The organism is Pseudomonas baltica (assembly GCF_014235765.1).
GTDB classification, from domain to species: Bacteria; Pseudomonadota; Gammaproteobacteria; order Pseudomonadales; family Pseudomonadaceae; genus Aquipseudomonas; species Aquipseudomonas baltica.
Map to the genome: position 1 here is coordinate 1542089 of NZ_JACMYH010000001.1, position 57671 is coordinate 1599759.

Annotated in this window: 47 protein-coding genes and 2 pseudogenes; 21 read left to right on the top strand and 28 right to left on the bottom strand. The window is 62.7% G+C overall.

Features of this window, described 5'->3' with window-relative positions; translation table 11 throughout:
* Nucleotides 1–535: 535 nt before the first annotated feature.
* The 5 genes from asd to leuC all read right to left on the bottom strand — a co-directional run bounded on the left by asd (nt 536) and on the right by leuC (nt 5807).
* Nucleotides 536–1648 (bottom strand): aspartate-semialdehyde dehydrogenase, encoded by a 1113-nt coding sequence (gene asd, locus H7993_RS06850; RefSeq protein ID WP_122479209.1) that lies wholly within the window; start codon nt 1646–1648, stop codon nt 536–538.
* A gap of 66 nt (nt 1649–1714) precedes the next feature.
* Nucleotides 1715–2797: a 3-isopropylmalate dehydrogenase gene (gene leuB, locus H7993_RS06855; protein ID WP_122479210.1), complete on the bottom strand. Its 1083-nt coding sequence runs from the start codon at nt 2795–2797 to the stop codon at nt 1715–1717.
* Between the two features lie 58 nt (nt 2798–2855).
* The gene (locus H7993_RS06860) at nt 2856–3614 is read right to left on the bottom strand and encodes a class I SAM-dependent methyltransferase (RefSeq protein ID WP_185793881.1); all 759 of its coding nucleotides are present in this window, start codon (nt 3612–3614) and stop codon (nt 2856–2858) included.
* Nucleotides 3615–3735: 121 nt separating this feature from the next.
* On the bottom strand, nt 3736–4377 hold the full coding sequence (leuD, locus tag H7993_RS06865; RefSeq protein WP_122479212.1) for a 3-isopropylmalate dehydratase small subunit: 642 nt from the start codon (nt 4375–4377) through the stop codon (nt 3736–3738).
* On the bottom strand, nt 4374–5807 hold the full coding sequence (gene leuC, locus H7993_RS06870) for a 3-isopropylmalate dehydratase large subunit (protein ID WP_185793882.1): 1434 nt from the start codon (nt 5805–5807) through the stop codon (nt 4374–4376). Before leuC ends, leuD begins: the two co-directional genes overlap by 4 nt.
* Before the next feature lie 136 nt (nt 5808–5943).
* Here leuC and H7993_RS06875 point away from each other — a divergent pair, with 136 nt between their 5' ends.
* Nucleotides 5944–6855, top strand: a complete 912-nt coding sequence (locus tag H7993_RS06875; RefSeq protein WP_185793883.1) for a LysR family transcriptional regulator — start codon at nt 5944–5946, stop codon at nt 6853–6855.
* Here H7993_RS06875 and H7993_RS06880 read toward each other — a convergent pair.
* Both H7993_RS06880 and ybaK read right to left on the bottom strand, forming a co-directional pair.
* Complete coding sequence (locus tag H7993_RS06880; protein ID WP_122479215.1) at nt 6832–7626, bottom strand: PhzF family phenazine biosynthesis protein; 795 nt, start codon at nt 7624–7626, stop codon at nt 6832–6834. The genes H7993_RS06875 and H7993_RS06880 overlap by 24 nt on opposite strands.
* A gap of 93 nt (nt 7627–7719) precedes the next feature.
* Nucleotides 7720–8190 carry a Cys-tRNA(Pro) deacylase gene (gene ybaK / locus H7993_RS06885; RefSeq protein WP_185793884.1) on the bottom strand — a complete coding sequence of 157 codons (471 nt, stop codon included), beginning with the start codon at nt 8188–8190 and terminating at the stop codon, nt 7720–7722.
* A gap of 296 nt (nt 8191–8486) precedes the next feature.
* On the opposite strand from ybaK, the gene H7993_RS06890 reads away from it, so the two are divergent.
* The 4 genes from H7993_RS06890 to glpD all read left to right on the top strand — a co-directional run bounded on the left by H7993_RS06890 (nt 8487) and on the right by glpD (nt 13545).
* Nucleotides 8487–9326: an MIP/aquaporin family protein gene (locus tag H7993_RS06890; RefSeq protein WP_185793885.1), complete on the top strand. Its 840-nt coding sequence runs from the start codon at nt 8487–8489 to the stop codon at nt 9324–9326.
* 55 nt (nt 9327–9381) lie between these two features.
* Nucleotides 9382–10884, top strand: coding sequence for a glycerol kinase GlpK (gene glpK, locus H7993_RS06895; RefSeq protein WP_122479712.1), 1503 nt, complete (start codon nt 9382–9384; stop codon nt 10882–10884).
* 125 nt (nt 10885–11009) lie between these two features.
* Complete coding sequence (locus H7993_RS06900; RefSeq protein ID WP_043187404.1) at nt 11010–11765, top strand: DeoR/GlpR family transcriptional regulator; 756 nt, start codon at nt 11010–11012, stop codon at nt 11763–11765.
* Nucleotides 11766–12006: 241 nt separating this feature from the next.
* Nucleotides 12007–13545 (top strand): glycerol-3-phosphate dehydrogenase, encoded by a 1539-nt coding sequence (glpD, locus tag H7993_RS06905; RefSeq protein ID WP_185793886.1) that lies wholly within the window; start codon nt 12007–12009, stop codon nt 13543–13545.
* A 67-nt stretch (nt 13546–13612) separates the two neighbouring features.
* Here glpD and H7993_RS20840 read toward each other — a convergent pair whose 3' ends face one another.
* The 4 genes from H7993_RS20840 to H7993_RS06920 form a co-directional block, all read right to left on the bottom strand.
* Nucleotides 13613–13738, bottom strand: coding sequence for a PA1414 family protein (locus tag H7993_RS20840; RefSeq protein WP_286916280.1), 126 nt, complete (start codon nt 13736–13738; stop codon nt 13613–13615).
* Between the two features lie 149 nt (nt 13739–13887).
* Nucleotides 13888–14814, bottom strand: a complete 927-nt coding sequence (locus H7993_RS06910; RefSeq protein ID WP_185793887.1) for a DMT family transporter — start codon at nt 14812–14814, stop codon at nt 13888–13890.
* A 229-nt stretch (nt 14815–15043) separates the two neighbouring features.
* Nucleotides 15044–15436 (bottom strand): transcriptional regulator, encoded by a 393-nt coding sequence (locus H7993_RS06915; protein ID WP_185793888.1) that lies wholly within the window; start codon nt 15434–15436, stop codon nt 15044–15046.
* A gap of 141 nt (nt 15437–15577) precedes the next feature.
* Entirely contained in the window at nt 15578–16921 is a 1344-nt protein-coding gene (locus tag H7993_RS06920; protein ID WP_163007604.1) for a DEAD/DEAH box helicase, read from the bottom strand.
* Between the two features lie 183 nt (nt 16922–17104).
* Here H7993_RS06920 and H7993_RS06925 point away from each other — a divergent pair, with 183 nt between their 5' ends.
* The 3 genes and pseudogenes from H7993_RS06925 (at nt 17105) to H7993_RS20915 (ending at nt 20645) form a co-directional block, all read left to right on the top strand.
* Nucleotides 17105–18370 carry a mechanosensitive ion channel family protein gene (locus H7993_RS06925; protein WP_185793889.1) on the top strand — a complete coding sequence of 422 codons (1266 nt, stop codon included), beginning with the start codon at nt 17105–17107 and terminating at the stop codon, nt 18368–18370.
* Between the two features lie 394 nt (nt 18371–18764).
* Nucleotides 18765–19790: pseudogene (locus tag H7993_RS20910) on the top strand (HAMP domain-containing protein); the annotation flags it as partial.
* Between the two features lie 69 nt (nt 19791–19859).
* The gene (locus H7993_RS20915; RefSeq protein ID WP_425311994.1) at nt 19860–20645 is read left to right on the top strand and encodes a methyl-accepting chemotaxis protein; all 786 of its coding nucleotides are present in this window, start codon (nt 19860–19862) and stop codon (nt 20643–20645) included.
* 59 nt (nt 20646–20704) lie between these two features.
* On the opposite strand, the gene H7993_RS06935 is transcribed toward H7993_RS20915, so the two are convergent.
* Both H7993_RS06935 and H7993_RS06940 read right to left on the bottom strand, forming a co-directional pair.
* The gene (locus H7993_RS06935; RefSeq protein WP_122479223.1) at nt 20705–20986 is read right to left on the bottom strand and encodes a hypothetical protein; all 282 of its coding nucleotides are present in this window, start codon (nt 20984–20986) and stop codon (nt 20705–20707) included.
* Nucleotides 20987–21149: 163 nt separating this feature from the next.
* Nucleotides 21150–22034, bottom strand: coding sequence for a hypothetical protein (locus H7993_RS06940; RefSeq protein WP_244646858.1), 885 nt, complete (start codon nt 22032–22034; stop codon nt 21150–21152).
* Between the two features lie 252 nt (nt 22035–22286).
* On the opposite strand from H7993_RS06940, the gene H7993_RS06945 reads away from it, so the two are divergent.
* Nucleotides 22287–24230, top strand: coding sequence for a methyl-accepting chemotaxis protein (locus H7993_RS06945; RefSeq protein WP_185793891.1), 1944 nt, complete (start codon nt 22287–22289; stop codon nt 24228–24230).
* A gap of 112 nt (nt 24231–24342) precedes the next feature.
* Here the strand turns inward: H7993_RS06945 and H7993_RS06950 are convergent, their stop codons facing one another.
* The 5 genes from H7993_RS06950 to H7993_RS06970 all read right to left on the bottom strand — a co-directional run bounded on the left by H7993_RS06950 (nt 24343) and on the right by H7993_RS06970 (nt 30835).
* Nucleotides 24343–26673, bottom strand: a complete 2331-nt coding sequence (locus tag H7993_RS06950; protein WP_244646959.1) for a TonB-dependent receptor — start codon at nt 26671–26673, stop codon at nt 24343–24345.
* 167 nt (nt 26674–26840) lie between these two features.
* The gene (locus H7993_RS06955) at nt 26841–27791 is read right to left on the bottom strand and encodes a FecR domain-containing protein (RefSeq protein WP_185793893.1); all 951 of its coding nucleotides are present in this window, start codon (nt 27789–27791) and stop codon (nt 26841–26843) included.
* Entirely contained in the window at nt 27785–28297 is a 513-nt protein-coding gene (locus tag H7993_RS06960) for a sigma-70 family RNA polymerase sigma factor (protein WP_122479226.1), read from the bottom strand. The genes H7993_RS06955 and H7993_RS06960 overlap by 7 nt, the downstream gene beginning before the upstream one ends.
* A gap of 481 nt (nt 28298–28778) precedes the next feature.
* On the bottom strand, nt 28779–29969 hold the full coding sequence (locus tag H7993_RS06965; RefSeq protein ID WP_185794197.1) for a sugar transporter: 1191 nt from the start codon (nt 29967–29969) through the stop codon (nt 28779–28781).
* On the bottom strand, nt 29969–30835 hold the full coding sequence (locus H7993_RS06970; protein ID WP_185793894.1) for a carboxylate/amino acid/amine transporter: 867 nt from the start codon (nt 30833–30835) through the stop codon (nt 29969–29971). Before H7993_RS06970 ends, H7993_RS06965 begins: the two co-directional genes overlap by 1 nt.
* Nucleotides 30836–31047: 212 nt before the next feature.
* Between H7993_RS06970 and H7993_RS06975 the strand changes: the two genes are divergently transcribed.
* From H7993_RS06975 to H7993_RS06985, 3 genes are all read left to right on the top strand, one after another.
* Nucleotides 31048–31989 (top strand): LysR family transcriptional regulator, encoded by a 942-nt coding sequence (locus tag H7993_RS06975; protein WP_122479229.1) that lies wholly within the window; start codon nt 31048–31050, stop codon nt 31987–31989.
* Between the two features lie 154 nt (nt 31990–32143).
* Nucleotides 32144–32707, top strand: a complete 564-nt coding sequence (locus tag H7993_RS06980; protein WP_122479230.1) for a peptidylprolyl isomerase — start codon at nt 32144–32146, stop codon at nt 32705–32707.
* Nucleotides 32708–32768: 61 nt separating this feature from the next.
* Nucleotides 32769–34598 carry an ABC transporter ATP-binding protein gene (locus tag H7993_RS06985; RefSeq protein ID WP_122479715.1) on the top strand — a complete coding sequence of 610 codons (1830 nt, stop codon included), beginning with the start codon at nt 32769–32771 and terminating at the stop codon, nt 34596–34598.
* 179 nt (nt 34599–34777) lie between these two features.
* Here the strand turns inward: H7993_RS06985 and H7993_RS06990 are convergent, their stop codons facing one another.
* On the bottom strand, nt 34778–35902 hold the full coding sequence (locus tag H7993_RS06990; protein ID WP_185793895.1) for a GNAT family N-acetyltransferase: 1125 nt from the start codon (nt 35900–35902) through the stop codon (nt 34778–34780).
* A gap of 278 nt (nt 35903–36180) precedes the next feature.
* Here H7993_RS06990 and H7993_RS06995 point away from each other — a divergent pair, with 278 nt between their 5' ends.
* Nucleotides 36181–37464 carry a putative porin gene (locus H7993_RS06995; protein ID WP_122479232.1) on the top strand — a complete coding sequence of 428 codons (1284 nt, stop codon included), beginning with the start codon at nt 36181–36183 and terminating at the stop codon, nt 37462–37464.
* 82 nt (nt 37465–37546) lie between these two features.
* On the opposite strand, the gene H7993_RS07000 is transcribed toward H7993_RS06995, so the two are convergent.
* From H7993_RS07000 to fadD2, 4 genes are all read right to left on the bottom strand, one after another.
* Nucleotides 37547–38668, bottom strand: a complete 1122-nt coding sequence (locus H7993_RS07000; protein WP_185793896.1) for a beta-ketoacyl-ACP synthase III — start codon at nt 38666–38668, stop codon at nt 37547–37549.
* Nucleotides 38669–38744: 76 nt separating this feature from the next.
* Entirely contained in the window at nt 38745–42656 is a 3912-nt protein-coding gene (gene hrpA / locus H7993_RS07005; protein WP_185793897.1) for an ATP-dependent RNA helicase HrpA, read from the bottom strand.
* A gap of 101 nt (nt 42657–42757) precedes the next feature.
* Nucleotides 42758–44455 (bottom strand): long-chain-fatty-acid--CoA ligase FadD1, encoded by a 1698-nt coding sequence (fadD1, locus tag H7993_RS07010; protein WP_122479235.1) that lies wholly within the window; start codon nt 44453–44455, stop codon nt 42758–42760.
* A gap of 270 nt (nt 44456–44725) precedes the next feature.
* The gene (fadD2, locus tag H7993_RS07015) at nt 44726–46411 is read right to left on the bottom strand and encodes a long-chain-fatty-acid--CoA ligase FadD2 (RefSeq protein ID WP_185793898.1); all 1686 of its coding nucleotides are present in this window, start codon (nt 46409–46411) and stop codon (nt 44726–44728) included.
* A 164-nt stretch (nt 46412–46575) separates the two neighbouring features.
* On the opposite strand from fadD2, the gene H7993_RS07020 reads away from it, so the two are divergent.
* Nucleotides 46576–47046, top strand: a complete 471-nt coding sequence (locus H7993_RS07020; RefSeq protein WP_043187336.1) for a MaoC family dehydratase — start codon at nt 46576–46578, stop codon at nt 47044–47046.
* A gap of 7 nt (nt 47047–47053) precedes the next feature.
* On the opposite strand, the gene H7993_RS07025 is transcribed toward H7993_RS07020, so the two are convergent.
* Both H7993_RS07025 and H7993_RS07030 read right to left on the bottom strand, forming a co-directional pair.
* A complete protein-coding gene (locus H7993_RS07025; protein WP_185793899.1) occupies nt 47054–47218 on the bottom strand; it encodes a hypothetical protein in 165 nt (54 codons plus the stop codon).
* A gap of 61 nt (nt 47219–47279) precedes the next feature.
* Nucleotides 47280–47606, bottom strand: a complete 327-nt coding sequence (locus H7993_RS07030) for an aspartate-semialdehyde dehydrogenase (RefSeq protein ID WP_122479237.1) — start codon at nt 47604–47606, stop codon at nt 47280–47282.
* Nucleotides 47607–47796: 190 nt separating this feature from the next.
* On the opposite strand from H7993_RS07030, the gene metG reads away from it, so the two are divergent.
* The 4 genes and pseudogenes from metG (at nt 47797) to H7993_RS07050 (ending at nt 51730) form a co-directional block, all read left to right on the top strand.
* Nucleotides 47797–49848 carry a methionine--tRNA ligase gene (gene metG, locus H7993_RS07035; protein ID WP_185793900.1) on the top strand — a complete coding sequence of 684 codons (2052 nt, stop codon included), beginning with the start codon at nt 47797–47799 and terminating at the stop codon, nt 49846–49848.
* A gap of 107 nt (nt 49849–49955) precedes the next feature.
* Nucleotides 49956–50774 (top strand): annotated as a pseudogene (locus H7993_RS07040) (RnfABCDGE type electron transport complex subunit B); the annotation flags it as partial.
* 34 nt (nt 50775–50808) lie between these two features.
* Nucleotides 50809–51447 (top strand): endonuclease III, encoded by a 639-nt coding sequence (nth, locus tag H7993_RS07045; protein ID WP_122479240.1) that lies wholly within the window; start codon nt 50809–50811, stop codon nt 51445–51447.
* A 106-nt stretch (nt 51448–51553) separates the two neighbouring features.
* Complete coding sequence (locus H7993_RS07050) at nt 51554–51730, top strand: PA3496 family putative envelope integrity protein (RefSeq protein ID WP_163007606.1); 177 nt, start codon at nt 51554–51556, stop codon at nt 51728–51730.
* Between the two features lie 32 nt (nt 51731–51762).
* On the opposite strand, the gene H7993_RS07055 is transcribed toward H7993_RS07050, so the two are convergent.
* A complete protein-coding gene (locus H7993_RS07055; RefSeq protein ID WP_122479241.1) occupies nt 51763–52389 on the bottom strand; it encodes a response regulator transcription factor in 627 nt (208 codons plus the stop codon).
* Between the two features lie 470 nt (nt 52390–52859).
* On the opposite strand from H7993_RS07055, the gene H7993_RS07060 reads away from it, so the two are divergent.
* The gene (locus H7993_RS07060) at nt 52860–53408 is read left to right on the top strand and encodes a hypothetical protein (RefSeq protein WP_185793902.1); all 549 of its coding nucleotides are present in this window, start codon (nt 52860–52862) and stop codon (nt 53406–53408) included.
* Between the two features lie 53 nt (nt 53409–53461).
* Here the strand turns inward: H7993_RS07060 and H7993_RS07065 are convergent, their stop codons facing one another.
* Nucleotides 53462–54679 carry an argininosuccinate synthase gene (locus H7993_RS07065; protein WP_122479243.1) on the bottom strand — a complete coding sequence of 406 codons (1218 nt, stop codon included), beginning with the start codon at nt 54677–54679 and terminating at the stop codon, nt 53462–53464.
* A gap of 96 nt (nt 54680–54775) precedes the next feature.
* Nucleotides 54776–55699, bottom strand: coding sequence for a flagellar protein MotY (locus H7993_RS07070; RefSeq protein WP_122479244.1), 924 nt, complete (start codon nt 55697–55699; stop codon nt 54776–54778).
* Nucleotides 55700–55829: 130 nt separating this feature from the next.
* Here H7993_RS07070 and pyrC point away from each other — a divergent pair, with 130 nt between their 5' ends.
* Together pyrC and rnt are read left to right on the top strand one after the other, a co-directional pair.
* A complete protein-coding gene (pyrC, locus tag H7993_RS07075; RefSeq protein ID WP_185793903.1) occupies nt 55830–56876 on the top strand; it encodes a dihydroorotase in 1047 nt (348 codons plus the stop codon).
* On the top strand, nt 56873–57547 hold the full coding sequence (gene rnt, locus H7993_RS07080; RefSeq protein WP_122479246.1) for a ribonuclease T: 675 nt from the start codon (nt 56873–56875) through the stop codon (nt 57545–57547). The genes pyrC and rnt overlap by 4 nt, the downstream gene beginning before the upstream one ends.
* The last annotated feature ends 124 nt before the right edge of the window (nt 57548–57671 follow it).

The window sequence follows — 57671 nt, forward strand, 5'->3', positions numbered from 1 at the left end:
ATGCGGTATCCTGGACGAACGCGTTGGATCCGGACGCGGCTCGCGCCGCTGCTACAGAGATCTAACCCCCCGTAGCAGCGGCGCAAGCCGCGTCGGCGGTGGATGCGGTAATCCTGGACGAACGCGTTGGACCCGGACGCGGCTCGCGCCGCTGCGACAGAGATCTAACCCCCCTGTAGCAGCGGCGCAAGCCGCGTCGGCGGTGGATGTGGTAATCCTGGACGAACGCGTTGGATCCGGACGCGGCTCGCGCCGCTGCTACAGAGATCTAACCCCCCGTAGCAGCGGCGCAAGCCGCGTCGGCGGTGGGTGCGGCATTCCTGAAAGAACGCGTTGGATCCGGACGCGGCTCGCGCCGCTGCTACAGAGATCCAACCCCCTGTAGCAGCGGCGCAAGCCGCGTCGGCGGTAGATGCGGTAATCCTGGACGAACGCGTTGGACCCGGACGCGGCTCGCGCCGCTGCTACAGAGATCCAACCCCCTGTAGCAGCGGCGCAAGCCGCGTCGGCGTTGGATGCGGTCACGCTGGAGGAATCAGCGCTCCAGCAGGATCCGCAGCATGCGACGCAGCGGCTCGGCGGCGCCCCACAGCAGTTGGTCGCCGACGGTGAACGCGCCCAGGTACTGCGAGCCCATGTTCAACTTGCGCAGGCGCCCGACCGGGATGTTCAGCGTGCCGGTAACCTGTGTAGGCGTGAGTTCCTGCATGCTCGCTTCGCGGCTGTTCTGCACCAGCTTGACCCATGGGTTGTGCTGGCTGATCAGCCCTTCGATGTCCGCCATCGGCACGTCCTTGTTCAGCTTGATGGTCAGCGCCTGGCTGTGACAGCGCATTGCACCGATACGCACACAGATACCATCCACCGGGATCGGGCTCTTGAACCGTCCAAGAATCTTGTTCGTCTCGGCCTGGGCTTTCCACTCTTCACGGCTCTGCCCATTCGGCAGTTCCTTGTCGATGTAGGGGATCAGGCTGCCAGCCAGTGGCACACCGAAGTTCTCGGTCGGGTAACCCTCGCCACGCATGGCTTCGGCGACCTTGCGATCGATGTCGAGAATGGCGCTGGCCGGGTTGGCCAGGTCATCGGCGACCGAGGCATGGGTGCTGCCCATCTGCCTGATCAGCTCGCGCATGTTCTGTGCGCCGGCGCCCGAAGCCGCCTGGTAGGTCATGGCACTCATCCACTCCACCAGACCGGCCTCGAACAGCCCGCCCAGGCCCATCAGCATCAGGCTTACGGTGCAGTTGCCACCGATGTAGTTCTTGGTGCCCGCATCCAGTTGCTGGTCGATCACCCGGCGGTTGACCGGGTCGAGCACGATCACCGCGTCATCCTGCATACGCAGGCTGGAAGCCGCGTCGATCCAGTAACCCTGCCAGCCGGCCTCGCGCAGCTTGGGGAATACCTCGCTGGTGTAGTCGCCACCCTGGCAGGTCAGAATCACGTCGAGTGTCTTCAGCTCTTCAATGCTGTAGGCATCCTTGAGCGGGGCAATGTCCTTGCCGACCGCCGGGCCCTGGCCGCCGACATTGGAAGTGGTGAAAAACACCGGCTCGATCAGATCGAAGTCCTGCTCTTCCAGCATCCGCTGCATAAGCACGGAACCGACCATACCGCGCCAACCGATCAGACCTACACGTTTCATCGCAACTACACCTTCTTGAAAAGTGGGCCGCTGCTGTCGATGGAAAGTCGCAGCGGGCCCAAGAGATTACAGATTCCGCAGCGCGGCGACTACTGCATCGCCCATTTCCTGCGTACCGACCCGTGTGGTGCCCTCAGACCAGATGTCGCCGGTGCGCAAGCCCTGATCCAGCACCAGGCTGACCGCCTGCTCGATGGCAGCGGCAGCATCGTGCTGGTTGAAGCTGTAACGCAGCATCATCGACACCGACAGAATGGTCGCCAGCGGGTTGGCGATGCCTTGCCCGGCGATGTCCGGCGCCGAACCGTGGCAGGGCTCGTACATGCCCTTGTTGTGGGCGTCCAGCGAGGCCGAAGGCAACATGCCGATGGAGCCGGTAAGCATCGACGCCTCATCGGAAAGAATGTCGCCGAACAGGTTGTCGGTGACCATCACGTCGAACTGTTTCGGCGCGCGCACCAACTGCATCGCGGCGTTGTCGACGTACATGTGGCTCAGCTCGACATCGGGGTAATCCTTGCCGATCTCCTCGGCTACTTCACGCCACAGCTGGCTCGACGCCAATACGTTGGCCTTGTCCACCGAGCACAGCTTCTTGCCGCGCACCTGGGCCATGTCGAAGCCGACGCGCACGATGCGGCGGATTTCGCTCTCGCTGTACGGCAGGGTGTCGTAGGCCTGGCGCTCGCCGCCTTCCAGTTCGCGCACACCACGCGGCGCGCCGAAGTAGATGCCGCCGGTCAGCTCACGGACGATGAGGATGTCCAACCCGGCAACGATTTCCGGCTTCAGGCTGGAAGCATCGGCCAGTTGCGGGTAGAGAATGGCAGGACGCAGGTTGGCGAACAGGCCCAACTGCGAGCGAATCTTCAGCAGACCGCGTTCCGGGCGAATATCGCGCTCGATCTTGTCCCATTTCGGCCCGCCCACCGCGCCCAGCAGCACCGCGTCAGCGGCACGGGCACGTGCCAGGGTCTCGTCGGCCAGCGGCACGCCATGCTTGTCGATGGCAGCGCCGCCGATCACGTCGTGGGCCAGTTCGAAGCCCAGCTGGAACTTGGCGTTGGCCAGTTCCAGCACCTTGACCGCTTCGGCCATGATTTCCGGGCCGATGCCGTCGCCTGGGAGAATCAGAATCTGCTTGCTCATGCGTTCCTCGTTAATTCCGGTAATACGGCATGCCCCCGGGCAGGCCGTGAATGAATGCTCAACGCTGGGCCCACAACACCAGCACGTCGGTACTGAACGAGCCATTGTCGTCGATCTGGTAATACTCGCGCACCTCGGCGCCCACGGCTTGCTGCAAGGCGCGGATGGCCGCGCGCATGACCTCGGGCGTGCGCATGCGCTCGACCCACGAGGCGTATTCAAGGCGCAGGCGCTGGCGAGTGTGCCCGCGTACCTGCAGGCCCGCTTCATTCACCTGGCTCAGCCATTCGCCGGCACTGTAGTCGCGCACATGGCTGGTGTCGCGCAGCACTTCGACACTTTGCAGATGGGTATCGAGCAGCGGGCTGCCCGGCGACATCACGTCGATGAAGCAGGCCACGCCACCGGGTTTGAGCACACGGCGCACTTCGCGCAGGGCCAGGCCGAGGTCGCTCCAGTGATGCGCCGAATAGCGGCTGAACACATAGTCGAAGGCGGCGTCGGCGAACGGCAGCCGCTCGGCCGGGCCGAGTTCGGTGCCGACATTGCCCAGCCCCCGCTCGCTGGCAGCGCTGGCGACCACGTCGAGCATCTGTTGCGACAGATCATAGGCCACCACCTGTTTGACCAGTGGCGCGCAATGAAAACTGACGTGGCCGGCGCCACACCCCAGGTCCAACAGCCGAGCCTGGGACTGGCCCGCCAGCTCCGCCTGAAGCAGCGCAAATTCCGCGCCCTGGGCGTGAACGGTGCTGCTCAGATAGGCCGAAGCCTGTTCACCGAACTGTTTCTGCACGACTTGGGTGTGCTGGGTCATGGGCTGGGCTTCCTTGTGCCTGGGTTTTCGGTGGCCTTGCGGGCCTCTTCGCGCGTAGAGGACTCGCCGCCCATGTGGGAGCGGGCTCTGCCCGCGAAAAGGCCAAACCTGCCTACATCAATCAATCACGAAACAACCAAGGCTGGCTGGCCCGATGCTTGGCCTCGAACGTCGCAATCGCCTCACCGTCCTGCAAGGTCAGGCCGATATCGTCCAACCCATTCAACAGGCAGTGCTTGCGAAACTCGTCGATCTCGAAGCTGTAGACCTTGCCGCTCGGGCTGGTCACGCTCTGGGTCGCCAGGTCCACGGTCAACTGGTAACCCGGCGCGGCCTCGACTTCCTGGAACAACTCATCGACTTGCTCATCACTGAGGATGATCGGCAGCAAGCCGTTCTTGAAGCTGTTGTTGAAGAAGATATCTGCATAGCTCGGCGCGATCACGGCGCGAAAGCCATACTCATCCAATGCCCACGGCGCATGCTCGCGGCTGGAGCCGCAACCAAAGTTCTCCCGCGCCAGCAGCACGCTGGCACCTTGGTAGCGCTCGTGATTGAGGACGAAATCCTTGTTCAACGGACGCTTGGAATTGTCCTGGTAAGGCTGACCGACATCCAGGTAGCGCCATTCGTCGAACAGGTTCGGGCCAAAGCCGGTGCGCTTGATCGACTTCAAGAACTGCTTGGGAATGATCTGGTCGGTGTCGACGTTGGCACGATCCAACGGAGCGACCAGGCCGGTGTGTCGAGTGAAGGCTTTCATGCTGCGTTCCCCTGGATCAATTCACGAACGTCGACGAAACGACCGACGACGGCGGCTGCGGCGGCCATGGCCGGGCTGACCAGATGGGTACGCCCACCGGCGCCCTGGCGGCCTTCGAAGTTGCGGTTGGAGGTCGATGCGCAGTGCTCGCCCGACTCCAGCCGGTCCGGGTTCATCGCCAGGCACATGGAGCAGCCCGGCTCACGCCACTCGAAGCCCGCCTCGAGGAAAATCTTGTCCAGGCCTTCGCGCTCCGCTTGCGCCTTGACCAGGCCCGAGCCCGGCACGACGATGGCCTGCTTGATGGTCGAGGCCACCTTGCGGCCCTTGGCGATCACTGCGGCGGCGCGCAAGTCTTCGATGCGTGAATTGGTGCACGAGCCGATGAACACGCGGTCGAGCTGAATGTCGGTGATCGCCTGGTTGGCGGTCAGGCCCATGTATTTCAGCGCGCGCTCGATGGAACCGCGCTTGACCAGATCCGACTCGCGCGCCGGGTCCGGCACGTTCTGGTCAACGGCCAGGACCATTTCCGGCGAGGTCCCCCAGCTGACCTGCGGCCTGATCTGCGCGGCATCCAGGCGCACCACGGTGTCGAAGTGGGCATCGGCGTCGGACACCAGCCCTTTCCACGACTCCACCGCCTTGTCCCAATCGGCGCCGCTGGGCGCGAACGGCCGACCCTTGACGTAGGCGACGGTCTTTTCATCGGCAGCCACCAGGCCCACGCGGGCGCCGGCCTCGATCGACATGTTGCAGATGGTCATGCGGCCTTCCACCGACAGGTCGCGAATGGCGCTGCCGGCAAACTCGATGGCATGGCCATTGCCGCCGGCGGTGCCGATCTTGCCGATCACGGCCAGCACGATGTCCTTGGCGGTCACGCCAAACGGCAAGGTACCTTCGACCAACACCTGCATGTTCTTCATTTTCTTGGCCACCAGGCACTGCGTGGCGAGCACGTGCTCGACCTCCGAGGTACCGATGCCATGGGCCAGGGCACCGAAGGCACCGTGGGTCGAGGTGTGCGAATCGCCGCAGACCACGGTCATGCCGGGCAAGGTCGCGCCCTGCTCCGGGCCGATGACATGGACGATGCCCTGGCGTACGTCGTTCATCTTGAATTCGGTGATGCCGTACTCGTCGCAGTTGTCGTCCAGGGTCTGCACCTGCAGACGCGACACCTGGTCGGCGATCGCGCCGATGCCGCCCTTGCGTTCCGGGGTAGTCGGCACGTTGTGGTCGGGCGTGGCGATGTTGGCGTCGATGCGCCACGGTTTGCGGCCGGCCAGGCGCAAGCCTTCGAACGCCTGGGGCGAAGTCACTTCGTGGATGATGTGACGGTCGATGTAGATCAGCGCCGAGCCATCGTCGCGCTGCTTGACCAAATGCGAATCCCAGAGCTTGTCGTAGAGCGTTTTGCCGGCCATCAGACGTTTCCTCATCAGTCTTGCTGTCTTTTCTATGCCTATAACCGCTTGGCTTGTAGGGGTGATGCTATGAGGTTATCTTGAATAACTCAAATTCATAATTTTAATACTTTGGATAACCAAAAGGAATTCGCGCATGGACCTGGCCAGTCTCAATGCCTTTATAGCCATCGCCGAAGTGGGCAGTTTTTCCAGGGCCGGGGATCGGCTGCACCTGACCCAGCCGGCGATCAGCAAACGCATCGCCGGGTTGGAATTGCAGCTGGGCGTGCGTTTGTTCGATCGCCTGGGCCGCGAAGTCAATCTGACCGAGGCCGGCCGGGCCCTGCTGCCACGCGCCTACCAGATTCTCGATGTGCTGGAAGACACCCGCCGCGCCCTGACCAACCTGAGCGGCGACGTGACGGGCCGCCTGACCCTCGCCACCAGCCACCACATCGGTCTGCACCGATTGCCCTCGCTGCTGCGCACCTACACGCGGATGTACCCCAAGGTCGCCCTGGACATCCAGTTTCTCGATTCGGAAGTGGCCTATGAGGAGATCCTGCACGGACGTGCGGAGCTGGCGGTGATCACCCTGGCGCCCGAGCCCCATCACCTGGTGCGCTCGGTACCGGTGTGGCATGACCCGCTGGATTTCGTCGCCGCCCCGGAACATCCGCTGGCCCTGCAGGCGGTGGTGAAGCTGAGCGATATCGCCGAACATCCGGCGGTGTTTCCGGGCGGCAATACTTTCACCCACCACATCGTCAGCCGCCTGTTCGAGGCGCAAGGCCTGAGCCCGAACATCGCCATGAGCACCAACTACCTGGAAACCATCAAGATGATGGTGTCGATCGGCCTGGCGTGGAGTGTGCTGCCGCGCACCATGCTCGACGAGCAAGTGGCGCGCTTCCAGCTACCCGGTGTGCAGCTGAGCCGCCAGTTGGGTTATATCCTGCACACCGAACGGACCCTGTCGAATGCGGCGCGGGCCTTCATGGCGCTGCTCGACGATCAGGCCGGCACACTGGCTTCGGCGCAATCAGGGCTGGGCACCGAGCAGTAGCCGGCCGCTGCTGATCAACGTGGCGTAGCCGCCGATCTTGACCCGTTCGCCTTCCATCCGGCAAAACAGATCGCCACCCCGCGCCGAGCACTGGTAGGCAGTGAGGCTGGTCTTGACCAGACGCCTCGACCAGTACGGGATGAGGCTGCAATGGGTGGAGCCGGTGACCGCGTCCTCGTCGATGCCGATGGCAGGTGCGAAGTAGCGCGAAACGAAGTCCTGATGGTCGCCCCGGGCGGTAATGATCACCCCGGGCCAGGGCAAGCGTGCCAGGGCCGCCATGTTCGGGCGGCACTGGCGTACCGCCTGCTCCGACTCCAGCAGGACGAACAGCGACGCCGCCGCCATTACGTCGACCGCTTCGCAACCCAAGGCACGCTCGACCTCCAGGGTCAGGCCCAACTGCTCCTCGGGCATCATCGCCGGGAAGTCCAGCCACAGCCGGTCGCCCTCACGGCTGACGGTAAGGTTGCCCGAGCGGCTGGCGAACGACAGGCTCGACGCCGTCTCCCCATAGACATGAAACAGCACGTAGGCGCTGGCCAAGGTGGCATGGCCACACAAGGGCACTTCGGTGCGCGGGGTGAACCAGCGGATATGCCAGCCCTGCGCTTCGCGAACCAAAAACGCGGTCTCCGCCAGGTTGTGCTCGGCGGCGATCTTCTGCATCAGCTCGTCGGCCAGCCAGCTGTCGAGGCGGTAGACCATTGCCGGGTTGCCAGCAAAAGGCTGTTGGGTAAACGCATCGACCTGATGGAAATCCAGTTGCATGGCAATCCTCGCTGTTGCGGAAAGGGGTGGCGGCCAAGCCGTCTGGCTATCGGCGTTCGACTCGTCGAGTCGATGAATAATTTCCTTGGTGCATCAGGGGCGGCCGATATCGGCGAAGCGACCCTGGGTGTGCTCGGCCAGCAGCTGCGGCGCCAGCTCGACTTCCAGCCCGCGCCTGCCGGCGCTTACGAACATGCTGGGCAATGCCTCGGCGGTTTGATCGATGAAGGTCCGCAAGCGCTTCTTCTGCCCCAGCGGGCTGATCCCGCCCAGCAGATACCCCGTGGCTCGCTGCGCAGCCTGCGGATCTGCCATCTCGCATTTCTTCACGCCGGCCGCATGCGCGAGCGCCTTGAGATCCAGGGTGCCGGTCACCGGCACCACTGCCACCAGCAGCTCGCTTCTTTCGCTCGCCGCCAGCAGGGTCTTGAACACCCGCGCGGCGGTCAGACCGAGCTTTTCCACCGCTTCGAGTCCATAGGAAGCTGCCTTGGGATCATGTTCATAGGCATGCACTCGATGCTCGGCGCGGTGCTTCTTCAAGAGGTCCAGGGCGGGGGTCATGCAGGGACTCCAGACAAATAAAAAACAGGCCCGGCATTAGGACACAGGCGGGCAAGCCACGCCAACCGTGGCTTTGCCGGAAATGCGCGGAAAAGTTCGCAGGCAATGAACGAACTCGTTCGCTTTCGACCTTTGACAGCGGCGTTTCTTGTCTATATTTTTTCGTTTGTGAAGATAGGCACGATAGTACAATGTGCTCGAAGGCTGTACTGCGACGTGCGATGGGGATCGCACGACGACAGATTCCAGGCGCCGAAAACGGCGTCAGACAAAAAAAACAATTGGGGTAATACACGATGACCGCACAGCAACAACCGACCTTGTCGGGCCAGTGCACTGCCGAGTTTCTCGGCACCGCGCTGCTTATCTTCTTCGGTACCGGCTGCGTCGCGGCGCTCAAGGTCGCAGGTGCCAGCCTCGGCCTGTGGGAAATCAGCATCATCTGGGGCGTCGGCGTGAGCATGGCGATCTACCTGACGGCCGGCGTGTCCGGTGCCCATCTGAACCCGGCGGTCAGCATCGCCCTGTGCCTGTTCGGCGGCTTCGAGAAACGCAAGCTGCCCTTCTACATTCTGGCTCAGGTGGCAGGCGCGTTCTGTTCCGCGGCACTGGTCTATACCCTCTACAGCAGCCTTTTCTTCGATTACGAACAAACCCACGGCATCGTCAGGGGCACGCAAGCGAGCCTCGAAACGGCGAGCATCTTCTCCACCTACCCCCATGCGGCGCTGTCCATCGGTCAGGCCTTTTTGGTCGAGATGGTCATCACCGCCATCCTGATGGCGGTGATCATGGCCCTGGGCGACGAGCACAACGGTCTTCCGCGCGGGGCCATGGCGCCGCTGCTGGTCGGCTTGCTGATCGCCGTGATCGGCAGCGCCATGGGGCCGCTGACCGGCTTTGCCATGAACCCGGCCAGGGATTTCGGTCCAAAGCTGATGACGTTCATCGCCGGCTGGGGTGAAATAGCCTTCACCGGTGGCCGCACGATTCCCTATTTCATCGTTCCCATCGTGGCGCCGATCGTAGGTGCCTGCCTGGGCGCCGGCGCGTACCGGGTACTGATCGCACGCCATTTGCCAAACTCGAACAACGGGTCGGCCGAAGCGTCCGCATCGAAGGTGCAGGCCTCCTGAGCCTGCACAAACACCACATTCCGCATTTATTGCACACTTGCGCAAGGCCATCGACATGACCGATACCGACAACAAGAACTACATCATTGCCCTGGACCAAGGTACCACCAGCTCCCGGGCGATCATTTTCGACCGCGACGCCAATGTCGTCGGCACCTCGCAGCGCGAATTCGTCCAGCACTATCCGCAGGCCGGCTGGGTCGAGCACGACCCGATGGAAATCTTCGCCACCCAGAGCGCGACCATGGTCGAGGCCTTGGCCCAGGCCGGGCTGAGCCACGCCCAGGTTGCGGCCATCGGCATCACCAACCAGCGTGAAACCACCGTAGTGTGGGACAAGAACAGCGGTCGCCCGATCTACAATGCCGTGGTCTGGCAGTGCCGACGCAGCACCGAGATCTGCCAGCAGCTCAAGCGCGACGGCCTGGAAGACTACATCAAGCAGACCACCGGCCTGGTGGTCGACCCGTACTTTTCCGGCACCAAGCTGAAATGGATCCTCGACAACGTCGAAGGCAGCCGCGAGCGCGCACGCAACGGCGAGCTGCTGTTCGGCACCGTCGATAGCTGGCTGATCTGGAAATTCACCGGCGGCAAGGTGCACGTCACCGACTACACCAACGCCTCGCGCACCATGCTCTTCAACATCCACACCCTGGAGTGGGACGAGAAGATGCTGCAGACCCTGGACATCCCGCGCGAGATGCTTCCAGAGGTCAAGTCGTCGTCGGAAATCTACGGCCATACCAAGAGCGGCATCGCCATTGCCGGGATCGCCGGCGACCAGCAGGCCGCCTTGTTCGGCCAGATGTGCGTCGAGCCTGGCCAGGCCAAGAACACCTATGGCACCGGCTGCTTCCTACTGATGAACACTGGCAAGAAGGCCGTCACGTCGCAGCACGGGATGCTCACCACCATCGGCTGCGGCCCGCGTGGCGAAGTCGCCTACGCCCTGGAAGGCGCCGTGTTCAACGGCGGCTCGACCGTGCAGTGGCTGCGCGACGAACTGAAGATCGTCAACGACGCCTACGACACCGAATATTTCGCCAGCAAAGTGAAGAACACCAATGGTGTCTACCTGGTGCCGGCGTTCACCGGCCTGGGCGCGCCCTACTGGGACCCCTATGCCCGTGGCGCGCTGTTCGGCCTGACCCGCGGCGTACGCGTCGACCACATCATTCGCGCGGCGCTTGAGTCGATTGCCTACCAGACCCGCGACGTGCTCGACGCCATGCAACAGGATTCCGGCGAGCGCCTGAGCGCCCTGCGCGTGGACGGCGGCGCGGTGGCCAACAACTTCCTCATGCAGTTCCAGGCCGACATTCTCGGCACTCCGGTGGAGCGTCCGCAGATGCGCGAAACCACGGCCTTGGGTGCCGCCTACCTGGCGGGCCTGGCGTGCGGCTTCTGGGGCAGCCTGGATGAGTTGCGCGGCAAGGCCGTGATCGAGCGTACCTTCGAGCCTCTGCTAGACGAAACCGGCAAGGAAAAACTCTACGCTGGCTGGAAAAAGGCCGTTGAACGCACCCGTGACTGGGAACCGCACGAAGAGCAGTGACCGAGTGAACGCGCAGACCGGCCAGTTCCGGCCTGCGCAAGTGCGGTCCATGGAATCACTTCTGGCGATGGGGCCCGTTCCTGCGGCATCATGCATGCTTTTGCATGGCAGCCAAAGGAAGCCCCATGAACCTGCCTCCCCGCCAACAGCAGATCCTCGAACTGGTACGCGAACGCGGCTATGTCAGCATCGAGGAAATGGCCCAACTGTTCGTCGTGACGCCGCAAACCATCCGGCGTGACATCAACCAGCTGGCCGAGGTCAATCTGCTGCGTCGCTATCACGGTGGCGCCGCCTACGATTCGAGCATCGAAAACACGGCCTACGCCATGCGTGCCGACCAGATGCGCGACGAGAAACAGCGCATCGCCGAGGCGATTGCCGCCCAGATCCCCGACCACGCCTCGCTGTTCATCAATATCGGCACCACCACCGAATCCATCGCCCGCGCCCTGCTCAACCACAGCCACCTGAAGATCATCACCAACAACCTGCACGTGGCCTCGATCCTCAGCGGCAAGGACGACTTCGACGTACTGCTGGCCGGCGGCAACGTACGCCGTGACGGCGGCGTGGTGGGCCAGGCGAGTATCGACTTCATCACCCAGTTCAAGGTCGACTTCGCCTTGGTCGGCATCAGTGGTATCGACGAAGACGGCAGCCTGCTGGACTTCGACTATCAGGAGGTTCGCGTCAGCCAGGCGATCATCGCCAATGCGCGCCAAGTCATTCTGGCCGCCGACTCGAGCAAGTTTGGCCGCAATGCCATGGTCCGCCTGGGCCCGATCAGCCTGATCGACTGCCTGGTCACCGATCAGCCACCCGTGCCCGCCTTGCTGCAATTGCTGCAACAACACAAGATCCGCCTCGAGATCGTCTGACCCTGTGGCAGCGGCGCAAGCCGCCCTGCCCGTCCACAATCCCCACTTGGCAACGCCCACGGCGCATCAGCTTCGCTTCTGATGTTCGTATTTCTTCGCTTTGACCCCCTTCGATCAACAATTTCAATCATCTTCGACTGGCTAAGCCCTTCGTATTGGGCTAGTATTTTCGAAATTGAACATTGATGTTCGAATTCAAAGCACTCATTCGAACGCTCCTTGATAAACGCAGGAGGCTGCCATGCCCCATTCGACCTTGCCCCGCCAACCGCTGGCTGAAATCTACGACGTCGCCGTGATCGGTGGTGGCATCAATGGCGTGGGGATTGCCGCCGACGCTGCCGGGCGTGGGCTTTCCGTGTTTCTCTGCGAGAAGGACGACCTGGCCAGCCACACCTCTTCGGCCAGCAGCAAGCTGATCCACGGCGGCCTGCGTTATCTGGAACACCACGAATTTCGCCTGGTACGCGAAGCACTGGCCGAACGCGAAGTGTTGCTGGCCAAGGCTCCGCACATCGTCAAGCCCATGCGTTTCGTCCTGCCGCATCGGCCTCATCTGCGTCCTGCCTGGATGATCCGCGCCGGGCTGTTCCTCTACGACAACCTGGGCAAGCGAGAAAAGCTGCCAGGCTCGCGCAGCCTGCGCTTCGGCGCCGACAGTGCGTTGAAGCCGGAAATCACCCGCGGTTTCGAATATTCCGACTGCTGGGTCGACGACGCTCGCCTGGTGGTACTCAACGCCATGTCAGCGCGGGAAAAAGGCGCACATATCCATACCCGCACCCGCTGTGTCGACGCGAAGCGTGTAGACGGTGTGTGGCAGGTCAATCTGCAGCGCGAGGACGGCAGCACGTTCACCCTCAAGGCGCGCGCGCTGGTCAATGCGGCCGGGCCCTGGGTAGCGAAGTTCATTCGTGACGACCTGCAGTTGCAATCCCCATACGGCATCCGCCTGATCCAGGGCAGCCACCTGATCGTGCCACGCCTGTACGAAGGCGAGCAGGCGCACATCCTGCAGAACGAAGACCAGCGCATCGTCTTCACCATCCCGTACCTGGATCGCTTCACCATCCTGGGCACCACCGACCGTGAATACACGGGCGACCCGTCCAAGGTGGAGATCACCGACGCCGAGGCCGACTACATTCTCAAGGTGGTGAACGCCCACTTCAAGAAACAGGTCAGCCGCAGCGATGTGGTGCGCACCTATTCGGGCGTTCGCCCGCTGTGCAACGACGAGTCGGACAACCCATCGGCCATTACCCGCGACTACACCCTGTCGCTCAGCGGCGGCCACGGCGAGGCGCCGATCCTTTCGGTGTTCGGCGGCAAGTTGACCACTTACCGCAAGCTGGCTGAGTCGGCCATGGCACAGTTGAAGCCATTCTTCGCGCAGATGCGCGGTAGCTGGACGGCGACCAGTGCCCTGCCCGGTGGCGAAGACATGAGCACGCCGCAGGCCCTGGCTCAGGACATGCGGGTGAAAGCTCCCTGGCTGCCAAACGGCCTGGCCGAGCGTTGGGCGGTCAGCTACGGCAGCCGCAGCTGGCGTTTGATCGAAGGCGCACAGTCGGTAGCCGATCTGGGCGAGGAATTGGGCACGGGGCTGTTCAGCCGCGAAGTCGATTACCTGTACGAGCAGGAATGGGCCACCCGCAGCGAAGACGTGCTGTGGCGTCGCAGCAAGCTGGGGCTGTTCGTCGATGATGCGGCCGCGGTTCGCCTGGATGCTTACCTGGCGAAAGTCGACGCCAGCCGGGCCAATACCCAGGCGGCTTGAGCGCTGTCAGCAACGAAAAACGCCCCGTAAGGGGCGTTTTGCATGGCGCGCGACGGGCCCGGAGGGCTCAGCGCCGAGGGCGCTGCCGAGGCCGGTGGTTGTCGGCCGGGATAGGCACAGGCTGTGGTGGCGGCGGCACCAGCCCCAGTGCGACAGCCAGATCGTGGAGCCAGTTGTACAAGTTACCGTTCATATCGCCCCCCTTCAGGGAAAAGCCCGAACGACGGTCATGGTCCGTCGCTTCTGTTCGATCATAGCGCTAAGCGACGTAGGATGCATTCACGCACTTGTGTCGAAAAGTCGCAGTCCTACGTATTGATCATCTGCCAGGCAAGTAATTCATTACCTTATCCACGTTCGTAATCGTCGGCGCACCCACTGCTCGGCGCTGACCAAGGTGATGCCCAGCAGTACGAACAGCGCGCCCAGAATGAAATTCACGCTCAGCGGTTCGCCCAGCAGCAGCACACCGAACGTCACGCCGAACAGCGGGGTCATGAACGAGAACACGGCCAGATTGGACGCCAGGTAGCGTCGCAGCAGCCAAAACCAGATCAGGAAGCTGGCGAAAGACACCACCACCCCCTGGAACAGTACGCTGGCGATGCCGACCGGGGTAAAACTGACCTGCGTGAACTGCCCCGTGGCCAGGGCGATGATCAACAACCCGACCACGCAGACGATCAACTGGTAGAACAGCGTCAGCGTCACGGGTGCTTCGGACAGGCGCGAGGTGCGCACCACCACCGTGGTCGCGCCCCAGCACAAGCCTGCCATCACGCCCAGTGCATCACCCAGCAGCATGCGTCGGTCCAGATGTTGCCAGGAAATTCCGCCGGCGAAAGCGAAGGCGATACCGCTGAACGCCAGGGCAATGCCCAGCCATTGCAGGGGCCGCAGGCGCTCTCCGGGTAGCAAGGCGTGCAAGCCAAGCGCCGTGAACACCGGGGCGGTATAGAGAAAGACCGACATGTGCGCTGCCGAGGTCAGCTTCAGGCCCTCGGCGATGAACAAGAATTCCAGCCCGAACAGTGAGCCGGCCAGCAGCCCGGCGCGCCAGGTGTAGGGCATGTGCGCCCAGCCCCCGCGCCAGCACATCAGTGCGGCCACCAGGACCGCGGAAATGCCCGAGCGCATGGCCGCCTGCATCACCGGGGCGATATCGAGCGCGGCCCATTTTATGGTGACCTGCTGGATACCCCAGATCAGGCACAACCCGAGCATGACCTTGAGCGCGAATCCATCGGGTTGACGGCGTTCGATGCTCATCGGCGAATTGACCACGACATGACGATGCCTTCAGGCAATGAGGAATCGCCAGTGTAACAAGCCACGCGCCACAAGGCTTACGCGGCGGATGGCTCCGCTCACACAGGCACACCAACTCGCCTGCTTCGCGGCCGCTGACCGCTCCTACATCGGCACACCGCATTCCGCCCTTGTAGGAGCGGTCAGCGGCCGCGAAGAGAGCAACACGGTTTCAATCCATGCCAAAGGCTCAGACAATCTGCGGTTTACTGGCCAACTCATCGAAGGTAGCCGGGTCCAGCGCATCGTCCTGCTCGTCGAGCACTTCCAGCCCGTGATCGTTGTCGGGGATGCTGCTGTCGAGCAGGCTCAACAGGCTGGAACCCCGCATGGTCAACTGAAAGTTGCGGCCCGTGCCACCTTCGCTGTCAGGACGCTGCTCGATGAACCCGCGCTCCAGCAACAGCTTTTCATAGTCGCGGGCCTGGGTTTGCAACTGGTCGACAGCAGCAGGCGTGTCACCCTGAGCGGTGGCTGCATCGGCGTGGTCCTGGGCATAGCGGTGCGGGGTGAAATCCTGATTGGCGCCGTTCTGCACTTCGTGCAACAGCCGTTCGATCAACTGCCAGTCGTAAGTGGTCATCCGGAAGAACCTCCAACACATGAGTGAAAGGGCTTGCCAGGTATGGGACCGGGTGGGTGCGGGGGAGTTGCGCGAAGACAGCTTTGCGGGGTGTTTTGGCAGGTCTGGCCTCCGCCGGGAAGCCAGCCTGCCTGGCGCAGTTTACTCGCTGACAGCCGGCTTGCGACGCTTGAGCGGCGCCAGCCCGTCCTGGCTTACCAACGCCGGTGCATCGGCCTTGGGACGGTTGACGCTCTTGCGCTTGGTCGGGCCCTTGGCAACGCTTTTCTTGTCGCCCTTTTTGTCTTTGTCGGTCTTTTTCTTCTTCACGCCGACCGCCTTGCCCGACGCCTTGACCTTCTTCGGTCCGCCGTAGGTACCTTTGACTTCCTTGATCACCCGACGCTCGAAGGTCTGCTTGAGGTAGCGCTCGATGCTGGACATCAAGTTCCAGTCACCGTGGCAGATCAGCGAGATTGCCAGGCCTTCGTTGCCGGCGCGGCCAGTTCGACCGATGCGGTGCACGTAGTCATCGCCGCTGCGCGGCATGTCGAAGTTGACCACCAGGTCCAGGCCGTCGACGTCCAGGCCGCGGGCCGCCACATCGGTAGCCACGAGGATTTTCACGCCGCCCTGCTTGAGGCGATCGATGGCCAGCTTGCGGTCCTTCTGGTCCTTGTCGCCGTGCAGCACGAACGCCTTGTATTCCTGCGCCACCAGGCGCCCGTAGATACGGTCGGCCATGGCCCTGGTGTTGGTGAAGACGATTGCCTTCTGGTACGTCTCGTTGGCCAGCAGCCAGTTGAGGATCTGCTCTTTGTGGACGTTGTGGTCGGCGGTGACGATCTGCTGGCGAGTGCCCTCGGCCAACTGGCTGACGTTGTTGATCAGCAGATGCTCGGGATCCTTCAACACCTTGCCGATCATGTCGCGCAGCCCGGCACCGCCGGTGGTGGCCGAGAACAGCAGGGTCTGTTCACGCTGGCCGCACTCGTCGCTCAGGCGCGTCACGTCTTCGGAGAAGCCCATGTCGAGCATGCGGTCGGCTTCGTCGAGCACCAGCACCTCGACCTTCTTGAGGTCCAGGTTGCCGGCGTTGAGCTGTTCCAGCAGGCGGCCAGGGGTGCCGATGAGGATATCCGGTACCTTGCGCAGCATGGCGGCCTGCACCTTGAAGTCTTCACCGCCGGTGATCAGGCCCGCCTTGATGAAAGTGAACTGGCTGAAGCGCTCCACTTCCTTCAAGGTTTGCTGGGCCAGTTCGCGGGTCGGCAACAGGATCACCACGCGAATGTCGACGCGCACCTTGGCCGGGCCCATCAGGCGGTTGAGAATCGGCAGGACGAATGCGGCAGTCTTGCCGCTGCCGGTTTGCGCCGTCACCCGCAGGTCGCGCCCTTGCAATGCCAGGGGAATGGCGGCCAGCTGCACCGGCGTCGGCTCGACAAATTTCAGCTCGGCGACGGCTTTGAGCAGGCGTTCATGCAGGGCGAATTGGGAAAACACGGGTGTTACCTCGACGGAGTACATAAATTCGACTGCATAGGGTACCGGTTTGCGCACGATTAGCCGAATTTCTTTACCCGTAAGTCGGTAAATTGCGTGCAAATCTTTCCAGGCGTGGCGATTGCCCCACTCGATGGGCTTTAATCCCCGCCCCTTTTCAATCCGGGAGCTGCACGCCACCCCATGAACACCGAATCGCTCTGGCACCAAACCGTCACGTTCATCACTGGCCTGGACGACCAGCCGGTCCTGCAGGCCGGTGTGTCACTGTTCCTGCTGCTGATCGCCGCCTTCGCCCTGGGCCGATTGGCGCGCTTCCTTACCCTGCACGCGGCCAAGCTGCTCAGTCGCCGGCCATCGCTGCACTGGCTCAACGACTTTTTGCACAACAAGGTCTTCCATCGCCTGGCGCAAATGACGCCGTCGCTGGTGGTGCAGTTCAGTCTGGGCTTGATCCCGGTGCTGAGCGACAACAGCAAGCACGTGATCGGCAACATCGCGCTGGGCTTCACCATCCTGTTCCTGGTGCTGGCCCTGGGGGCCCTGCTCAATGCACTGATCGACATCTATGCGCGCACCGAGCACGCCCGCACCCGCTCGATCAAGGGCTACGTGCAACTGGCCAAGATGATCCTGTACATCTTTGGTGCCATCATCATCGTCGCCACGTTGATCGACCGCTCGCCGCTGTTGCTGCTGTCCGGGCTGGGCGCCATGTCGGCGGTCATCCTGCTGGTCTACAAGGACACCCTGCTGTCGTTCGTGGCCAGCGTGCAGTTGACCAGCAACGACATGCTGCGCGTCGGCGACTGGATCGAGATGCCCCAGGTGGGCGCCGACGGCGACGTCGTCGACATCACCCTGCACACCGTGAAGATCCAGAATTTCGACAAGACCATCGTCTCCATCCCCACCTGGCGGCTGATGAGCGAGTCGTTCAAGAACTGGCGCGGCATGCAGCAGTCCGGCGGACGGCGCATCAAGCGCAGCCTGCACATCGACGCCAGCGGCATACGCTTTCTCGACGAACAGGAGCAGTTGCGCCTGACCCAGATTCGCCTGCTCAGCGGCTACGTCAGCAGCAAGCAGGCCGAACTCAAGGCATGGAACGCGGCGCAGGGCGAGGTCGCGGAACTGTCGGCCAACCAGCGGCGCATGACCAACCTGGGGACTTTCCGCGCCTACGCGCTGGCGTATCTCAACGCCCACCCGGACATCCAGCCGAACATGACCTGCATGGTCCGTCAGATGGAAGCCACCGCCGAGGGCGTACCACTGGAAATCTACTGCTTCACCCGCACCACGGCCTGGGCCGAGTACGAACGGATTCAGGGCGATATCTTCGATTACCTGCTGGCCGTGCTGCCGGAGTTTGGCCTGAGCGTCTACCAGAAGCCCAGCGGCGCCGATCTGCGCGGCGGGTTGACCGCAGTGACCGGTCCGCACTGAACGCAACCCCGTTCGTAGGAGCGGTCCGTGGCCGCGAAACAAGCGCCGCGTTGTGTCAGGTACCACACGGTGCGCCCTTCGCGGCCGATGACCGCTCCTACGGGATGCCCCAGCCCCTGTAGGAGCGGGCTCTGCCCGCGAATAAGCCGCTGCGGTGTATTAGGCACTGCGCGGTGCGCCCTCGTCGGCCGGTGACCATGTGGCGGAAAACCACGATCAGTTCTCATGTTCGCGCGCGCGCAGCCGAAACGCTGAAGACGACGGATGTCGGCGCAACTCGATTGCCGCCATCCGGTGCTCGCACCCCAGTCCGACCTGCTGCCTGACAGCGCTGCTGCATCCCCAGCACGGCGCCTGGCTTTCGCCCCCTCATGCCCCGGAACCTCTAGCGTCCATGAACTTGAAATTCAGCCATAAAATCCTGATCGCCGGGTGCAGCATCGTCATCCTGGCGTTCGCCTTGTTCACGCTCTACAACGACTATCTGCAGCGCAGCGCCATCCAGCAGAACCTCAGCGCATCGGTCAAGCAGTCGGGCGAGCTGACCGCCAGCAGCGTCAAGAACTGGCTCAGCGGCCGGATTCTGGTGATTGAAAACCTGCGCCAGAACATTGCCTATCAAGGCGATAAGGCGGACTACCCGGGCCTGCTGGACCAGCCCGTGATCACGACCAACTTTCAATTCACCTACATGGGTGTGGCCGACGGCACCTTCATCCAGCGGCCCGACACCAAGATGCCTGACGGGTACGATCCGCGTCAGCGGCCCTGGTACAAAGCTGCAGTGACAGCGGATCAAGTCATGCTGACGCCGCCCTATCTGGCATCGGTGGGTGGCCTGGTCGTCACGGTGGCAGCGCCCGTCAAACGCCAAGGTCAGTTGATGGGCGTAGTCGGCGGCGACTTGAGCCTCGACACGTTGGTGCAGATCATCAATTCGGTGGATTTTGGCGGGATCGGCCAGGCGTTTCTCGTCAGCGCAGACGGTCAAGTGTTGGTGTCGCCGGACAAGGATCAGGTCATGAAAAACCTGAAAGACATCTACCCCGGCAGCACGCCGCGAATCGAGAAGAATCTGCAGGAGGTCACCCTCGATGGTCAGGCGAGACTGCTGTCGTTCACGCCGGTCACAGGGTTGCCTTCGGCGGATTGGTACGTGGGTCTGTCGATCGACAAGGACAAAGCCTACGCCCCACTGCGCCAGTTCCGTACGTCGGCCGTGATCGCCATGGTCGTTGCCGTTCTCGCCATTGCCTTGTTGCTGACCTTGCTCATCAAGTTCTTGATGCGTCCATTGGTGACCATGGGCCGGGCAATGCGTGACATCGCGCAGGGCGAAGGCGATCTGACGCGTCGCCTGGTCGTTGAAAGCCGTGATGAATTCGGTGAACTCGGTACCTCGTTCAACCAGTTCGTCGAGCGTATCCATGCCTCCATCGGCGAGGTGTCGTCGGCTACCCGGGAAGTGCATGCATTGGCCCAACGGGTCATGCACTCTTCCAACCAGTCCATCGCAGGCTCCGACGAGCAAAGCGCCCGTACCGAAAGCGTTGCAGCTGCAATCAACGAGCTGGGTGCTGCCGCCCAGGAGATTGCCCGCAACGCCGCGCAAGCGTCGCGTCAGGCCAGCGATGCCAGCGGTCAGGCCGACGACGGTCGCCAAGTGATGACGCGTACCATCGAGGCAATAAGCACGTTATCCGAGAAAATCAGCCTGTCGTGCGAGCAGATTGAAACCTTGAACGCGGGCACCGACAACATCGGCCACATCCTCGACGTGATCAAGGGTATTTCCCAACAGACCAATCTGTTGGCCTTGAACGCTGCCATCGAGGCGGCGCGGGCCGGTGAAGCGGGCCGTGGTTTTGCAGTCGTGGCCGATGAGGTGCGAAACCTGGCGCACCGCACCCAGGAGTCTGCCGAAGAGATTCACAAGATGATCACGGCGCTTCAGGTGGGTTCGCGCGAAGCGGTGGTGACGATGAATACTAGCCAGGCTTCCAGTCAGCAAAGCATGACGGTGGCCAACCAGGCCGGCGATCGTCTGGCCATCGTGACCCAGCGAATCGGCGAGATCGACGGCATGAACCAATCCGTTGCTGCCGCTACCGAGGAGCAGACTTCGGTGGTGGAGGCGCTAAATGTGGATATCAGTCAAATCAACATGCTGAATCAGCAGGGCGTGACCAACCTCACCGAAACCCTGCGAAATTGCGATGCGCTCTCCCAGCAGGCCAACCGTTTGAAGCAGTTGGTGGACAGCTTCAAGATCTAGTCATGCCCGCTGTGGCATTCAGGCCTGATGCTTGATGAATTGTGAAGAGGCGGAAAGGCTTACCCTTCCGACTTTTCCTTAGCTTCCTGCTCGGCTGCAGAGTGTCGGGTTTCGGATTTCTCGTCACCCTCCGTCATCCACGGCTTGGCGCTCTGCTGCGCCTTGTCGATCGTCTCGTTGATCTGCTTGGCCGATTCGCTGAAGGTGTCACGCGCTGCTTCGACCAGTTGCGTCTTGGAGGTTTCGATGACCTTGTTCGCCGCGGTTTCGGCCGCGTCACAGCCGGCAAGAAGGACGGTCAGCGCGACCATGGCCGGGTAAGCGATGAGTCTGGACTGCATGGAAACCTCTGGGAGGGATGGGAATGCGCCAGATCATACCGTTACAGGTTTTTGCCGAAGCAGGGATTCTGAATCAAGGTGTGTCCTGGTAGAGGCACCAGGCCCTGGCCCCGAAGCAGATTCATCTGTAGGAGCGGTCCGTGCCCGCTCCTACAGGTAATGGTCAGTACGCCATGGACAGGCTCATGGTCACCTGAGGCACCACGCTGTCGGTTTCGCCGTTCGGGCCGCTGAGTTCGCGCAGGGTGCCATCGCGGTAGATTGCCAGGGCCTCGGCGCGGGCGCTCCAGCGTGTTTCCCCCCACTTGAAGGGCTGCTCGAGCGCCAGCCCGCTGCGGGCATAGAGACGGTCGCCGGAATCGGGACCATAGAATCCATTCCAGCCGATCCCGACCGTGCTGGGAAAACTCAAGCGCAGACCGGCATCGCTCAGGTCCACGCCCGGCTCCACGCTGCCTTGGGTATACAGGCCACTGTCCCCCTGCGTACGGCTGGTGATCGCCAAACCCGGGCGCCATGCGCCAAACCCCGAATCAGCCTGGTAGGCCAGGGTGAAGCTCGCCTCCTGAGTGGTGTCGGCGACATCGTTCGGACTGGTCTTGACCGTGTAGACAAACCCCAGCCTCAACCCCTCGACGGGCGATATCACCAATCCCAGCAGGTTGTTGCTCTCGTACCAGCGCCGCGGGCTTACCCTTTCATCGCTCGATGGATCATGAAAACCGTTGCTGGTGCTGAACACCAGCCAGGCGTTGGCACGACCGTCGACAGCCTGGTGCAGGTCCAGGGCGAAACCGGCCTGGGCATGCAAGGGCACGCGACCCAGGCTTGCCGCGTCATCGTCGTAGTTGCCGCGGGCGAAGTCGCCATTGCGGACATCCACGCTCATTTGCGGGTGAAAGCGGCCTGATTCCTCGCCGATCTCGACACTGCCCAGTGCGGCATCTTCGGTATCGATGGAAGGCACGCTGCGCGGCGCCGCCAGGCTTGGTTGGATGACCACGGCCAGCGCGAAGGCGAACAGTGGAAGACGAGATACGGTGGGCATGCGCGAACGCTCTGTCAGAAAAGTCACTGAGTAGACTCTGCACGACTGAAAAAGTACCGCGAGCGGGCTGCCGGCCCACCACCGTTTCAGGTGCCGAAGCGACCGCCTGTCCGGCGACCGCCGGACGCAGTTCAGCTTGACCTTTCGTCGCCGATAGGTAGAAAGCGATGCGAAGAACAATTCCCGAGACTGCACGCAGCACGCTGCCTTTCCTTCTGCCGACCAACACCTATAAAACCAGCGGAATACACCATGAACATCAAGCAAAAATTGACCTGGGGGTTCGCGATCATCGCCTGCCTGCCAGTGATCGTGGTCGCCGTGCTCGTCGTCTTCAACTTGCGCGAAGCTGCCAGGGCCGACTTCGTCGACAGCAGCGGGCGGGAGATCCGTCAGATCGACAATGGCATGAAGCAGTTCTTCGATGGCATCAGCCAGAACGTGGAGTACCTGGCCAAGGACCCACGTATCGTCGCCGCCACGGGTCTGAAGAATTACTCGGGCGCAGACGCCCCACAGATTCCCCTGACCGAAAACAACCAGCGTTTGCTGGAGATTTTCGACGGTTTCGCCAAAACCCATCCGAGCACCGCCTACCTGTCCCTGGGGCTCAGCGATGGCGGCTACGCCAGTTGGCCCAACGATCCGAAGATCGCCAACTACGACCCGCGCCAGCGCCCCTGGTACAAGGCGGCGATGGCCGCACCCGGCACCACCGTGCGCACGGACGCCTACTATTGGGCGGCCGATGATGTGTCGTTGATCGGTACGGTGCACAGTGTCACCGACGCTGCCGGCAAGGTGGTCGGCGTGGTGGGCCTGGATGTTTCGCTCAAGCAGATGACCGAACTGGTGAAAAACATCAAGCTGGGCAACAGTGGCTACCTGATGCTGATCGAAGCCAACGGCAACGTGTTGGTGGACCCCAGCGATGCACAGCACAACTTCAAGCCGCTGGCCGACCTGGGCGCCAACTACGCCGAGCTGGCCAGGCACGGCGACGGTTCGACCCAGGTCGAGATCGACGGCAAGGTGTACATGGCCAACATCGTCAGCTCGTCTGGGCTTGGCTGGCGCTTCATCGGCCTGATCGAGCGTGAAGAGGTGATGGCCCGGGCATCGAACCTGACCTGGCTGATCGCAGCCATCGCCGCAGCCCTTGCCGTGGTATTCGCCATCGTCGGTGCAAGCTTCGCCGGGGTCATCGTGCGGCCGATCCGGGGCGTCGCCAACGGCCTGCAGGAAATTGCCGAAGGCGAAGGCGACCTGACGCGTCAGCTGACGGTTCAGGGCAAGGACGAGACGGCGGCGTTGGCCGGGTGGTTCAACCAGTTCATCGGGATGATTTCGCAGCTGGTGCAACGTATCGGCACCGCATCGTCCGACCTGCAGGTGGCCGCCGCCGACACGCACGAGGTCGCGCGCAATATGGATGAAGTGGCTGGGCGCCAGCGCGAAGCGGTGGAGCTGGTCAGCACGGCGTTCAACGAAATGGTCGCGACGGCCAACGAAGTGGCGCGTTCCTGCGGCGAAGCGGCCACCAGCGCCGACAATGGCTACCAACAGGTCAGCGACGGTCAGCAGCGTATTGGCGAGGCAACCACCTGCGTGCTCAAACTGAGTTCGGAGCTGCAACAGTCGACTGAAACCATGCAGCTGCTGCAGCAGGACAGCAAGAACATCAACAGCATTCTGGACACCATTCGCTCCATCGCCGAGCAGACCAATCTGCTGGCGCTAAACGCCGCCATCGAGGCGGCGCGGGCCGGAGATCAGGGCCGTGGTTTTGCCGTGGTCGCCGACGAGGTGCGGGCGCTGGCCCGTCGTACCGCCGACTCGACCGGGGAAATCGACGGCCTGTTGGGCAATCTCGCTCGCCGTACCCAGGTCATCACCCAGCAGATGCAGGGGAGCCTGCAGGTGTCCCAGGACAGCGTCGAATGCATCCAGCAGGCGCGGGATAGCTTCGACAAGATTCGTACTTCGGTTGATTCGATCCGTGACCAGAACAACCAGATCGCCACGGCGGCAGAGGAGCAGCACCAGGTGGCCGAAGAAATCAACCGGCACATCGCGCAGATCCATGCCGATGCTCAGTTGGTCGAAGAGTACGCGCACACGGCACAATCGGGATCGGGGCGGCTGACAGACATTTCCGGACATCTGAAAGGGTTGGTCGGACGCTTCAAGGTTTAAGCCGATACACCGCAGTGTCTTTTTCGCGGGCAGAGCCCGCTCCCACAGGGTCCCGGTTTAACCTGTGGGAGCGGGCTCTGCCCGCGAAGGCTTCGGCTGGTCCCACGGACAGTCAGAAGCCAACCGTGGCGGAGACCAGGTAGGTTCTCGGGGTGGCCAGGGTCAACCCCGGCTCGCTGTCGTCCGAAGCGCCAGCCGACGCCCAGTAGCGCTTGTCCAGCACGTTCTCGACATTGGCGCGCAGCGTGACGGCCTTGCCCTGCACCTTGAACGCGTACCGCGCACCCACGTCGAATCGCTCCCAACTGTCGATTTCCTTGCTGTTGGCTTGATCCAGGTACTGCGCGCTGGAGTAGATCCCGCGTCCACTGAGCGTCAACCCTGGCAAGGCCGGCACGTCCCACTCTGCACCCAGGTTGACATTGAGCTCGGGCGTGGCGGGTGCACGGTTGCCATCGAAGGCGCCTGCAGTGGTACCGCTCAGCTCGCTGTCGATGTACATCACCCCGCCCAGCAGGCGCACGCCAGCAAGCGGCTCACCAAACACGCTCAATTCCACGCCGTTGTTTTCGCGCTTGCCATTAGGCCCGAAGGTGCGGGTGACGGTGTTGGTTTCGTACGCCGGCTGCTTGATACGAAACGCGGCCGCGGTGATAGCCAGGCTGCCCAGATCGTACTTGGCACCCACCTCCACCTGGCGGCTGATGAAAGGCGGGAAAATCTCGTCCTCGTTGATCGAGGTGGAAGGCGCGATCTTGCCCTGGCTCAGGCCTTCCAGATAGTTGGCATACAGCGACAGCTCGTCGGTGAGTTTGTAGAGCACGCCTGCCGAAGGCGAAAACTTCTCCTCGTCGTAGCCCGTATCGCCTTTCACCCCATCGCTCCAGTCATCGACCTTGACCCGCTGCCAGCGCCCGCCCAGGGTCAGCAGCAAGCGGTCGTCGAAGAAGCCGAGGGTGTCGGACAGCGCCACGCCGTCGAACCTGTTCTCGGTATAGACCTTCGCGTCCTGCCGCGTGGGATTGTTCGGAGTCGGCGTCGCTATCGGGTCGTAAAGATTGCTGCGCCCCCTGGAGTAGCGCGCTCCGCCATTGGTGAAGTCCATGTAGAAATGACTGGCGGCCAGATTCACCTCATGGCTGACCGGGCCGGTCTGGAACCAGTTACGCACGCCTACCGTGGCCGTGCGCACGCTCTCGTCCCGGGTGAAGTCGCGGGGCAGCACCTCGAAGTCACCGGCATCGTTGGTGACCGACACGTTGTGCCGGAGGAAATCGTGGTTGCTTTCCCGTGCACCGATGCTGCCGTACAGCAGAGTCGAATCATTCAAATCGTACTCGCCGTTGAACGCCCCGAACGTATCCTCGGTACGCGCCTTGCTCCACCTTTGCGCATAGTTGTCGCGCACGTGGTTGGCGCTCGGCACGCGCGCGTTGACACCGACCTGGACGCGCTCCTGCGGCGCATCGGTATCACGTTCGGTATGCCCCAGGTCGGTGGAAAGCCGCAGGCGCTCGCCGCGAAAATCCAACCCGATCACGGCCATCTCGCGGTCCACGCTCTGCTGGTCCCACGTGGTATCACCTGCTTGCTTCACCGCATTGAGGCGGACACCAAAGCGCTGATCTTCACCAAAGCGGCGGCCGACATCCACCGCGCCGCCGGCCTGGCTGTCGGAAGCGTAGCTGGCGGTGAACTCGTTGATCGGCGTATCGGTGGCACGCTTGGGCACCACGTTGATGCCGCCACCGACACTGCCTCGCGGGGAAATGCCATTGATCAACTGACTGGGCCCGCGGAGGATGTCCACCCGGTCGGCCATCTCCATGTCGATGGAATACGTGGGCAGTATTCCGTACAACCCGTTGTAGGACACATCGCTGTTGAACAGGCTGAAGCCACGAATGGTGAACTGTTCGAAACGCCCGCCTGCCGGGTTGGTGGTACGCACTGCCGGGTCGCTGGCCACCAGATCGCCCAGGGTGCGGGCCTGCTGGTTCTTGGTGGTCTCGCTGGTGTAGCTGGTCATGCTGAACGGCGTGTCCATGAAGTCTCGCGCACCCAAAAGGCCTTGCGAGCCACGCCGCGCCACCTGTCCACCAGCATACGGCTCGCCTGCCAGGCTGCCTTGCGCGGCACCGGTCACCGTGGTGGGGGTGATTTCCACGACGCCTGCCCCTTGGGGCGCAGCTACCAGGATATAGGCATTCTGCCCTAACGCCTGCAGACGCAGACCGCTACCGGCCAGCAACTGGGCGAAACCGCTTTCGACGCTGTACTCACCGGCCAGCCCGGCGCTGCGCCGACCATCGACCAACGCGGGGGCGACCGACAGGCTGACACCGGCCTGGCTGGCAAAGCGTGTCAACGAAGCGGCGAGATCGCCCTGCGGCACGCTGTAGACGCGAGCGCTGCCTTCGGCAAGGGCCATTTGCAACGGCATCGGCGCCAGGCCGAGCAGCACGCTGAGATGCAGCGCACGAGCATAGTGGGTCGGTGGCTTGCGGGTGGACCGGGGAAACGAACGAGGGGGCCGTGCGGGCATGGCTGAAGGCTCTTTGAGTGTGCTTACCTTTCCATGACAAGCGAGCGCGCAAAAGGGGACAGGCGCTACGCGGATTTTTCCTGGGGCACCAGGGTGGCCCAATAGCGCGTGCGCCACTGCACGCGCAGCTGCAGGCTGACCGCCAACAGATTCAATACCTGATCAGGCTCGTCCAGGCGAAAACTGCCGGTCACGCGCAAGGCGTCCAGTTCGGGCTGCCAGCGCAGAATGCCGGGGCGATAACGGTCCAGCTCGCGCAGAAACTCCCCCAGGGGCTGGTTGAGGGCAACGATCACGCCTTCGCGCCAACCCGGTTGGCGAGGATCGAAACCGGTGATCGGACCAGGCCCTGCGTCGGATAACTGTATACGTTGCCCCGCGCGCAAGGTAAGCGCGGCAAAGCCTGTGGGGCGAACCTCTGCCTGCCCGGCAAGCACCGACAGCCGACAGACGCCGCTGCCCTCGCGGACGTTGATCTCACCCTGGTCGAGCCTCACGTCGGTGAGCGCCGTGCGGATGTGGAACGGCGTGGCGTCGGCCAGGCGCAACATGATTTCTCCGCGCCGCAGCCTGAGTTGCCGTTTTTCGGCATCGATATCGACCGCCGTCGAGGTATTGATATGCAACACGCTGCCATCGGCCAGTGTCAGTCGACGTCGCTCGCCGGTCCCGGTGGCCTCATCGGCGCGCCAGGCGTCGAGGGGCAGCTCGCGCGCGAGCCACCAGCCGGCGGGGGCCACTACGGCTACGCCCAGCAAGCCCTTGAGCATGTCGCGACGGCCTGGCGCCGGACGATCCAGGCTGGCCATGGCCAGCGCTGGCGGCAGGATCTGAAAGCGGCCCTTGAGCGCCGATACCCGCCGCCAGGCCGACTCGTGGGCGTCGCTGGCTTCACGCCAGCGTTGCAGGCGGGCAAGATCCTGCTCGCTGACCGCGCCGGACTCGATGCACACCCACCAGCGTGCCGCCGACCGGGCGACCCGGCGTGCTTCGTCGCTCGGCTCGGGGCTCAGCACAGCTCGGCCAGCAGGCAGTGCTCGTAGGCCTGCGCCATGTAACGCTTGACGCTGCGCTCGCTGACCTGCAACCGTTCGGCGATTTCCCGGTACCCCAGCCCCTCCAGCTGGCTGAGCAGAAAGGCGCGGCGAACTGCAGTGGGCAGGCCATCGAGCAGCTGATCCAGGGCGTGCAGGGTTTCCAGCACCTGCCAGCGCTGTTCCGGCGAGGGTGCGACGTCTGCGGGCAGCGTGGCGAGCGCATCCAGATAGGCTTGCTCCAGGCTGCGCCGTTTGTAGAAGTTCACCAGCAGACGTTTGCCGACGGTCTTGAGATAGGCGCGAGGCTCCTGCAGGTCAGCCACCGACTGAGGGCTGGCCAGCACCCGGACGAACGTATCCTGGCTGAGGTCCGCCGCATCCCAGGCACTGCCCAGGCGTCGGCTGAGCCACTGCTCCAGCCAACTGCGATTGTCGCGGTAGAGCGTTTCGAACGCCCTAACGTCCGCCCCCGCAAGATCGACCATCATCGGCACCTGTCAGATGTAAATGAGATCGATTGTATTTTAAAAAGGGTTGCAAGCGGAACCGTTAGTTACGCCTCGATGCTGCATTCGGCCACAATGCGTTCAGCCAGACAAACCGCGTACGCCGCCGACGCGGCTCGCGCCGCTGCTACAGGGACCGCGTCGCCCTGTATCGGGCCTCAACGCGTTCCCCCAGAAACACCGCATTCCCCTGTCTCCGGCCTCAACGCGTTACCCCAGAAACACCGCATTCCGCTGCATACGGCCTTAACGCGTTCACCCGAACCCCCGCATTCCCCTGTCTCCGGCCTCAACGCGTTACCCCAGAAACACCGCATTCCGCTGCATGCGGCCTTAACGCGTTCCCCCGAACCCCCGCATTCCCCTGTATCGCGCCTCAACGCGTTACCCCAGAAACACCGCATTCCCCTGTAGCAGCGGCGCAAGCCGCGTCCGGGATCGGCGAGGTGTTGCAGACCGGTCAACCCGAGGCGGGTGCCGAATGACCACGCCGATACGTCGTGTGCCAGCACAGCAGCAAGCCCGCCCCCGCCATCAGCGCGCCGACGCCGCCAATGTTCGCTACCCCCAGCTGGGTGATCACCACACTGCCCAGCAGCGCCCCACCGCCAATGCCGACATTATAGATGCCCGAATGCAGCGCCATGGCCACGTCCGTGGCATCCGGCGCCAGCTCGAGCACCTTGGACTGCATCGCCAGGCTGAAGCACATGATCGATATGCCCCAGACCACGCTCACCACACTCAGGTAGGTGGCGTGGCGCGCCAGCGGCAACAGCAGCATCAGGCACAGGCCCAGCAGGGCGATCGACACCACCATGAAGCTACGCGGATAACGGCCGCTGTAGCGGCTGAATACCAGGGAGCCGATCACCCCCGCGCCGCCGAACAGCAGCAGCAGGGTCGTGGTCATCTCCCCGCTCATGCGTGCCGCCGCCTGCACGAACGGTTCGATGTAGCTGTAGGCCGTGTACTGCGCAGTGATCACCAGCGCCGTGGTCACGTACAGCGCGACCAGCACCGGGCGCTTGAGCAACATGGGCAGGCTGCGCAGCGAACCGGAGTTCTGACTCGGCAGCGCCGGCAGGCTTTTCGCCAGCCACAGCCCCACCGCCGTCGCCACCACACCGATTCCGACGAACGTGGTGCGCCATCCCAGCGCCTCGCCCACCACCCGCCCCAGCGGTACGCCCAGCACCATGGCCAGGCACGTCCCGGTGGCCAACAACCCCAACGCCTGGGTGTGCTTGCCCGGTGGCGCCAGCCGCACCGCCAGCGATGCCGTGATCGACCAGAACAGGGCGTGGGCAAAGGCGATACCGATGCGACTGGCCAGCAACACTGCGTAGCTCCAGGCGACACTGGACACCACATGGCTGACCACGAACAGCATGAACACCCCGATCAGCAACCGGCGACGTTCGACGTTGCGCGTCAGCAACATGATCGGCAACGACATCAGCGACACCACCCAGGCATACACCGTCAACATCAGCCCTACTTGCGCCGTTGGCATGGCGAAGCTCTGACCGATGGACGTCAGCAGCCCGACCGGCGCGAACTCCGTGGTATTGAAGATGAACGCCGCCAGTGCCAGCGCGATGACGCTGGACCAGTTGCGTGTGGACGTTTCTGTGGATCCTGTTTTCATCATGCTTGCACCTTGCTGTCACGCACGCCCAGACGGCTCAACCACACCGAGAAAAGGATCACACCGCCACCCAGGAACAGCCGTCCCAGTGGTTCGTCCTGGTTCCAGATCAGCAGGTTGAGCAGCAGACCGACCGGTACGTGGAGGTTGTTCATCACCGCCAGCGTCGCCCCCGGCACAAGGCTTGCGCCCTTGTTCCACCAATACATGCCGAGCGCCGTCGACACCAGCCCGAGAAACGCCAGCACGCCCCATTGCAAGGGCGCCTGCGGCAGGTGGTCGGGGTTGCCGAACAGCAGGAATGCCGGAAGCACCACCAGCAAGGCGCCGACATAGAAATAGCCGAAGCGACGGTATTGCGGCTGATCGCTGGGGTGGCGCGCGAGCAGATGCTTGTACAGCACCTGACCGGCAGCATAGGTGAAGTTGGCCACCTGCAACAGCAGGAAACCGATGAAGAAGTCCGGGCTGACGCGGTCGAAGCGGATCACGGCGGCACCTGCCACCGCAACCAGGGCCGCTACCAGCGCCCAACGGTTGAAACGGCGATTCAGCGCATCCTCGATCAAGGTCACGTGCACCGGCGTCAGAATGGTGAACAGCAGCACTTCCGGCACGCTCAGCACGCGAAAACTGAGGTACAGGCACACGTAGGTAATGCCGAACTGCAGCGCGCCGATCAGCAGCATGGCGCGCACAAAGCGCGGTTCGACCTGGCGCCAGCGGGTCAGCGGCAGGAACACCAGCCCGGCGAGCAGGACCCGCGCGAGGACGGCAAAATAGCTGTCGACATGACCGGCGAGGTATTCGCCGATCAGGCTGAAAGAGAAGGCCTGGATGAGGGTGACGATCAGAAGGTATTGCATGGTGCGCCCCGAATTTGCGAGGCGCGGACCTTAGCGCATCTGGGGCAGGTCAGGCCAGTGAAGCCAGCGTGGGATCGATGGAAGACCCCAGGATACCTGCCACGACCCATCAAATAAGTTGTCTTGTCCGATCATTCCTCTACCCTGTGGCGCATCGAGACGGATCGCTGCACCCTCGGGCGGGCGGTGCGCACAAGACACAGGAGTCGAAGATGAAAGCGCCGCGCGTCACCCTTGATCAATGGCGAACCCTGCAGGCCGTGGTCGACCATGGCGGCTTCGCCCAGGCAGCCGAAGCCCTGCACCGCTCGCAGTCTTCGATCAGCTACACCGTGGCCCGCATGCAGGACCAGCTCGGGGTACCGCTGCTGCGCATCGACGGGCGCAAGGCGGTGCTCACCGACGCCGGGGGCGTGCTGCTGCGCCGCTCCCGGCAACTGGTCAAGCAGGCCAGCCAGCTGGAAGACCTTGCGCACCACATGGAACAGGGCTGGGAAGCCGAAGTCCGCCTGGTGGTCGACGCGGCCTACCCCAACGCACGGCTGATTCGTGCCCTGACCGCGTTCATGCCGCAGAGCCGCGGCTGCCGAGTGCGGCTGCGCGAGGAAGTGCTGTCGGGGGTCGAGGAAGTGCTGCAGGAAGGCGTCGCCGACCTGGCGATCAGCAGCTATAGCATTCCGGGCTACCTGGGCGCCGAAATGAGCGCCATCGAATTCATTGCCGTCGCGCACCCCGAACACGCCCTGCTGGCCATGGGCCGGGCGCTGAGCGTGCAGGACCTGCACGGCCACATGCAGGTGGTGATCCGTGACTCGGGCCGCCAGCAACCGCGCGACGTCGGCTGGCTGGGCGCAGAGCAGCGCTGGACCGTCGGCAGCCTGGCCACCGCCGCCAGCTTCGTCGGCAGTGGCCTGGGCTTCGCCTGGTTGCCCCGGCACATGATCGAACGCGAGCTGCGCGAAGGCACCCTCGCCGCCTTGCCTCTGGAACAGGGCGGCAGTCGGCACCCCACGTTCTATCTGTATTCGAACAAGGACAAGCCGCTGGGTCCGGCCACGCAGATTCTCGTCGAACTGCTGCGCACTTTCGATACCGCCCCGCTGGACGTGCCGATCCTGGCGCTGGAGCAGGTGGTGCTGGATCAGGGCGCCTGACCCCCTCGTTCTGCGAACATTCGGTAACATTGATTTTGCCCCTGCGGCTCGCCGTGGCCGTCCTTTGGCGGCACGCTTGCCACACATTGCCCCGAACGCTTGCGCCGCTTTTGGCTCAAAGCATTTGCCTCCCCTTTTCAAGGACTTCATACCCATGCTGAAAAAAATCCTTCTGGCCGCCTGTTCCCTGTCCCTGGCGGGCCACCTGATGGCCGCCGACGCCCAACACCCTCACGTGTTGCTCGACACCAGCATGGGCCCGATCGAAGTCGAGCTGGACGCAGCCAAGGCACCGATCAGCACCGCCAACTTCCTTGCCTACGTCGACAAGGGCCACTACAACAACACCGTGTTCCACCGCGTGATTCCGGGTTTCATGGTCCAGGCTGGCGGCTTCACCGCAGACATGCGTGAGAAGGCAACCCAGGGTCCGATCAAGAACGAAGCCGACAACGGTTTGCACAACGTCCGGGGAACCCTCGCGATGGCTCGCACTCAAGTAAAGGACTCGGCCACCAGCCAGTTCTTCATCAACCAGAAGGACAACGACTTCCTCGACCATGGTGGCCGTGATTTTGGTTATGCAGTCTTCGGCAAGGTGGTCAAGGGCATGGAAGTGGTCGACCAGATCGCCAACGTGCCGACCACGACCTCACGCGGCATGCAGAACGTGCCCAGTGATCCGGTGATGATCAAGTCGGCGAAACGCGTGGACTGATCCGCACGCCACGTCGGCCCCGGCCAGGACCGTCAACCCGCACAGGAGAGCACGCTTGAGCATTTATCGCCGCTTCGAACAATGGATCGATATCTTCCGCGAAGCGCCTACGGAAACGCCCCCCAACAAAGTCCTGGCCTTCTACATCTACTACCTCAAGCAGGTGTGGCCCAGCTTCGCCACCCTGTTGGTGGTGGGCTTGATCGGTGCATTGATCGAAGTCGCACTGTTCCGCTACCTCAGTCGCATCATCGACATGGCCCAAGGCACGCCCAACGTGCACTTCTTCAGCGACAACGCGCTGGAGCTGACCTGGATGGTGGTGGTGGCGCTGGTGTTCAGGCCTATCTTCATCGGCCTGCATGATCTGCTGGTACACCAGGCGATCAGTCCCGGCATGACCAGCCTGATTCGCTGGCAGAACCACAACTATGTGCTCAAGCAGAGCATGAATTTCTTCCACAGCGACTTCGCCGGGCGCATTGCCCAACGCATCATGCAGACCGGCAACTCGTTGCGCGATTCGGCGGTCGCCGCAGTCGACGCCCTGTGGCACGTACTGATCTACGCGATCAGCGCCCTGGTGCTGTTCGCCGAGGCCGACTGGCGGCTGATGATCCCGCTGATCTTGTGGATCGTCGCCTATGTGATCGCGCTTTATTACTTCGTTCCAAGGGTCAAGGAACGCTCGGTAGTGTCTTCGGACGCGCGCTCGAAACTGATGGGCCGCATCGTCGACGGTTACTCCAACATTGCCACGCTCAAGCTGTTCGCCCATACCAGCATGGAGCAGCAGTACGCGCGTGATGCGATCAGCGAGCAGACCGAGAAAACCCAACTGGCAAGCCGCGTGATCACCGCCATGGACTTCGCCATCACCACCATAAACGGCCTGTTGATCGTCGCCACCACGGGGTTGGCGCTGTGGCTGTGGACGCAGTCGCTCATCTCGGTGGGCGCGATTGCCCTGGCCACCGGCCTGGTGATCCGTATCGTCAACATGTCCGGTTGGATCATGTGGGTGGTCAACGGTATCTTCGAAAACATCGGCATGGTGCAGGATGGCCTGCAGACCATCGCCCAGCCCGTCAGCGTGACCGACAAGAAGGGGGCTCCACGGCTCAAGGTCGACCGCGGCAACGTGCGCTTCGAAGACGTGCACTTCCATTACCCCAAGGGCGACAGCATCATCGAGGGTCTGACCCTGGATATCCGTCCGGGTGAAAAGATCGGCCTGATCGGCCCCTCAGGAGCGGGCAAATCCACATTGGTCAACCTGCTGCTGCGGCTGTACGACCTGCCCAGCGGCCGCATCCTGATCGACGGCCAGGACATTGCCGAGGTGACCCAGGAGAGCCTGCGTGAACAGATCGGCCTGATCACCCAGGACACCTCGCTGCTGCACCGCTCGATCCTCGACAACCTGCGTTATGGCAAGCCCAATGCTACCGAGGAGCAGGTCTGGGAAGCGGTACGCAAAGCCCGCGCCGATGACTTCCTGCCGCTGCTGTCCGACAGCGAAGGCCGCCGTGGTTTCGACGCCCATGTGGGTGAACGCGGCGTGAAGCTCTCCGGCGGCCAGCGCCAGCGCATCTCGATCGCCCGTGTCCTGCTGAAGAATGCGCCGATCCTGATCATGGACGAAGCGACTTCGGCGCTCGATTCCGAAGTCGAAGCAGCGATTCAGGAAAGCCTGGAAACCTTGATGAAAGGCAAGACCGTGATTGCAATTGCTCACCGCCTGTCCACCATCGCCAAGATGGATCGCCTGGTCGTGCTGCAGAAAGGCAAGGTGGTCGAAATCGGCAGCCATACCGAGCTACTGGCGCAGCGCGGTCTGTACGCAAGGCTGTGGCATCACCAGACCGGTGGCTTCGTAGGCATGGACTAAAATCCCCCCGTGGGAGCGGGCTCTGCCCGCGAAGGCAGCACTGCGGTCTACCCGACAGACCTCAGTGCGCCCTTCGCGGCCACGGACCGCTCCTACACCGGACCGCGCCCACCCCCTGTAGGAGCGGTCCGTGGCCGCGAAAGACTTGCCGCGAGACATCCGACATACCTGGGAAGTGCTCAGGCCTGCCGATACGGCAAGGCTTCCCGCGCCCGATCGGCGTAGTCCAGCACCCCTGCCCGCTCGGCCTGCAGAAAATTCTCCACCGCATCGCGTAGCCCTGGGTGGCGCAGGTAGTGCCATGAGCGGGTGATCACCGGCTCGAACCCGCGAATCAACTTGTGCTCGCCCTGCGCCCCGGCATCGAATCGCTCGATGCCGTGGGCGATTGCATAGTCCATGCCTTGATAGAAACAGGTTTCGAAGTGCAGCCGGTCATACTCGGCCAGGCAGCCCCAATAACGGCCGTAGAAACTGCCCCCACCCACCAGGCTGAAAGCCATGGCCACCGGCCGCCGCTCGTGAGTCGCCAGCACCAGGCGAATCGCCTCGGGCATGCGTTCGGCCAACAGGCTGAAGAAATCACGGGTCAGGTAAGGCGAGCGCCCGCGTACCTGGTACGTATTGGCATAGCATGCATAAACGAAATCCCATTCGGCTTCGCTCACCTGGCTGCCTTCGCGCCATTCGAACTCGATGCCCTGGGCTCGCACCTGCTCCCGCTCCTTGCGCATCTGCTTGCGCTTGCGCGAGCTCAGTGCGTCGAGAAAATCATCGAAGTCCCGATAGCCTCTGTTGTGCCAGTGATACTGGCAACCCAACCGCTCCATCCAGCCCTGCTCGGCCCTCAACAGTTCATCAAGGGCGGGGTCGGTGAAATTGACGTGGGCACCACTGAGCCCTTCCATCTCCAGATAGCCTGGCACACAGCGCAGCAGCTCGACCCCGTCCCTAGGGAGACGCGCAAGCAGTCGCGGACCACTCACCGGACTGAAGGGCACCGCGCCAAGCAGCTTGGGGTAATAGTCGATACCGGCGCGCTCGCAGGCATCGGCCCAGCCGTGATCGAACACGTACTCCCCGTAGGAATGCCACTTGCGGTAGCTGGGCAACGCCGCCACCAGCCGCCCTTCTTCGATCTGCACCAGGTGCTCGGGCGCCCAGCCCGAGCGCTCGCCCAGGCTGCCGCTGTCCTCCAGCGCGCTGAGAAAAGCATGCCGCAGGAACGGCTGCGGTTCGGGCAGCAGCGCGTCCCACTGCGCGGCGTCGATGGCGGACAAGCTGGCAGCTACATGCAGCGGCATCGGTAGGGCTCCAATTGACGGGACGTGCCGCCCAGTATCGCGCAGGCTCTCGTCGCGGTCACCCGCGAATACGGTGCCATCACTCGGCAAAGGCTCTGGCTCAAGCTATTCAGTCATTTCAGTGTCATCGCCAAGCCATTGTTCTGACATTATTTTGTCATCACCCCTCGCAATACTTGCGCCAGTTTTCCGGGGTCAGCCACGCCGTCTGCCAGGCGCGTCCGGAAGTACTTTCAGGCTCGGCGCTTGCCGGCCTTTTTTGCGATAGGGAGAATGTCATGCGTCGTGTTTCAACACTCACCAAGGTCAGCCTGAGCGCCACCGTCCTCATGGCCATCAGCACCCAGGCCAGTGCCGCAGTCGATGCCAAGCTGCTCGACATGCTGCGCGCCAACGGCTCGATCAACGCTGCGCAATACGCCGAATTGAAGACTGAGCTCGACGGTGAGAAACAGGCCCAGCAAGTGGCCGCCGCCGAACAATCGAAGAAGATGAGCGCGTTCGACCAGAAAGTCGCCTGGGCCGCAAAGACACAGATCAAGGGCGACGTACGCCTGCGCCACGAAAGCATCAACGTCGATGGCGAGCGTGATGGTTCCAGCGGCGACCGCAACCAGGACCGCCAGCGCATCCGCGCCCGCATCGGCGTCTACAGTGAAATCAACCCACAGGTCGATGCCGGCATCCGCGTCGCCACCGGCAGCAGCGCCGACGCCCGCTCCACCAACCAGAGCCTGGACGGCGCCTTCAGCAAGAAATCCATCTGGCTCGACCAGGCTTACCTGGACTGGCACCCTACCGCCATCAAGGACCTGCACCTGATCGGCGGCAAGATGGCCCAGCCTTGGGTCAGCATGGGCGACGTGATCTGGGACGGCGACATCAACCCCGAGGGCGTAGCCGCCACCTACAAGCTGCCTCTGGGCGGCGCTGAACTGTTCGGCAGCACGGGCTACTACGTACTGACCGACAACATCGACGGCGAAGGTCGCCAGTTCGAGCACGACCTGCGCATGTACACCGGCCAGGCCGGCGCGCGCTTTGCGCTGGGCGACAACGTCAAGATGACCCTGGGCGGCAGCGTCTATTCCTACGACAATGACAACGCCACCAACGCCGCCGCCGTGCTGGCCGTCAACGGCAACGCCTCCACCGAATTCACCCTGTACGAAGGCTTTGGTCAACTGGACATCACCGGCCTGCCGTTGCCGCTGTCGGTCTATGGTCAGTACGTGGTCAACGGTGATGCCGAAGCCACCGCTCTGGTCGGCAAGCAGGACACTGCCTGGCTGGCCGGCTTCAAGACCAAGTTTGCCGGCTTCGGCCTGGACTACAACTACCGCGACGTGCAGCGCAACGCCGTGGTGGGGGCTTTCACCGACTCCGACTTCGCCAACGGCTTCACCGGCTCACGCGGCCACAAGGTCAAGCTGGGCTACGAAATCGACAAGAACTTCGCCGTGGGTGCCACCTACTTCCTGGCCGAATCCGACGTTGCCAGCCGGACCCGCACCGATGCCGACGTGAACACCCTGCAACTGGACCTGGAAGCCAAGTTCTAACTCCACATCGCCCTACTGAAAAAGGCGCAACGTGCGAGTTCATCGCAGGTTGCGCCTTTTTCATTGGTGTTGCGGCAGTCGATCAGCGCTTGCGCAGAATCACGCTGCCGATGGAGTAGCCTGCGCCGAACGAGCTCAACACCCCGAGCGAGCCTGGCGCCAGATCATCCTGATGGGTGTGCAAGGCAATCACCGATCCCGCCGAACTGGTATTGGCATACCGGTCGAGAATCACCGGCGCCTCGTCGACGCTGGCGTCGCGGCCAAGCAGCTTCTTCACGATCAAGTGATTCATGCTCAGGTTGGCCTGATGCAGCCAGAAGCGCCTGACGCTTTGCACGGCAATGTCGTTCTGCGCCAAATGGGCGCTGATCAGTTCGGCAACCATCGGGCAGACTTCCTTGAACACCTTGCGGCCTTCCTGCACGAACAGCTTGTCGTCGCCTCCTGCCCCCAACGCTTCGGCCCGATTGAGGAACCCGAAGTTGTTGCGGATATTGTTGGAGAACTGCGTCTGCAGACGGGTGCTGACGATGTCGAACTGGTTCGTCGAAGTGGCCAGGTCTGCCCGTTCCACCAATACGGCCGTTGCTGCATCGCCGAAGATGAAGTGGCTGTCGCGGTCGCGGAAATTCAAGTGCCCCGTGCAGATCTCCGGGCTCACCACCAGCACCGCGCGCGCCTGCCCCAACTGCACGCTGTTGCTTGCCTGCTGGATACCGAACGTGGCCGAGGAACAGGCCACGTTCATGTCGAAACCGAAACCCTGGATACCCAGCGCCTGCTGCACTTCGATAGCCACTGCCGGGTAGGGACGCTGCAGGTTGGAACAGGCGAAGATCACCGCGTCGACATCGGCGGCCGTGCGGCCAGCCCGTTGCAAGGCCTGCTCGGCGGCTGCGACCGCCATCTGGCACAGAATCGACTGCTCGTCGTTACCGCGTTCAGGCAGGTGCGGTCTCATCCGCTGCGGATCGAGAATCCCGGCCTTGTCCATGACGAAGCGGCTCTTGATGCCACTGGCCTTCTCGATGAAAGCCGCGCTGGACGGCGCCAGCGCCTGTGCATCGCCACGCTCGATGGCGGCGGCGTTGTCTGCATTGAACGCTTCGACGTAGTGGTTGAAAGACTCGACCAGCTCTTCGTTGGAGATGCTCTGGGCCGGCGTATACAGGCCGGTGCCGCTGATGACGACGTTATGCACGCTCGTTCCTCTATTGTTAGGGGCAACTCATTCACATGGACGCCACGCAGGCCCAGGTCAATCGACCCGGGCAGATTCAGGCGTCCACTGCGCTCCACTGCTTGCTCAAGCGCTTGTCCGATACCGGCACCTTGGTGCCCAACTGCTGCGCGAACAGCGACACTCGATACTCCTCCAGCAGCCAGCGGTAGGCCGCCAGCTGTGGATCACGCTTGCCTTCCTGGCCATGCTTGTTCAGGCGTGCCTGATACTGGCTCCAGAGATTGGACAGCTCACCGCTCCAGACCCGGTCTTTCTGCACCTGGCTGGGCAGCTTCTCCAAGCGTAGCTCGACAGCCCTGAGCAGGCGCGGCATTTCCTTCAACCACGCCGCGGGGGTGTCGCGCACAAAACCGGGATAGACCAGATTGCCCAGTTGCTGCTTGATATCGTTCAACGCCACGGCATGGGTCAGATCGATCTTGCCCTTGAAGCGCTTCTGCAAACCGTGCCACAACTTGAGAATATCCAGGGTCAAGCGCGCCAGACGCTCGGCATGCTCCGTCCAGGCACCGCGCTTGCGCTCGGCCAGCGTTGCCAGTGCCACGCCATCGCGCGGCAGGCTGGCCTCGCCCTCGAGCACGCAGCTGTCGAGGCTGGCCAGCAGAATATCCTCGACCAAGGCTTCGACACGGCCCAGTTCGCGGTACAACAGGCCCAGCTCGGTCTGGCCCGGCAACTTGCCGCGCAGGAACTTGGCAGGCTCGGCCAACTGCTGCAGCAACAGGCGCTGCAGAGCGCGGCGATGCTGGTATTCGGCTTCGGCCGCTGTCGAGAAGCGCCCTTCCTTGACCGTACCACCCTCTTCGACCAATGCGGGATACACCGTCATCGACAGTCCGGCGATGTTCTGCTGGGTAGTCTGCTCGACCTTGGCGAACGCCTTGGCCTGCACCGGTTGCTGGCTCTTGGCCGTGCTCGGCACGGCCAACGCCGCGCTGCTGGCCTCGGCGAAGCGCGCGGTCAGCTCGGCCAGGTCACGCCCTTCACCCAGAAACTTGCCCTGGCCGTCGAGCACTTCGATGTTCATGCGCAGATGGCTGTCGACCTGCTGGGCCGCCTCGGCCCACGCCTCGTCGCTGACGCGCGCGCCGGTCATGCGCAGCAATTCGCCCCCCAGCGCCTGCGGCAGAGAGCCTGCGCCGAACGTCAGGCGTGCGAGCGCTGCGCGAACGAAGTCCGGCACCGGCACGAAGTTCTTGCGCAAGGCCTTGGGCAGGTTGCGCACCAGCGAAATGCATTTGGCTTCCAGCAACCCCGGCACCAGCCACTCCAGACGCTCACCCGGCAAAGCGGGCAGCAGCGGCGCGGGCACGCACAACGTCACGCCATCGCGCGGATGATTGGGCTCGAAGTGGTAGCTCAGCTGCAGGCTCAGGTCGCCCAGCCGCAGGGTGTCCGGGTACTGCGCGGCAGTGACTTCGCTCGCCTCGCGGGCCAGTACGTCCTCTTCGCGCATGATCAGCAGATCGGGTTGTTTCTGACTGTTGACCTTGTACCAGCTGTCGAAGGTCGCGGTCTGGTGAATCTCGGCAGGAAGGCGTGCCTCATAGAAGCCGTAGAGGGTTTCTTCGTCGGCGAGAATGTCGCGGCGCCGAGCCTTGGCCTCCAGCTCGTCGAGTTGCTCGAGCAGCAGGCGATTGGCCGTCAGGCACTTGGCCCGCGACTGGATCTCGCCACGTACCAAGCCTTCGCGGATAAACAGCTCGCGTGACGTCACCGGGTCAATGGGGCCGAAATGCACCGGGCGCCGGCCAACCACGATCATGCCGTAGAGCGTGATCTGCTCGAACGCCACCACTTGGCCGCGCTTCTTCTCCCAGTGCGGTTCGAAATGGTTCTTCTTGATCAGATGTCCGGCCAGCGGTTCGATCCAGTCAGGTTCGATCTTGGCGACCATGCGCGCATACAGCTTGGTCGTCTCGACCAGCTCGGCGGCCATCAGCCACTGAGGCTTCTTGCGCCCCATGCCCGAGGACGGGTGGACCCAGAAGCGACGCTGGCGTGCGCCCAAGTAGTCGCCGTCTTCGGTCTTCTGGCCGATCTGACTGAGCAGGCCGGACAGCACCGCCTTGTGGAACCTGGGATAGTCCGCAGCGTCCTTGTTCACTTCCAGCTGCAGGTCACGGCAGATCAGGCTCAGTTGCCGATGCGCATCGCGCCATTCGCGCAGGCGCAGGTAGTTGAGGAACTGTTTGCGGCACCAGTTGCGCAACGCGCTTGCGCCCAGCTCCTGGCGCTGGGTTTCGAAACCGCGCCACAGATTGACCAGCGCGGCGAAGTCCGAATCGGCATCCTTCCATTGCGCATGCGCCTGGTCGGCAGCCTGCTGGCGCTCGGGCGGACGCTCGCGCGGGTCCTGCACCGAGAGCACGCTGGCAATGATCAAGACTTCCTGCAGGCTGCCCTGGCGCGCGCCCTCGAGCAGCATGCGCCCCAGCCGAGGGTCGATCGGCAACCGGGCCAACTGGCGACCCATGGGCGTGAGCTGGTTCTCGCGGTTGACCGCGGACAACTCCTGCAAAAGATTGAAGCCATCGCTGATGGCCTTGCCATCGGGCGGCTCGATGAACGGGAACTGGTCGATTTCGCCCAGGCGCAGGTGCAGCATCTGCAGAATCACCGCCGCAAGGTTCGTGCGCAGGATTTCCGGATCGGTGAATTCGGGGCGCGAGAGAAAATCCTCTTCGCTGTACAGGCGGATGCAGATGCCCGGTTCGACCCGGCCACAGCGACCCTTGCGCTGGTTGGCGCTGGCCTGGGACACCGCCTCGATCGGCAGGCGCTGGACCTTGGCACGGTAGCTGTAGCGACTGATGCGTGCGGTGCCGCTGTCGATCACGTAGCGAATGCCTGGCACGGTCAGCGACGTTTCCGCCACGTTGGTGGCCAAAACCACACGGCGCCCGGGATGGGACTGAAAGATGCGCTGCTGCTCGGCCGGCGACAGGCGCGCGTACAGCGGCAAAATTTCCGTGTGCCGCAGCTGCGCCTTGCGCAGCATGTCGGCGGCATCGCGAATCTCGCGCTCGCCGGGCAGAAACACCAGCACGTCGCCCGGCGTCTTGCGCTCGCTGCGCTCGAAGGCGGCGATTTCGTCGAGCGTCGCCAGGATCGCCTGGTCGACGGTCAGGTCGTTCTCGATCTGATTGCCTTCCTCGTCCTGCTCGGCAGTGAGCGGCCGATACCAAGTGTCCACCGGGAAGGTCCGCCCGGACACCTCGATGATCGGCGCGTCGTCGAAGTGCTCGGAGAAACGCTGCAGATCGATGGTGGCCGAGGTGATGATGACCTTGAGGTCGGGCCGCCGTGGCAGCAGGGTCTTCAGGTAGCCCAGCAGAAAATCGATGTTGAGGCTGCGTTCGTGCGCTTCGTCGACGATGATGGTGTCGTAGCGTTCGAGGAAGCGGTCGTGCTGGGTCTCGGCCAGCAGGATGCCATCAGTCATCAGCTTGACCAGGGTATTGGCATCGCTCTGGTCTTCGAAGCGCACCTGATAGCCAACCAACCCGCCCAACGGCGTGGCCAATTCCTCGGCGACCCGACTGGCCACGCTGCGCGCGGCGATCCGGCGCGGTTGGGTATGAGCGATCAGACCATGCTGGCCGCGGCCCATTTCCAGGCAGATCTTGGGCAACTGGGTGGTCTTGCCCGAGCCGGTTTCACCGGCAATGATCAGCACCTGGTGCTCGGCGAGGATTTTCTTGATCTCGTCGCGCTTGGCGGCAATCGGCAGGCTGTCGTCGTAGCGCACGCTTGGCACGCTGAGCCGACGCGCCTGGACGCGGGCGAACGAAGCCTGGACTTTCTCGACCCACTGGCCAAGCTTCGCCTCGTCAGGACGCTTGCGCAGTTCGTGCAACTGTCTGCGCAGGCGGTGACGGTCGCCGATCATGGCCTGGTCGAGGTTTTTCAGAAGCTGGTCAATCGAAACGGTTTGGTCGGTCATCAGGTACGCAGAGGTCTTGGTGGGGTACGTCGAAGGTTACACCCCGCGATTGTCGCAGATTTGCGGGGGTTGTGTCGGCAGCCCCCGGAGCTGGACAGAGATCAGGCCGATTTCTTGATGCCCAGTTTCTTCAGTTCTTCGTCGCGCAGTTCACGCCGCAGGATCTTGCCCACGTTGGTGGTCGGCAGCACGTCGCGGAATTCCACCGTGCGCGGCACCTTGTAGCCGGTTACGTTGGCACGCATGTGCTCCATGACCTTCTCCTTGGTCAGGGTGACACCCGGCTTGGCCACAACGAAGATCTTGATCGACTCGCCGGACTTTTCGTCCGGTATGCCGATGGCGGCGCACTGCAGCACGCCCGGCAGGGTGGCAAGGACATCCTCCAGCTCGTTGGGGTACACGTTGAAACCGGAGACCAGGATCATGTCCTTCTTGCGATCGACGATACGCATGTAGCCGTCGGGCTGTATCAGTGCGATGTCGCCGGTCTTCAGCCAGCCCTGGGCGTCGAGGATCTCGGCGGTGGCGTCCTGGCGCTGCCAGTAGCCCTTCATGACCTGTGGGCCCTTGATGCACAACTCGCCGATTTCGCCCAACGGCAGCTCTTCGCCCGCATCGTTGATGATCTTGGCCAGGGTGGACGGTACCGGAATGCCGATGGTGCCGATCTGGATGCGCTGGTTGGGGTTCACCGAGGCGACCGGGCTGGTTTCGGTCATGCCATAGCCCTCGCAGATGGCACAGCCCGTCACCTCTTTCCAGCGTTCGGCGGCCGCCAGCTGCAGGGCCATGCCCCCCGACAGGGTGACTTTCAACGCCGAGAAGTCGAGCTTGCGGAACGCATCGTTGTTGCACAGGGCCACGAACAGCGTGTTGAGCCCGACGAAGCCGCTGAACTTCCACTTGGAAAGCTCCTTGACCATCGCCTGCAGGTCGCGCGGATTGCTGATCAGCACGTTGTGGTTGCCGATCAGCATCATTGCCATGCAATGAAAGGTGAAGGCATAGATGTGGTAGAGCGGCAGCGGCGTGATCAGCACTTCGCAGCCTTCATCGAGGTTGGCGCCCATCAAGGCCTTGCACTGCAGCATGTTGGCGACCAGGTTGCGGTGGGTGAGCATCGCCCCCTTGGCCACCCCGGTGGTACCGCCGGTATATTGCAGCACGGCTACTTCCGAGCTGGCCGGATTGGCCTCGGTGACGGCCTGGCCGCGCCCCTTGCTCAACACGTCGTTGAACTTCACCGCACGCGGCAGGTGATAGGCCGGGACCATTTTCTTCACGTACCTGATCACGCTGTTGACCAGCAGTCGCTTGAGCGGTGGCAGCAGGTCGGCGACTTCGGTGACGATGACGTGGCGCACGGCCGTTTTGGGCACGACCTTTTCTGCCAGGTGCGCCATGTTGGCCAGGCAGACCAGGGCCTTGGCGCCGGAGTCCTTGAACTGGTGTTCCATTTCCCGCGCGGTGTACAGCGGGTTGGTATTGACCACCACCAGGCCTGCGCGAATGGCACCGAAGACCGCAACCGGATACTGCAGGACGTTGGGCAACTGCACCGCAATGCGATCACCCGGCACCAGGTCGGTGTGCTGCTGCAGGTACGCGGCAAAGGCACCGGACAGCTCATAGAGCTCGCCGTAGCTGAGGGTCTTGCCCAGATTGGTAAACGCCGGCTTGTCGGCAAAGCGCTGGCAGGACTGCTTGAGCACCGCCTGGATATTGGGATACATGTCTGGATCGATATCCGCCGCGATTCCAGCCGGATACTTATCCTTCCAGAAATTTTCGATCATGGAAGCCCACTCCTCCAGCGCCAGCGAATCTTCACCGCATTCGATGCGATTATTATTGATATGTCAGCACGACCGCTACAGGTCCGAATGCCGAAAAGCGCGCCGAGAGTAGCAGCTTTGCCATAAGGCGACTAGAGGCCGAAGGTGGCTCGCCGGTAACCATTGTGACCGGATCGTCAATTCCGGTCACACCCGATTTCACACGACGCAGGCCAGCAGGCGTCAGCGTTCGCGGGCTGTGACACCAAGGCCTGGCGCCTGCATTGCGCGTCACTCGTCGCGCAGCTCACGCCGCAGGATCTTGCCCACGGGCGTCATCGGCAGGGCATCGCGCAGGACAATTTCCCGTGGCAGCTTGTAGCCGGTGAAGTTGGCCTTGCAGTAGGCCATCAGCTCGGTCGTGGTCAGTTGCGGATCCCGAGCCACGACGAACAGCTTGACCGCCTCGCCTGAGCGCGCGTCTGCCACGCCAATGGCCGCGCAGTTGGCCACTTGCGGATGGGCCATGACCACGTCCTCGATCTCGTTGGGATAGACGTTGAAACCGGACACGATGATCAGGTCTTTCTTGCGGTCGACGATGCGCACGTAGCCATCGGGATCTATGACGGCGATGTCGCCGGTCTTGAACCAGCCTTGCGCGTCCAGCGCCTCGGCGGTTGCCTCGGGCTGCTGCCAGTAGCCGCGCATCACCTGGGGCCCCTGGATGCACAGCTCGCCCCGCTCGCCCAACGGCAACTCGCAGCCCTGCTCGTCGATCACCTTCAACGCCGTGCCAACCACAGGAATACCCACGCTGCCGATGCGCGCACTCTGGCCATACGGGTTGGTGCAGGCCACCGGCGATGTCTCGGTCAGGCCATAGCCTTCGACGATGCGGCAGCCGGTAAGGCTTTCCCAGCGTTCGGCAGTGGCCTTGACCAAAGCCGTGCCGCCGGAGTTGGTCACCTTGAGGCGGGAGAAGTCCAGCGAACGGAACTGCGGGTGCTCCATCAATGCCACGAACAACGTGTTCAGGCCCAGCAGCGCGGTGAACCGCCATTTTTTCAGCTCCTTGATGAAGGCACCGATATCGCGGGGGTTGCTGATCAGGACGTTATGGTTGCCGGTGACCATCATGCACAGGCAGTTCGCGGTGAACGCATACACGTGGTACAGCGGCAGCGGCGCGATCATCACCTCGTGGCCTTGCTGCAGGATCGTCTGCCCCTGTTCGTCGAGCTGATGGAAACACGCCCGTACCTGCTGCATGTTGGCGACCAGATTGCCATGGGTGAGCATGGCGCCCTTGGCCAGGCCAGTGGTGCCGCCGGTGTACTGCAGCACCGCGAGGTCTTCGAGAGTCGGCGCTACCGGACGTGGCGCAAGCTCTGCGCCTCGCGCCAGAACCGTCTTGAACGACGCCGCCTGGGGTAGATGGTAGGCAGGCACGCGCTTCTTCACCTTGCTCACCAGCGTGTTGACCAGCCAACCCTTGGCAGTGGGCATCAGATCGCCCAGGCGGGCTTCGATCAGGTAGTGCAGCGTGGTGTCCGGCAGCACCTGTTCGACCTTGTCGCCGAACAGGTTGAGGTAGACCAGCGCCCGCGCGCCGGAATCGCGGAACTGATGGCGCATTTCCCGCACGGTATATAGAGGGTTGGTATTGACCACGACCAGGCCCGCGCGCAGCGCGCCGAACACCGCGATCGGGTACTGCAGGACATTGGGCAACTGCACGGCGATGCGGTCGCCGGGGACCAGATCGGTGTGCTGCTGCAACCAGCTGGCAAACGCGCTGCAGTGCCGGTCGAGCTCGGCGTAGGTCAGGGTAATGCCCATGTTGCTGAAGGCCGGACGATCGGCAAAGGTGCTGCAGGAGCGGTCGAACACATCGACAATGGACGTGAATTCATCGACGGGGAGCGTGTGGGGCACGCCCGGTGGGCGCTTGTCGTTCCAGAAATCAGGATGCATTATTATTGTCCTCTGATTCGAAGCCCGCCCGGCCATTGCGCCTGCGGTATGCTGCCGACGTTAGCAGCTGCCGCAACCCACGCAAATGCGCACGACCCCGCTGTTAACATCGTGAATCTATTTGACGCGGCCACGACCGTCGCCAAGCCAAGGACCCACCGCTCATGACCCAAGTCACCAATACCCCGTACGAAGCGCTCGAGGTCGGCCAGACCGCCAGCTTCAGCAAGACCGTGCAGGAACGCGACATCCAGCTGTTCGCCGCAATGTCGGGCGACCACAATCCGGTGCACCTCGACGCAGAATTCGCCGCCAGCAGCATGTTCAAGGAACGCATCGCCCATGGCATGTTCAGTGGTGCGCTGATCAGCGCCGCAGTGGCATGCGAGCTGCCAGGGCCCGGCACCATCTACCTGGGCCAGCAGATGAGCTTCCAGAAGCCGGTGAAACTGGGCGACACCCTGACCGTGCGCCTGGAAATCCTCGAGAAACTGCCAAAGTTTCGCGTCCGCATTGCCACTCGCGTGTTCAATCAGCGCGATGAACTGGTGGTCGACGGCGAGGCGGAAATTCTTGCGCCACGCAAGCAGCAGACCGTGACCCTGGTCAGCCCGCCACCCATCAGCATCGGCTGAAGGGCCTTCAGCGCTTCTTCGGCTTCTTGGCTTTCTTCCCAGCCTTGGCCTGGGCCAGTGGCAGCGCCTGTTCGAATGCCTGGCGCATTTCGTTGAGGCGCTTGTCCTTGATGTCATGGATGCGCTTGCCGCGTTCGCTGGCAAAATCGATCAGGTTGTCGTCTTGGCTCATGGCAGTGTCGGGTCGGATGGCGAAAAGGATGGTCCATGATGCAGCGCGCGAACGGCTCTGACTAGACCTGGATATCGACCCACAGCCCTTGGCGCGGCGGGTCCTCGACCAAAGGCGCCACCGGAACCGTATTGTCGGCGTTGAGCGAGTCACCCGGCACCGGCGTGTGCTCGTCGGGGTCGGGCTGCCGGCCCTCACGCTGGCGTCGTCGCTGCTCCTCGCGCAGGAGCAGGGCGGTCTGGTCGGCATCGTGATGGCGCAGGTCGATGGCGGTTTCGTTCGAGCCGGGCTGGGCTGGCGCGACCGGCGCGATGCTGGGCGTGGACTTGACCGGGTCCAGTTGCGAGGTCACCGGCACGACGCTGATCGGGATCAGGGGCGGAATCATGAGGGAAGTCTCCTAATCTCAGGTTGTCGGCCGTCCTCGCAGCGACTTGAGGCATTTTGTCGCATTGGCATGATCGCACTGACGCGGACGGATCACCGAACGCTGCTCGCAAGCCCTGACAACAGGTGAAAAAATCCCTTGGCCCCTTTATAGTGTTCGGTCTTCGTTTCACTTCCAGTAGCCGAGCCCCATGTCCGAGCCACGCAAGATTCTCGTCACCAGCGCCCTGCCCTATGCCAACGGTTCCATCCACCTTGGCCATATGCTGGAGTACATCCAGACCGATATGTGGGTGCGCTTCCAGAAGCATCGCGGCAATCAGTGCGTCTATGTCTGTGCAGATGACGCCCATGGCTCGGCCATCATGCTGCGCGCGGAAAAGGAAGGCATCACGCCGGAACAGCTGATCGCCAACGTCAAGGCCGAGCACAGCGCCGACTTCGCCGACTTCCTGGTGGACTTCGACAATTTCCACTCCACCCACTGTGAAGAAAACCGCGAGCTGTCGAGCGAGATCTACCTGAAACTGCGCGAAGCCGGTCATATTGCCCAGCGTTCGGTCACCCAGTACTTCGACCCGCAGAAGCAGATGTTCCTGGCCGACCGCTTCATCAAGGGCACCTGTCCCAAGTGTGCGGCAGCCGACCAGTACGGCGACAACTGCGAAAAGTGCGGCGCCACCTACGCACCCACCGAGCTCAAGGATCCGAAGTCGGCGATCTCGGGCGCCACGCCCGTACTCAAGGATTCCCAGCACTTCTTCTTCAAGTTGCCTGACTTCCAGCAGATGCTCGAAGGCTGGACTCGCAGCGGCACCTTGCAGGACGCAGTGGCCAACAAGATCGCCGAGTGGCTCGATGCCGGCCTGCAGGAGTGGGACATTTCCCGCGACGCGCCGTATTTCGGCTTCGAGATTCCCGGCGAGCCAGGCAAGTATTTCTACGTGTGGCTGGATGCGCCGATCGGCTACATGGCCAGCTTCAAGAACCTCTGCGCCCGCCGCCCCGAACTCGACTTCGATGCGTACTGGGGCAAGGATTCGACGGCAGAGCTGTACCACTTCATCGGCAAGGACATCATCAACTTCCATGCGCTGTTCTGGCCAGCCATGCTCGAAGGCGCCGGCTACCGCAAGCCGACCGCGCTGAACGTGCACGGCTTCCTCACGGTCAATGGCGAGAAGATGTCCAAGTCGCGCGGCACCTTCATCAAGGCCCGTACCTACCTGGATCACCTGGCACCCGAATACCTGCGCTACTACTTCGCATCGAAGCTGGGCCGTGGCGTGGACGACCTGGACGTCAACCTCGATGACTTCGTGCAGAAGGTCAACTCCGACCTGGTGGGCAAGGTGGTCAACATCGCCAGCCGCTGCGCCGGTTTCGTCCACAAGGGCAACGACGGCGTGCTGGTCACCGCCAATGCCGCGCCGGAGCTGACCCAGGCGTTCCTCGATGCGACGCCAAGCATCGCCGAAGCCTATGAAGTCCGCGACTTCGCCCGTGCCATGCGCGAAATCATGGCTCTGGCCGACCGTGCCAACGCCTGGATTGCCGAGAAAGCGCCGTGGTCGCTGGCCAAGCAGGAAGGCCGCGGCGACGAGGTGCAGGCCGTCTGTGCGGTGGGCATCAACCTGTTCCGTCAGTTGATCATCTTCCTCAAGCCGGTATTGCCCGAGCTGGCCCGCGAAGCCGAACGCTTCCTCAATGTCGAACCCCTGGGCTGGGACGACCATGCCACTTGGCTCGCCGACCATCGACTCAACCCGTTCCAGGCCTTGATGACCCGTATCGACCCGGTCAAGGTGCAGGCGATGACCGATGCCTCCAAGCAAGACCTCGCCGCTGCCCAGGACCCTGTCGCGCCTGCGCCCGCCACTGGCAACGGTGAGCTGACCAAGGAGCCACTGGCCGCCGAGATCGACTTCGACGCCTTCGCTGCGGTCGACCTGCGTGTCGCGCTGATCCTCAAGGCCGAAGCGGTGGAAGGCGCAGACAAGCTGCTGCGTTTGACCCTGGACATCGGCGATGAACAGCGCAACGTCTTCTCCGGGATCAAGAGCGCCTATCCTGACCCGGCCGCGCTGGAAGGTCGATTGACCATGATGATTGCCAACCTCAAGCCTCGCAAGATGCGCTTCGGCATCTCCGAAGGCATGGTCATGGCAGCGGGCCCTGGAGGCGAGGAAATCTACCTGCTCAGCCCCGACAGCGGCGCCAAGCCCGGCCAGCGCATCAAATAGGTCCGCGGCTCGCGCACCCTGCCCGTCATCTTCAGCGCAAGACGACGGGCAAGGCTGCTGCCAACGTCACCCTTGCCATCTGCCCTCATCCGCACTCCGGCCGGCCCATGACCCTGATCCAACGCATCGACGCATTGCTGCCGCAGACTCAATGCGGCAAATGTGGCCATGCCGGCTGCAAGCCCTACGCGGCCGGTATTGCCGCCGGTGAACCGATCAACCGTTGCCCGCCGGGGGGTGATGCAACCATCGCCGCCCTGGCGCAGCTGCTGCAGTTGCCGGTACTGGCACCGGACCCGGAACGCGGCACGGCACCCGCCCAGGTCGCCTACATACGCGAGGCGGAATGTATCGGCTGTACCAAATGCATTCAAGCCTGCCCGGTGGACGCCATTCTCGGCGCGGCCAAGTTGATGCACAGCGTACTGGCAGACGAATGCACGGGTTGCGACCTGTGCGTGGCGCCCTGTCCCGTCGACTGCATCGAGATGCGCCCGGCGCCGACATCGGCCTTCACGTCGCTGGCGAGCGACCCTTCGTGCGGTCCCGAACAGCAACGCGCTCGGCTGCGAAAGCGCGATCAGGCCCGACAACGCTACCAGGCCCGCAACGAACGCTTGCAACGGGTCGAGACTGCCCGACAGGCCGAGCGAGCGCCAAGGCCCCTGCGTTCAGCGACCGTTGCGCTAGCGCAGGGCCCAGCCCTGTCGGCACTCGAACGGATCAAGGCAGCGAAGGCGGCCAAGGCCAGCGGTGGCGATAGCGCCCTGAAACAGGCGAAGATTGCCGTGGCCATGACCCGCGCACAGCTGGTGAAAACCCGGAAGGCTTTCGTGACCCCGCCAACATTCGAGCAATTCCTCGTGCTCGACACCTTGGGCCGCGAGCATGAGGCCGCCGAACGTCAGCTCGCCGCACTGCAAACACTCTAGCCCAGCCTGCCAAGGATCTATTCACCCGATGAACGCGACGAAACGCCAGGAAATCTTCCGTCGGCTGCACGAAGACAATCCAGAGCCCAAGACGGAACTGGCCTATGGGTCTGCCTTCGAGCTGCTGATCGCCGTCATTCTCTCTGCACAATCCACTGACGTGGGCGTGAACAAGGCCACCGCGAAATTATTCCCCGTCGCGCCGACTCCCCAGGCGATGCATGCGCTGGGCGTCGAAGGGCTGTCGAGCTACATCAAGACCATCGGCCTGTACAACAGCAAGGCGCGCAATGTCATCGAAACCTGTCGCCTGCTCGTGGAAAGGCACGACGGCCAGGTGCCGCAAACTCGCGAAGCTCTGGAAGCTCTGCCCGGGGTTGGGCGAAAGACGGCCAACGTGGTGCTCAACACGGCGTTTCGGCAGCTGACCATGGCTGTCGATACTCATATATTTCGGGTCAGCAACCGCACCGGTATCGCGCCGGGGAAAAACGTGGTCGAGGTCGAGCAGAAACTGATGAAGTTCGTGCCCCGCGCGTACCTGCTCGACTCGCACCACTGGCTGATCCTGCACGGACGCTACGTTTGTCAGGCGCGAAAGCCTCGCTGTGGCAGTTGTCGTATCGAAGACCTGTGTGAATACAAGCACAAGACCAGCGACGATTGAGGCGATCTGTAGAACCTTGCTTTGCGATTGAGAAAATCTTTTTTACGTCTTCTGCGAATGTCGCTATAAGGTCCGCCAACGGCTGCACATGCCTGGAGCTGACTTGATGAGTACCGAAAAAGAATCACTGGAAACCGAAGACGGAACCATCGTCGATGATGACGACGTCGAACCCGTCATCGAACCTGCCAAGAGCAACCTGAGCAAACGGCGCACGATCGACAACCTGCTCGAAGAACGCCGGTTGCAGCGCCAGTTGGCCGATTACGACTTCGATATCTAGCGCACGACATTGCGCACGGTGGCCTGCTGCTGTCAGGCCAACCCATTGCGCTGAGCCAACTCGATCAGGTCGACGAGCGAGCGAGCATTGAGTTTCTGCAGCAGGCGCGTCTTGTAGGTACTCACGGTCTTGTTGCTGAGGAACATGCCGTCGGCGATCTGCTTGTTCGACTTGCCCTTGGCCAATTGCTGCAACACCATCATTTCTCGCCCGGACAGGCGATCCACCATATCGGCTTCCGAGGCATTGCCCAGGCTCGCTCGCACCGAGTGCAACGCCTGATTGGGGAAATAGCTGTAGCCGGACAACACGGCCTTGATCGCACTGAGCAGTTCGGTGAGGTCCTGCTGTTTGCACACGTAGCCCGCCGCACCTGCCTGCATGCAACGCATGGAGAAATGCCCCGGTGCCTGCGAAGTCAGCACCAGCACCTTGAGCTGAGGCTCGCTGACCGTGAGCCGACCGATGACTTCCAGCCCGTCGAGCTTGGGAATACCGATATCGAGAATGACGATGTCCGGGGCGTGGTCACGGGCCAGTTGCAACGCGTCGACGCCGTTGTCGGTCTCGGCCACTACCTCGTAGCCGTGGCGCTCCATCAGCAACCGCACGGCGAGGCGGATGACCGGATGGTCGTCCACGATCAGCACTTTATTCATGGGAAGATCCAATTTTCGCTGTTCGAATTCTAGAGCCCGCACATTACCCCAGACAACTGCCGCCTTGGACGATAGAGAATCTGGGCAGGCAATAACTAAGACACTTCCTACAACACCCGACGAATATTCCTACATATTAAGCCGGTGAAAATTTTTGTACAGTGTTTGGCGGCATCGAGCTCTGCTTATAAAACCAAGGAGCAGGAGCATTGCATAATTGACCAGCCGCTTCAATTGAGGCGTGCGCCTCGAACCGGCCAAGCTGTTGCAGGATAAATACCGGCAATCGATCTACACAACTTCAGCTGGAAAACACCGGGCCAGAGCCTTGGCGACCGCGTGCAGCGGCGCATGCCCGCGCGCACCACGACAGCGGCAGGCAGATAACTATGCATCCTGCGCGGCCCGGCGACCCTACTACTATCGTTGGCCCAGCAACTACCGGCCGGACACGGCCCTGCGAGGCACACGTGGCTAACAAGAAGATCACCCGTCCCAATCCGCTGGGCGTCATCGCGCTGTTCACGGCCATGGTCGAGGCATCGGCCTTGGCGAGCCTGCCGTTTCTGGACGACACCAGCCAGACCATCTATATATGGTTTCTGGTAGGTTTCCCAACTTTCCTGGCCATTCTTTTCTTTGCAACGCTCAACTTCAATCGACGTGCACTTTACTCGCCCTCGGACTTCGAGAGTTCAGCGTATTTTCTTGAAAGTCTCGACAACGAAGCGGACGCTTATAAATACCGAGCCGATAACCGGGTACGCCTGGCGCACAATGATCTGCATATCATCGACACTAGCACGTTGCCCACGCGCACCCGCGTGGCAGCCCATCTGGAACGGCTGGCTGATATTCTGGAAACGCGCAAGCACGTCCGACCGTTATTGATCGTGCTGGTGGGCCAGGCTGCACCGCCACCCTTGCCCAGTGCACTGGTCACGCGCCTGACCGGGCTGCATTGCCAAGTGGCGGCGCTGCAGCCCGGTCGTTTGAAGTGGACGGTACTGCTGAGCTGATCGATAAAAAAAACCCCGGTCGAAACCGGGGTTGCAGACACGCCTGCGCTGTATCAGAACAGCGTGCGGCCCTTGTTGGCGGCAATGCGCATGCGCAGCGCGTTGAGCTTGATGAAGCCTGCGGCATCGGCCTGGTTATAGGCGCCACCGTCTTCCTCGAAGGTCGCAATGTTGGCGTCGAACAGCGAGTCATCGGACTTGCGACCGGTAACGATCACATTGCCCTTGTACAGCTTGAGTCGAACCACACCGTTCACGTTGACCTGGGAGGCGTCGATCATCTGTTGCAGCATCAGCCGCTCCGGACTCCACCAGTAGCCGGTGTAGATCAAGCTGGCGTACTTGGGCATCAACTCGTCCTTGAGGTGGGCCACTTCGCGATCCAGGGTGATGGATTCGATCGCACGGTGGGCGCGCAGCATGATGGTGCCGCCCGGAGTTTCGTAGCAACCACGGGACTTCATCCCCACGTAGCGGTTCTCGACGATATCCAGGCGGCCGATGCCGTGCTCGCCGCCGATGCGGTTCAGCGTCGCCAGCACGGTCGCGGGGGTCATGTCGACGCCATCCAGCGCGACGATGTCACCATTGCGAAAGGTCAGCTCCAGGTACTGTGGGGTGTCCGGGGCGTTCTCCGGCGAGACGGTCCAACGCCACATATCTTCTTCGTGCTCGGTCCAGGTGTCTTCCAGCACACCGCCCTCGTAGGAAATGTGCAGCAGGTTGGCGTCCATCGAGTACGGCGATTTCTTCTTGCCGTGGCGCTCGATCGGAATGTTGTGCTTTTCGGCGTAGTCCATCAGCTTTTCACGGGAGAGCAGATCCCATTCACGCCATGGTGCGATGACCTTGACGCCGGGCTTGAGTGCATAGGCGCCCAGTTCGAAGCGCACCTGGTCGTTGCCCTTGCCGGTGGCGCCGTGGGAAATGGCATCAGCACCGGTTTCATTGGCGATTTCGATCAGGCGCTTGGCGATCAGCGGACGAGCGATGGACGTACCCAACAGGTACTCGCCTTCGTAAACGGTGTTGGCGCGAAACATCGGGAACACGAAGTCACGCACGAATTCTTCGCGCAGATCGTCGATGTAGATTTCTTTCACGCCCATGGCCTGTGCCTTGGCGCGGGCCGGTTCGACCTCTTCGCCCTGACCCAGGTCGGCAGTGAAGGTCACCACTTCACAGTTATAAGTATCCTGCAGCCACTTGAGGATCACCGAAGTGTCCAGGCCGCCGGAATACGCCAGAACAACCTTGTTTACGTCCGCCATGCCATCACTCCACGGGTTCTACGGAAAGCCGTCGATTCTACCGCCCAAGGCCGCGAATTTACAGGGGCGCGACAGCTTTGGTTGAACAAGCGACAATCACAAAGGCTTGGCCGGGGGTTTTTCCGTGGCCAGAACGGCGGGCGAATCGGTAGCTGGGGTGACGTTCGGGGCCGCTTCGGCTCGGCTCAACTCAATGCTCACACGGCGGTTGCGCGCCCGATTGGCAGCTGTGTTGTTGGTCACCAGCGGGTAGCTTTCGCCATGGAAACGCAAGGTGATCTGGCTGTCGCTCAAGCCATGGGCCAGCAGGTATTCCTGCACGGCCATGGCCCGACGCCTGGACAGATCGCGATTGACCAGGCGGTTGCCGCTGTTGTCCGAATGCCCGTCGAGCTGCACGTGATTGACGCTCGGATCGGCCTTCATGAAAGCCAGCAGCTTGTCCAGGCGCGCCTTGGCCGCCCCATCGAGCTCGAGGTTGCGGGGAAAGCCTACTTCGCTCAGGCGGATCTGGTCGTAGTTCATCGGCAGCAACTTTGCTGCACAGGCCTGGTACTCGCCGAAAGCCTGGCCGAAACGCGCCGAAAGCAGGCGGATCTCCACCGGCTGACCGCCGCCGGACTGGCTGCGCACCAGGGTCATGCGACCCTCGAGCAGGCCATTGATCAAGCCGCTGGCCTGGCTTTGCGAGCTGGTGAGCAGGGCTTCGCCATGGCCCAGGCGCACGCTGCCCAGATTGATGTCGCCGCGACCGGGTTGCCACGGTGCCGCAGCCGCAATCAGCGTGGCAGAACCCGTGCCCAGCAGGCGGCTGGCGGAAGTCAGGCGAAACACGGCCTGCTCGCCGGCACGGCGGACGAATTCGGCCGAACCGAAATTGGTCACCGGCTGGCCCAGGCGGCATTCGAACTGGTCACCCGCGACCTTCCACTCGACGTTCTCCAGACGGGTCTGGAAATTCATCGCCAGGGCCGGAAGGCTGGCAAACACACTGAGCAGGGCAATATAACGCTGGCGCACGACAGGCTCCACGGGTTCGAACAGGGTACTTCCAAGGTATCGGACATGGCCTGCAAAACTTGATAGCGGATGCCGTGCACGGCGTTTTCCGGTAGCATTCGCGGCGAGTTCGAACCGCCTGGAATCCCCAATGTCCGACCGCCTGACCCTTCTGCGTCCCGACGACTGGCACATTCATCTTCGTGATGGTGCCGTGCTGCCGCATACCGTGGCCGATGTATCGCGAATCTTCGCCCGCGCCATCGTCATGCCCAACCTGGTACCGCCGGTGCGCACCGCCGCCGAAGCCGATGCCTATCGCCAGCGCATCCTTGCCGCACGCCCTGCAGGCAGCGCCTTCGAACCGCTGATGACCTTGTACCTGACCGATCGCACCAGCGCTGCCGACATCCGCGCCGCCAAGGCCAGCGGCTTCGTCAAGGCGGCCAAGATGTACCCGGCCGGCGCCACTACCAATTCCGATTCCGGGGTGACCAGCCTGGACAACATCACCGAGGCGCTCGAAGCCCTCAGCGATGCCGGCATGCCGCTGCTGATCCACGGCGAGGTCACCCGTGGTGATGTCGACGTGTTCGACCGCGAAAAGATCTTCATCGACGAGCACATGCGCCGGCTGGTAGAGCGCTTTCCCGCGCTCAAGGTGGTGTTCGAGCACATCACCACGGCCGAGGCCGCCGAATTCGTCAAGGCCGCGCCGGCCAATGTCGCGGCGACCATCACCCCGCAGCACCTGCTGTACAACCGCAACCACATGCTGGTGGGCGGCATCCGCCCGCACTTCTATTGCCTGCCGATTCTCAAGCGCAATACGCACCAGGTTGCCTTGCTCGACGCCGCCACCAGCGGCAGCGCCAAGTTCTTCCTGGGCACCGATTCGGCGCCCCACGCGCAGCATGCCAAGGAGGCGGCCTGTGGCTGCGCCGGCTGCTACAGCGCCTTCGCCGGTATCGAGCTGTACGCCGAGGCATTCGAGCAGCGTGATGCGCTGGACAAGCTGGAAGGCTTCGCCAGCCTGCATGGCCCGGATTTCTACGGCCTGCCGCGCAACACCGACACCATTACCCTGGTCCGCGACGAGTGGACCGCCCCAACCAGCCTGCCATTCGGTGAGCAGGTAGTCATCCCGCTGCGCGCCGGTGAACAACTGCGCTGGCGCCTGCTGGAGAAAGATGCGTGAGTGAAGACAACTACGACGACGAAGACACGGGCGGTTCGGGCACTGGCTCGCGCCATCCCATGGCCGCACGTTTCCGCGGCTACCTGCCGGTAGTCGTGGACGTGGAGACGGGCGGCTTCAACTGCGCCACCGACGCCCTGCTGGAAATCGCCGCAACGACCATCGGCATGGACGAGAAAGGCTTCGTCTTTGCCGACCATACCTACTTCTTCCGCGTCGAGCCGTTCGAGGGGGCCAACGTCGAGGCCGCTGCGCTGGAGTTCACCGGTATCAAGCTGGACCACCCCCTGCGCATGGCCGTCAGCGAAGAGACAGCGCTGACCGACATCTTCCGCGGCATCCGCAAGGCGCTGAAGGCCAACGGTTGCAAGCGCGCGATCCTGGTGGGCCACAACAGCAGTTTCGACCTCGGCTTTCTCAATGCCGCGGTTGCGCGTACCGAAATGAAGCGCAACCCGTTCCATCCCTTTTCCAGCTTCGACACCGCTACCCTGGCAGGGCTTGCCTACGGCCAGACCGTCCTGGCCAAGGCGTGCCAGGCCGCCGATATTGATTTCGACGGGCGCGAGGCTCACTCGGCTCGCTACGACACGGAGAAGACCGCCGAGCTGTTCTGCGGCATCGTCAATCGCTGGAAGCAGATGGGCGGCTGGCAGGATTTCAACGATTGAACCGGTGCAGCAGGGAACGTCGAGAACGATCGACGGCCCCTGCTGCAACCGTTCATCGCTTGTGCCAAACGTAGTCGCGAGTTGCTTTGACAAGCATTCTCATTAACATTAGGATCGTCCGCAT

Excerpts from the sequence above, each read along its gene's own strand:
- asd (WP_122479209.1), bottom strand. The coding sequence starts at position 1,648 with ATGAAACGTGTAGGTCTGATCGGTTGGCGCGGTATGGTCGGTTCCGTG.
- leuB (WP_122479210.1), bottom strand. The coding sequence starts at position 2,797 with ATGAGCAAGCAGATTCTGATTCTCCCAGGCGACGGCATCGGCCCGGAA.
- H7993_RS06860 (WP_185793881.1), bottom strand. The coding sequence starts at position 3,614 with ATGACCCAGCACACCCAAGTCGTGCAGAAACAGTTCGGTGAACAGGCT.
- leuD (WP_122479212.1), bottom strand. The coding sequence starts at position 4,377 with ATGAAAGCCTTCACTCGACACACCGGCCTGGTCGCTCCGTTGGATCGT.
- leuC (WP_185793882.1), bottom strand. The coding sequence starts at position 5,807 with ATGGCCGGCAAAACGCTCTACGACAAGCTCTGGGATTCGCATTTGGTC.
- H7993_RS06875 (WP_185793883.1), top strand. The coding sequence starts at position 5,944 with ATGGACCTGGCCAGTCTCAATGCCTTTATAGCCATCGCCGAAGTGGGC.
- H7993_RS06880 (WP_122479215.1), bottom strand. The coding sequence starts at position 7,626 with ATGCAACTGGATTTCCATCAGGTCGATGCGTTTACCCAACAGCCTTTT.
- ybaK (WP_185793884.1), bottom strand. The coding sequence starts at position 8,190 with ATGACCCCCGCCCTGGACCTCTTGAAGAAGCACCGCGCCGAGCATCGA.
- H7993_RS06890 (WP_185793885.1), top strand. The coding sequence starts at position 8,487 with ATGACCGCACAGCAACAACCGACCTTGTCGGGCCAGTGCACTGCCGAG.
- glpK (WP_122479712.1), top strand. The coding sequence starts at position 9,382 with ATGACCGATACCGACAACAAGAACTACATCATTGCCCTGGACCAAGGT.
- H7993_RS06900 (WP_043187404.1), top strand. The coding sequence starts at position 11,010 with ATGAACCTGCCTCCCCGCCAACAGCAGATCCTCGAACTGGTACGCGAA.
- glpD (WP_185793886.1), top strand. The coding sequence starts at position 12,007 with ATGCCCCATTCGACCTTGCCCCGCCAACCGCTGGCTGAAATCTACGAC.
- H7993_RS20840 (WP_286916280.1), bottom strand. The coding sequence starts at position 13,738 with ATGAACGGTAACTTGTACAACTGGCTCCACGATCTGGCTGTCGCACTG.
- H7993_RS06910 (WP_185793887.1), bottom strand. The coding sequence starts at position 14,814 with ATGAGCATCGAACGCCGTCAACCCGATGGATTCGCGCTCAAGGTCATG.
- H7993_RS06915 (WP_185793888.1), bottom strand. The coding sequence starts at position 15,436 with ATGACCACTTACGACTGGCAGTTGATCGAACGGCTGTTGCACGAAGTG.
- H7993_RS06925 (WP_185793889.1), top strand. The coding sequence starts at position 17,105 with ATGAACACCGAATCGCTCTGGCACCAAACCGTCACGTTCATCACTGGC.
- H7993_RS20915 (WP_425311994.1), top strand. The coding sequence starts at position 19,860 with ATGCACTCTTCCAACCAGTCCATCGCAGGCTCCGACGAGCAAAGCGCC.
- H7993_RS06935 (WP_122479223.1), bottom strand. The coding sequence starts at position 20,986 with ATGCAGTCCAGACTCATCGCTTACCCGGCCATGGTCGCGCTGACCGTC.
- H7993_RS06940 (WP_244646858.1), bottom strand. The coding sequence starts at position 22,034 with ATGCCCACCGTATCTCGTCTTCCACTGTTCGCCTTCGCGCTGGCCGTG.
- H7993_RS06945 (WP_185793891.1), top strand. The coding sequence starts at position 22,287 with ATGAACATCAAGCAAAAATTGACCTGGGGGTTCGCGATCATCGCCTGC.
- H7993_RS06950 (WP_244646959.1), bottom strand. The coding sequence starts at position 26,673 with ATGCCGTTGCAAATGGCCCTTGCCGAAGGCAGCGCTCGCGTCTACAGC.
- H7993_RS06960 (WP_122479226.1), bottom strand. The coding sequence starts at position 28,297 with ATGGTCGATCTTGCGGGGGCGGACGTTAGGGCGTTCGAAACGCTCTAC.
- H7993_RS06965 (WP_185794197.1), bottom strand. The coding sequence starts at position 29,969 with ATGAAAACAGGATCCACAGAAACGTCCACACGCAACTGGTCCAGCGTC.
- H7993_RS06970 (WP_185793894.1), bottom strand. The coding sequence starts at position 30,835 with ATGCAATACCTTCTGATCGTCACCCTCATCCAGGCCTTCTCTTTCAGC.
- H7993_RS06975 (WP_122479229.1), top strand. The coding sequence starts at position 31,048 with ATGAAAGCGCCGCGCGTCACCCTTGATCAATGGCGAACCCTGCAGGCC.
- H7993_RS06980 (WP_122479230.1), top strand. The coding sequence starts at position 32,144 with ATGCTGAAAAAAATCCTTCTGGCCGCCTGTTCCCTGTCCCTGGCGGGC.
- H7993_RS06990 (WP_185793895.1), bottom strand. The coding sequence starts at position 35,902 with ATGCCGCTGCATGTAGCTGCCAGCTTGTCCGCCATCGACGCCGCGCAG.
- H7993_RS06995 (WP_122479232.1), top strand. The coding sequence starts at position 36,181 with ATGCGTCGTGTTTCAACACTCACCAAGGTCAGCCTGAGCGCCACCGTC.
- hrpA (WP_185793897.1), bottom strand. The coding sequence starts at position 42,656 with ATGACCGACCAAACCGTTTCGATTGACCAGCTTCTGAAAAACCTCGAC.
- fadD1 (WP_122479235.1), bottom strand. The coding sequence starts at position 44,455 with ATGATCGAAAATTTCTGGAAGGATAAGTATCCGGCTGGAATCGCGGCG.
- fadD2 (WP_185793898.1), bottom strand. The coding sequence starts at position 46,411 with ATGCATCCTGATTTCTGGAACGACAAGCGCCCACCGGGCGTGCCCCAC.
- H7993_RS07020 (WP_043187336.1), top strand. The coding sequence starts at position 46,576 with ATGACCCAAGTCACCAATACCCCGTACGAAGCGCTCGAGGTCGGCCAG.
- H7993_RS07025 (WP_185793899.1), bottom strand. The coding sequence starts at position 47,218 with ATGAGCCAAGACGACAACCTGATCGATTTTGCCAGCGAACGCGGCAAG.
- H7993_RS07030 (WP_122479237.1), bottom strand. The coding sequence starts at position 47,606 with ATGATTCCGCCCCTGATCCCGATCAGCGTCGTGCCGGTGACCTCGCAA.
- metG (WP_185793900.1), top strand. The coding sequence starts at position 47,797 with ATGTCCGAGCCACGCAAGATTCTCGTCACCAGCGCCCTGCCCTATGCC.
- nth (WP_122479240.1), top strand. The coding sequence starts at position 50,809 with ATGAACGCGACGAAACGCCAGGAAATCTTCCGTCGGCTGCACGAAGAC.
- H7993_RS07050 (WP_163007606.1), top strand. The coding sequence starts at position 51,554 with ATGAGTACCGAAAAAGAATCACTGGAAACCGAAGACGGAACCATCGTC.
- H7993_RS07055 (WP_122479241.1), bottom strand. The coding sequence starts at position 52,389 with ATGAATAAAGTGCTGATCGTGGACGACCATCCGGTCATCCGCCTCGCC.
- H7993_RS07065 (WP_122479243.1), bottom strand. The coding sequence starts at position 54,679 with ATGGCGGACGTAAACAAGGTTGTTCTGGCGTATTCCGGCGGCCTGGAC.
- pyrC (WP_185793903.1), top strand. The coding sequence starts at position 55,830 with ATGTCCGACCGCCTGACCCTTCTGCGTCCCGACGACTGGCACATTCAT.